Source organism: Streptomyces sp. A18 (genome assembly GCF_059026065.1).
In genome coordinates this window covers 1-54,515 of the sequence record NZ_JBWLKL010000016.1, presented here as the reverse complement: position 1 = coordinate 54,515, position 54,515 = coordinate 1, and the positions used below count along the sequence as shown (strand labels likewise).

Here is a 54,515-nt window from a genome sequence, read left to right as displayed (position 1 = left end):
AGCCGGTCAGGCCGGCGGATTCAAGGAGGTTCGCTCCGTTCACCGCAAGCAGGGTGCCGACGTTGGACCAGTCGAAGACTCCGATGACCTGCGAGATCACCAGGATCAGCACGATGTATCCGGACATCCCGGTGATCGAATCGGCCATCATGCGAGGAGTGTCGTCGGCGCGCTTGATCGTGCCGACGGTGCGGCCGTAGACGACGCCCGCGAGGACGAACGCGACGAACAGGAGCGGCACGATGCCGTTCAGGACCGGCGAGGGGACCAGCGCACCGCCCTCGCCCCGCAGCGGGGAGCCCGGCAGCAGCCAGCAGGTGACCACGACGGCCGCGTAGAGCAGGACGGCCAGGCCCGAGCGCAGCAGGCCCGTGCGCTGCCTGGCGGTGACCGTGACCGTGACGGAGGGGTCCGCCTCAGCCTCGGTGTCGGCCTCCGTCTCGACTTCGTCGGCCCGCGGGTCCGGCTGGGGAAGCCGGGGTTCGAGGACGCGGGAGATCAGGAAGCCGCCGATCAGGGCGAGGACGCAGCTGGCCGCGGACGTGAAGAAGTAGTTGATGAGGATGTGCGTGGGGGCGTCCTCGCCGCCCGGCACGACCGCGGCGGCCTGGTGCGTGATGCCGGTGTAGAGCGCGTCGAGGGCGCCGATCGAGAAGCCCGCCGCGTAGCCCGCGCAGACGCAGGCGAAACCGCCGATGAGGCCCGCGATCGGGTTGCGGCCCGCGTTCTTGAAGGCGAGTGCGGCCAGCGGCGGGATCACCAGGATCGCCACGTCGCTCATCAGGTGCGCCTGACAGGACACGAAGGCGACCAGGTAGGGCAGCAGCCGCCTGGGGGCCCGCGCGATGGAGGCGCGTACGGCCGTCTCGAGCAGGCCCGTCTTCTCGGCCACGCCGACCGCGGCCATCATCAGCAGGACGGTGCCCAGCGAGGGGAAGCCGGTGAAGTTCGGTATGAAGTTCTCGAGCAGCCAGCGCACGCCCTCGCCGCTGAACAGGCCCTTGACCGCGAGTGTCTCGTCCTCGCCGGGGACCGTGACGGTGGTGCCGGTGGCGGCGAGGACCGTCGAGACCGTGCCGATGATCACGAAGAGGCCGAGGAACAGCAGCACCGGGTGCGGCAGTTTGTTGCCCGCGCGCTCGATGCCGTTCATGACCTTGTCGAGCAGGGACCGCTTCGGCGGTCCGCCTGTGGGCGTCTTCGCGGAGGTGACCGAGGTGCTCATCCGGCGGCTCCTTCGGATGGCGCGCCGCTCGCCGCGGGGGCGGACTGTGCCAGGGCGAGCGTGTCCTTGCGTACGGCGCCACGCTGGGCGACGAGCACGATGCGCGCCGGGTCGGACAAGACGGAGATGTCCGCGAGCGGATCGCCGTCGCACATCACCAGGTCGCCGTGCTTGCCCGCCTCCAGGGTGCCGATCTCCGCGGAGAGGCCCAGGAGTTCGGCGGCGCTGCGGGTGCCCGCCTCGATGGCCCGCTCCGGAGTCATGCCGAGGGACACGAGGTGCGAGAGCTCGCGCAGGTTGCGGCCGTGCGGCACCATCGCCGCGTCGGTGCCCATCGCGATGCGTACGCCGTCGGAGATGGCCGCGGCGATGTTCTCCCGGGTGATGCCGGACCAGCGGACCTTCTTCTCGTAGTGGAAGGGCTGCATGGTCGAGCGGTCGATGCCGTCGAACACCGTCGACAGGGTCGGCACCACGAACGTGCCCTGCTCGCCCGCCAGTTCGCGCGCCTGTGCGGTGAGGCCGTAGCCGTGCTCGACGCTGCTCACGCCGCCGCGGATCGCGTTGATGATGCCCGCGGTGCCCTGTGCGTGGGCCGCCACGGGGCGGCCGCCGTGCCGGGCCACCTCGTCGACGACCGTACGGATCTCCTCGACGGTCAGGCCCTCGTCGTCGGGCTGGTCGTAGGGGCTGCTCATCCCGCCGGTCGCACAGACCTTGATCACGTCGGCGCCGGAGCGGAGCAGGCGGCGCACCGCGACGCGTACCTCGTCCGGGGTGTCGGCGATCTCGCCCACTCCGGCGCTGGGATCGAAGCCGCACTCCGAGCGGAAGTCGGCGTGGCCGCCGGTGTGACTGAGGATGCGGACCGCCGTGTGCAGCCGGGGTCCCGTGGTGAGGCCCGCGGCCACCGCGTCCCGGTAGCCGGCCGGCAGGCCGCCCAGGTCACGGGCGGTGGTGATGCCCGCCTCAAGGGTGATGCGCAGGCGCTCGGCGGTGCGGAACGTCTCCAGGGTCTGATCGCTCTCGTGGCGGCGGACCATCTGCCGGGGCGATTCGATCGCGAGGTGGACATGGGTGTCGATGAAGCCCGGCAGGACCGTGCGTCCTGCCGCGTCCACGGTCCGGGCCCGTGCGGGCGCCTCGGGCGCTGTGGCGGCCGGTCCCGCGTGGACGATCGTGCCGTCCTCGTCGATGTCGATGACGGCGTCCGTCACGGGGGCCGCGCCGGTGCCGTCGACGAGGCGGGCTCGGATGATGCGCAGGGAGGAGAACTGTGCGTGGCTCATGGCCGACGATCATCGGTATCAGGGATCACGACTGTGTAAAATCGCCGGAATCCTTCACCAGACCGACTTCGACGCAGGATTCAGCAACCCTCATGGATACGCAGCGAGCGCACAACCTGGACGAGCTGGACCTGGCCATCGTGCACGCCCTCCAGATCCAGCCCCGGGTGTCCTGGGTGCGGATGGGCGAGGTCCTGGAGGTCGACGCGGTGACGGTCGCCCGCCGCTGGGAGCGCATGGCCCGCGCGGGGGTGGCCTGGGTCGACGGCTATCTGTCGCCCGGCCACGACGAGGGTGTCTACGCACAGGTCGAGATCGACATGGGCGGGCGGCTCAGCGAGGACACCATCGGTCAACTCGCGCGTGATCCGCACGTGTTGAGCCTCAAGCAGACCTCGGGCGGGCGTGATCTGCTCGCGATCGCCGCGGCCACCGACCTCGACGGCCTGGCCCGGCTCTCCGGCGACCGGGTGTCGCAGCTGCCCGGGGTGCGCGCCGTACGGAGCCATGTCATCACCGCGGCGCCTTTCGAGGGGGCCTCGTGGCGGCTGCGCAGCCTCACCCGGCAACAGCGCGGGGCGCTCACCGTGGAACGGCCCGCGCTGCCCGACGAACCGCTGCGGCCCCTCGACCGCCGGATCGCCCTCGCGCTCGGCGCCGACGGCAGGATGCCCCTGACCGAGCTTGCCGACACCGTCGGCGCCTCCGCCGCGACCGTCCGGCGCAGGCTGCGCGTCCTGACCGGCACCGGACGGCTCTCGCTGCGCTGCGCGCTGGCCCGGCCGCTGACCGGCTTCCCGGTCTCCGTCGTGTACTTCGGCTCGGTGCCCGCCCAGCATCTCGACGAGACGGTGAGCGCGCTGCGTACGCTGCCGGGCCTGCGGATGTGCAGCATCACGGCGGGTGCGCACAATCTGGTGCTCGACATCTGGCTGCCGACCCTGTCCGAGGTCCACACCACCGAGGCGCTGCTCAACAGCCGCCTCGCACACCTCGATCTGCGCATCACGGAGCGCGCCGTGGTGCTGCGCACGGTCAAGCACGTGGGACGGGTGCTCGACCGCAGAGGCCACAGCCTGGGGTCGGCGCCGCTCAACTACTGGGACGTGTAAAGGCGTTCATCCCTCCCCTGCCCCAGACCGAATCACGCCGCCCGTCTCCGTCGCCGATCGCAGGGCGAACAGCCGGGTGAGCGGGTGGAAGCGGTAGCGGCCCGGAGCCGGTGGCTCCAGGAACTGCACGTCGACCAGTTGCTCCAGGATCGCCTCGGTCGCCGAGGATCACAGCCGCCGGTCAGGGGGAGTGGAAGGCGACCTCCGGATTGTCCTTCGATGGGCCGTCCAGGACCGCTCGGTGCCGGGCTCGGAGCTGCTGGTCGAAGAAGGCGGTGACGTACCCGTTGGTGATCTGGCCCGAGCGCTTCCCAGACAGCGGGGCCTGGGGGTCGGTCATCCCGGCCTGTCCGCCGAGGACGGGCATGTCGGTGAAGGACAGGTGCCCGGAGTCGGCGACCGTGAGCCAGCGCTTCCAGCCGTGCAGGCGTCGCCACTCGCGCGACCAGGAGGCGTCGTCGGCGCGGGGGGTGTGACCGTTCCGGGTGCCGAGCATGAGAAGAGGGCGTCCGGTGCCGGCACCGGGGACCGGGGCGAAGAAGGTGCCGTCCAGGTTGGCCGCGGCGCGGATCCGGTGGTCGGTGCCCACGGCCACCGCCGCCGCGTTCCCGCCCAGGGAATGTCCGGCGGCACCGATCCGCCGGGTGTCGATCAGGGCGGGGTAGTCGGGGTGTCGCCCGCCGTCGATGCGGGAGCGTCCCGTCAACGCGTCGATGGCGAAGGAGATGTCCGCCGCCCGGTTCCGGGCGGCCTCGGCCAGCAGCTTGCTCTCTCCCGAGTTGCCGCGTGGCGCCTTCTCGACCTTCTCGCAGGCGACGCAGTCACGCATGCGCGAGGACTCCCCCTTGCCCGGGAACTGTGTTCCGAAGGACTCGTACGCGTGGTCGACGAGAGCCACGACGTAGCCCTGCGAGGCCAGCTTCTCCGCCAGGCCGGTCAGGGTGGCCCGGTGCAGGGTGAAGCCCGGGGAGAGGACCACGAGCGGATGCCTGCCCTTGACCGGCCTTGCGCCGGCCCTGGCGTTCGTCCGGACGGAGGCGACCTGATCGGCCTCTATCCGCTGGTCCAACTTCTGCCCCTCCAACAGAAGTCCGGCTTCCTTGACCGCCATGTACGGCGCAAGGGCGCCGCCACTGCTGCGCACGGCCGGATAGAAGACGGACACCATCAGCTCCCGGTCCCCGGCCGAGGGCACCCAGAGGTCGCGGCGGCTCTCGTCCACGAGGTGGAGGGTGTCCCGTCCGATGAGGTGGGGTCCGGACGGGCGCGGGAGGGAGAGTCCGGCCTCCCGTACCGGTGCGGAAGCAGGTCCACTCGACGACGAGCCGTCGCCGCAGGCCGTGACGGTCAGAGCGAGAGAGGCGAGGGCCGCCAGGACTGCTGCGGCCCTGCCCCGGATGCGGTTTCTGATCATGCCTGCGAGCGTAGGAATCCGGTGAGGCGCCCGGCACCGGCGAAAGTACGGAGCGCCCCTTGACTTTCGTCAATGGCCCCGCACTTCGCCCGCCGCACCGAGCCCGCGCGCCGACCTTCAGGCCGAGGTCCCAGCCGACACCTGTGGCGCCGGGGCCGCAGGTCTCCCAGAACGTCGGGTCGACGATGGCCACATGCTCCAGTTCGAAGCGGGTGCGCTCCTCGCCGTCGGGCGCCAGGCGCGCACCTCGACCTCGCTGAGTTCGCCCTCCTGGGTTCTCCCATCGTCCAGCTGACCCGCGGCAGCCGGGGCGGCTCGCAGCGGAGCACCTCGCCACCGGCGTTGGCCTCGAGCTGGTAGTGACCGCCGAGCTTCAACTCGCCCGTGACAACACGCCGGCGAGCCGCGCTGGTCCGCGACGCCGACACGGCGGCCGCAGTACTGGCCCAGCACCTCACTCGGACCGCGGCCGGACTGAACGCCGGCGCATGGCGTCGCTGCCGCGGGCCATCAGTTGCCGGTCAGACCACGCCTGCTTGCGTTGACCCCGGCCTGGAACCGTGAATCGGCTTCCAGCGCGGTCATCAACTCGGCGACCCGCCTGCGGTAGGTCCGCACGGACATGCCGACGCGGCGCGCGCCCACGGCGTCGGTGACTCCGGCCGCGAGGGCTCGCAGCACGGCGAGCGAATCCGCGTCCAGGTCCTCGGTCTCGCGCCGCAGGTAGTCCGCGACAGGGGTGCCGGCGTCCCACGTGGCGCACATCAGGGCGTGGACTCCGCCGACCAGAGCCGGTGCGGTCGTGATCGTGAACTCGCGCCCGCGGGCGCCATTGCGGCCGGCCAGGATCATCACCCGGCGGTCGACGATGATCGTCTCGTGCGGCAGGGTCGCGGCACGGACACGCACCTGCCCACCGGCGGCCGCGATGTCGAACAGGTGCAACCGCTGTTCCTCGTCCGCCAGCACGGCGGGTGTGTAGAGCTTGCGTACGACCATGCCCTCCGCGGTCCGAGGGCGCAGGCGGCCCACCATCGCCTCTCGTGCCTCGGGCCGCAACCAGGTGTGCAGGTCGTTGGCCGCGCAGAAGAACTCACGCGTCGTCTCGCCGAACAGCATGGCGGTCCGCGCGGCCAGTTCCCTCTCGCCGTGGATCGTCAGCGTGGTGTGGTCGGTCACTCCCCCAGTCTCGCTCACGCGCGTGGCAACAGGTTGCCATCCGGCCTCCGAGAGGCCGTCGAGAGGTGAGGCTGGGGACATGACCACACAGACCACGGCCGCAGCGAGCGGCCAGTTCATGCTCGGCGGCGACCGCCGCGTCAACCGTCTCGGCTTCGGCGCGATGCGCCTGGCCGCAGGCACGTTCACCGGTCCGGCACGCGACCCGCAGACCGGCGTCGCGGTGCTGCGGCAGGCGGTCGACGCGGGCGTCGACCACATCGACACGGCCGGTTTCTACGCTCGGGGCGAGGTGCATGCCAACGAACTGATCCACAGGGCTCTCGCGCCCTACCCGGCCGAGCTGTTGATCGCCACCAAGGTCGGCCCGCTGCGCGGAGCCGACGGCGTGCCCACCGGCCAGGCCGGGCCCCAGGATCTGCGCGGTCTGGTGACCGACGATCTGCGCGCCCTCGGTCTCGACCGGCTGGACCTCGTCTACCTGCGGGTCGGCGGAATGAGCGAGCCGGGCAGCGAGAGCGTGGCCGACCGGTTCGCGGCCCTGGCCGAACTGCGCGAAGAGGGTCTGATCCGCCACCTTGGAGTCAGCAACGTCGACCTGGCACAGCTCGACGAGGCGCGGGCCATCGCGCCGGTCGTCGCGGTGCAGAACCAGTACCACGTGCATCGTCCCGACGACGTCGCCGTCCTTGCCCGGTGCGCGGAACACGACATCGCGTACGTGCCGTTCTTTCCGCTCGGTGGCGGCTTCGACCCGATCGAGCACGACCGCCTCGCACAGGTCGCCGAGCGGCACGACGCGACGACCGCCCAGGTCGCCCTGGCCTGGCTGCTCGCGAGCTCACCGAACATGCTGGCCATCCCCGGAACCGGCTCCCCCACGCACCTGGCCGAGAACCTCGCCGCGGCCGGACTGCGCCTCGACGCCACCGACCTCGCCGAACTTACGGCCTGAGGGCCTGAGGGCATAACGGTCTGGCGAAGTCCACTGCGGCGATCGGTAGGGTCGCCCACATGCACGGTGCGCGAGTGGTGTTGATCGGGGGAACCTCGCATGCGGGGAAGTCGACCGTCGCTCAAGTGGTGGCGGACCGAGCCGGGTTCGAGTACCTGTCGACCGACCACCTGGCGTGGCACCCGGGACGGCCCTGGCGGACGCCGCAGTGGGAAGTGCCCGCACACGTCGCCGAGCACTACCGATCTCTCACGGTGGACGAGCTGATCTCGTCCGTTCTGGATCACTACGAACGGCTGTGGCCCCGGATCCAGGAAACAGGCTGGGCCTGGATCACATCGATACGGGCGCCGGCCGTTCTCCCGAGGACGTGGCCGGTGCGGTCCTCAGGACGGTCACCACCCGATAGGGACGAGAGGAAGAATCAGCCCGGGACGGGAGGACGATCAGCCCGTAGCTCGTCGCACGTCCCACGTCGGCGTCTATCGCTTTCGCAGTGCCTCGGCCAAAGCCTTACGGATCGGGGCGGGCAACGGCTCTCCCTCCGTGGTGGCGATCAGCTCTTCCGCCACCGCCCGCAGTTTGGTGTTGGAGTGCTGCGACACCTCGACCAGGATCTGCCACGCCTCATCCGCCGAGCAGGGCCCCAGCGTCATCAGCATGCCCCGCGCCTGGTCTATGGAGGGATGGGATTCCATGGCGCGATGCAGGTCGTTGACCTCGGTCCGCAGCGCCTTGATCTCGGCGACCTCGTCCGCACATTCGGTGTCGGGAGCCTGCTCCTCCAGGGCATGACAGGGGCTCAGTGCCGGTGTGTTCAGAGAGTCCGACGAGGAAGCCACCCGCTCACCTGCTCCGCCTCTCGACTGCTCACGCCGCCTCCCCGGTCGGGCAGGACCGCTTCTGAGGCGAGCATCGCAGATCCCACACATGCATGGCCAGAGTTCGCTGATCCCCAGCATGCGGCAGCGCCGGTGGCTGTCTGTCCCAACCGACCGGCGCCTACGTCGCACAGCGCTGTGCCTTCGCGGTGATCGGGTAGCCGGCTCAGTTGATCTGAAACAGGTCCAGGGGCCCACTGACCGCGCGCGGGTCCAGACAGGCGCGCGCTCGCGGCGCTCACCCTGATTTCGGGGGTATCCCGCCTCAACAACGCCCCTCCGGGCACGGGCGCACGCTAGCGTCGCGGCACGCACTGTTTGGTGGGAGGGGCAGAGATGCGGCGCTCGGCTGGGCATTACGCGCTGCTGCAACGCGTGGCTGACGTGCAGCGCACAACCGATGGGTGGGCCATGGCAGGGCCCGGACTTGATGAACGCTCCACGAGCCCCCTGGTGAAACTCGGTCTTGCCCGAGTGGCGCCCCACGAGGAACAGGCTGAGCTCTCGGTGAAGGCGGGCCATCCCGTCCCGTGGGCGGTACAGCTGACCCACGACGGGTGGGACGCGCTGCTCTACGCACAGGTGCGGGCCGCTCCCCCGACCGTCGAGCCTCCCGTGCCGGGTCTCCAACAGGTGGGTCTGCGCCGCTCGGAGCTCGATACCGTCAGGCGGTTCCTCGCATTGGGCGGACGACTGCTGCGGGAGCCTGCTTCGGGTCTGGAGTCGGCGGTGGACGCAGCGCGCTTCAATGCCGCGTCCAACAGGTGGGTCGTATACGTGAGCGGTGAACAGATGAAGTCGATGGCGCGCGCGTTCTTTCTGGAGCGGCTCGGTGGGTCGGCGGCCGCGGCCAACCGGTTCGCCCGGGTGTACGGGGTGAGCTACACGCCGCCGCCGCTTTCACCGGTGAAGGATCTAAAGGATCCATAGGGGCGTGGTGGCCGGGAGCCCTCAGCCGCGCGGGGCGCGACGGAGCGCGGTGATCCAGGTCGGCCTGGGCTCCCGGCTTCGTCAGGTGCCCGCGGACACCGGCGAGTCGGACTGGTCGCCGACCGAGTCCTGCGTCGCGGACTTCGGGATGGGCCGGTCTTGGCGCAGGGCGCTCCACACCTTGTGCGAGGCCTTGTCCAGCGGCAGGACCCGTCCCGCGTCCCGGGAGTCGTAGGTGACCGGCATCGTGACCATGTTGGTGCGGTCGGGGCTGATGCCCTTCAGCTCGTTGGCCAGGCCGAGGAGCTTGTCCGCGGAGGCCAGGTCCGAGTCCGCGCTGATCGTCTTGGTCGCGGTGTCCGCCAGGTCGTAGGACTTGGCGGGGCTGCCCAGCGGATCGACGGTGTCGGCGCGGTGGATCAGCGCCTTGATGAAGGCCTGCTGGAGCTGGATGCGGCCCAGGTCACTGCCGTCGCCGACGCCGTGCCGCGTCCGGACGAGCTCCAGCGCCTGCTTGCCCTTGAGCGTGTGCTTGCCCGCGTTCAGGGAGAGACCGCTGTTGGTGTCGTGGATCGCCTTGTGGGTGGTGATGTCCACGCCGCCGAGCTCATCGATGAGCTTCTGGAATCCCTTGAAGTCGACTTCGAGATAGTGGTCCATGCGGACGTCCGACATCTTCTCGACCGTCTTCACGGTGCACGCCGGTCCGCCCACTTGGTAGGACGAGTTGAACATCGCCTGCCGCGCGCCGGCCGCCTTGCCACCGTGCGGCTTGGCGCACTGGGGCCGCTCGACCATCGTGTCGCGCGGGATGCTGACGACCGAAGCCTTCTTGTGGGTCTTGTCGACGTGCAGGACCATCGCCGTGTCGGCGCGGGCGCCGCTGACGCCCTTGCCGTACTTGCCGTGGGTTCCCGCCCGGGAGTCGGACCCGAGCAGGAGGATGTTCATCGAGCCGTCTTTTTGCTCGCTCGGCCGGTCGTGCCCGAGAGCGGCGTTCATGTCCGTGCCCTGGATGTTGCCGTTGAGGTGCTGCCAGGCATAGGCGGCACCTCCGCCGCCGATCAGGACGGCTCCCAGGACGCCCCACGCGGTGTACCGCAGGGTCTTCTTCTTCGGCTTGCGCCGGGAGCGCCGTACCCGCGGGGGCCCGTAGTCGGGCACTGCGGGGCCGTCGGCCATGTGCGCCTGCTGCTCGTTCCTGCTCTCGTGCGGCATGCGCTGCCCCTTGTTTCGTCGACCGGTGTCTCAGTGGGTTCGTGGACCCGTGGCTCAGTACGCGGAGTCGACGTTGTCGATCGAGCCGTACTTGTCGGCGGCGTAGTTGGCGGCCGCGGTGATGTTGGCGACCGGGTCGGTCAGGTTATTGGGGGTGCCCGCGACGTGGTAGGCGTCAAAGGTCGGCTGGATGACCTGCAGCAGGCCCTTGGACGGGGTGCCGTTCTGCGCGTTCACGTCCCAGCCGTTCTGGGCGTTCGGGTCACCGGCGGACTCACGCATGATGTTGCGGTGCAGGCCCTCGTACGTACCGGGGATGCCCTTGGACTTCATGATGGCCAGGGATTCCTTGATCCAGCCGTCCAGGTTGTTGGCGTGGGGCTTGGCGGCGGCGGCCTGCGTGGTCTTGGCGCTCGCCGCGGTCGGCTCGGCGGCCTGGGCGGGCGAGGGGACCAGCGTGAGGGCCGCTGCGGCGGCACCGGCGGTGGCGATGCCCGCGACGGAGATCTTGCGCAGGCGGGTCGAGCGGGTGGAGCGGGCGGTGGTGGTCTGCGTGGTGATGGCCATGCGGGGGTGACTCTCCAATGCGAAGGGTGTGGGGGGGCTCGGTCGAAGCGAGCGGATTCGCCCGGTTTCGATCCCGGGCTCCCCCGGAACTTCAGCAAGGGTTAGCGGTGGCCGGAGCGGGACGCAATGATGTGACGTACTACCCCGGTACGCAGGACGGCCCTGGTCAGAGCCCCCACAACAGACGCATGGCCCTCCGCGGAGGCCTCGATGCGTCTACTACCGTCGTTAGCATGTGACGTGGCTCCTATGGGTGGGCTCACAGCCACAGACGTTTTCGGCGGGTCCACGGGGCTTGGAAATGGCGTCCGAGGGAAGACGACGGGGTTCAGGCCCACTGGATAGACCTTCTGCCTACGAACGTGCAGGTCAGGGCGGTGTAGACGCTCTTACTCCCCGGCCTGCGGGCCGATGCCGCCCCGGCGGCTCGCGGTGCAGCGGGACGGGGGCACGCCGAAGGCGCGGGTGAAGGCGGCGGTGAACGCCGCGGGAGAGGCGTAGCCGGTGCGGGCTCCGACTTCGCTGACCGACGCTGTGCGCAGCAGCGGGACGGACGGCCGCGAGCAGGCGGGCGCGGCCCCGCCAGACGGCGGGGCCGTCACCGGTCTCGGTGCGGAACCGCCGAGTGAAGGCCCGCTCGCTCATGGCCGTCAGGTCGCGGGCCACCAGGGACGGCGTCCGGCCATGCCTGGGCCTACGTCGGGCTGCTAGGCATGGTGGTGGTCGCGATGCTGCTCTTGGCCTGAGCCGGGGCGAGGGCCACAGCGGTGGGCCCGCGGCAAGGCCAGGTCGGCGACGCCGGCTCGGCGACGTCAGGTCTGAGCGCGAGTGGGACGGCTGACGAGGCGCCCGCCGCAGTTGGGGCAGACATCCTGCATGGCTTCGGCGCACGGTTCGCAGAACGTGCACTCGTAGGAGCAGATCTTGGCCGACGCGTCCCACGGCAGCGCCGCGCTCTCGCATCGCTCGCAACGAACACGCATTTCCAACGCCATGACGCCCTCCGCGCTTGACCGACCTGACTGACCCGACTGACCTGACCGACCTGCCGAACCGGCTGACCGGTGTCTGTGCCGTCATGATCTCGGGCAAGCGCACCAGGTGCGACCCGCGCGGGGGCCATGAATCGACATGATCGGGCCAAGGGGGCAGGCAGCGCCCCGGTGATCCACCCGACCGATCCGCCCGACGCTAGCGCGAGCCGCCGAGCCAGTCCTCGTAGTGGGTAGGGGCCACACGCGCGTCGGGTCCTGCGACCAGGACGTCGGCGTCGATCGCGGCGAACATGCCCGCCTCGTCGTCGGTGACGACGGTGCGGCGGTCCTCGCGGGCCGACAGCGTCAAGCGGCCGAGCTCGTCGAGCCGGTAGATGTCGGGCCCTGCGACGTCGAGCGTGCCGTTGAGCGGCTCGGCGGTGGCCACGTCGGCGAGGGCCTGGACCACCTCGGCCGTCGCGATGGGCTGGACGCGCGTGGCGGGCAGCCGGACGGTCTCGTCGTCGGAGGTCCAGGACATGACCGCGTCCATGAACTCGAAGAACTGAGTGGCACGCACGATCGAGTACGGCGTCGGCCCCTGCCGCAGCAGGTCCTCCTGGAGCGCCTTCGCGCGGTAGTAGTCCAGCTGCGGCACCTGGTCGACGCCGACGATGGAGAGGATGACCTGGTGGCGGACGCCTGCCCACGGGTGGATACGTTCTGACCCGGGCAGCCGCCGACATCACGGTCCTGGACGTGGTGGAGGCCGTCGACGGGGCGAGCCCCGCGTTCACGTGCACGGAGATCCGCCAGCGCGGCCCCTTCGGAACGCCACCCCAGGACTGCACCAAGCCGTGCCCCATCGCCCGCGCGATGTCTGCGGCCGACGCCGCCTGGCGTGCGTCGCTCCAGGCCGTCTCCATCGCCGACCTAGTCGGCTCGGTGGAGCACGACAGTGGACTCCAGGCCCTGCCAGCCATCGGCACGTGGCTCAACGCGGGGAGCGACTCCGGCAGTTGAGGCCAGTCATCGGCGCCTGAAGGCTGTGCACGCCACCGACCCGCAGATTGTCCGGCGGGCCGTACTCGCCATAGGTGCCGATGATGATGACGGAGACGGCCACACGCGAATCGGGCTGCAGGAACGTCGAAAGTACGGGCTGAAGTACGGGGCATTCACCGGGAGTTCGAGAAACTCCAGCAGGCGAAGCCTGGTCCCAGAACGCCGCTGACGCGGTCAGGAGAGGACCTCCACGTAGAACGCCAGGGAGCGCGGGGTCACAGCGCGGGGTCACAGCGCGGGGTCACAGCGCGGGGTCACAGACAGATACTCGATGGCGTGTGGGCCGGCACGGCGTCAGCCGTGGCCACCGGCCCGGCGCAGTGCTCGCGCTGGTGGACGATGTCAGTGATGTCATCGACCAGCGCGAGCATTTTGGTGACTCAGCCTAACTACGCTCGGCGGGCTCCCGGTTGGCCGCCGCCCTGAGGCCGGCGATCGTGAGCGCCACGACCAGCAGTGAGGCCAGCGTCGCGACCACCGCCGACAGGGCCGGGAGCGGGGCCGTCACCCCGTCCGGCCGCAACACATAGGCGAGCGTACGGGAGTTGACCCGGTCGTCCACGAGGTGAGCGACCGTCATCGCACCGGCCACCAAGGTGCTCGCCACGGCCACGATCGGCGACCCGCTCAGGCACAGTGCCGCACCCGCGGCGGCGCAGACTACCGAGACGCCGAGCGCGACGGGCAGACCGAAGGTGGGCGCATCCGACCAGTTGACCGGGAAATGGGCTGCCGCACAGAGCAGCAGCAGTACGCCTGCCGCGCGGCGCAACCACACCAGAGGCGTCTTGCCCTGCGCGTGCGTGGCCTCGTCGGACGGGGCGGGTGAGGGGTGGCGCACGGCCTCGGCGGGCGTCGTGACCGACGCGGCAGGGTGCTTGGCCTCGGAGCCGGCCTCAACGTTGGCTTCGGTGTCAACGTCGGGTGCGGTGTCAGTGTCGCGTTCGGTGTCGGTGTTGTCGGCGTCCTTCTGTTCCTTCAGGCTGCCGATCAGCTGCATCAGATCCTCGACGGACCTGGTCGTACCGGCGGCGTGCACCGCCTCGGCACCGCTGTGCGGGTCGTGCGGCGGGCGCGACAGGAGGTGGACGAGTCGGCTCACCTCGGGGACGGGGCGTTCCTCGGCGGCGTGCCGAATCGCCTCGTCCATGTGCTCGGTGGGGCGCGCCGGCGGGCCCAGCAGTTCCACCAGCCGGGTGACGTCGTCGACGGAGCGGGCCACGGCTGCCAGCCGGAGCACCGAGGCCGCGGTCGGGACGCCGTCAGGTGACTGCTCCAGGAGGGTGACGAGGTCGACGACGTCGTCCAGGGGCCTGGACACCACGGCGACGCGTATGAGCTCTTCCACTGCGTCGTCGTCGGGGCCGGGCACTCTCTGTACCGAGGATCCTTCGTCGGGGTCGGGCGCCGGCTTCTGCGAGGTCCCGTCGTCGACGCCGGACACGGTCCGTTCCGGAGGAACGTCGTCGGTGGCGTGGTCGACTGCCTGCGGGGACGGGCCGGCTTGTTCGCGGCCTGGGGCGCCGAGCTGCGCAGTGCCCCAGTGAACCGACGTCGAAACCAGAGGTTCGCCGGTCCCGGAAGTCTCCCCCGCGGCAGAGAATGACTCAGCGGCCATTTTCACTTCTCCATTTCAGCGGGACGGCATCGTCCCGCACGTGTACTTGTCTCCCGTTGTATGCACGCTTCCTTCGCCCCGCCACTGGAGAAACAATCCGGCTCCACGCACTCGATAGCGCCTGTCTCACCGCGGGTACGGAACCTTCCGCGGGCCCAGGGTCTCTGCAAAGGGTGGGAACCCACGCGTCGTACGACGAGCAGCGAAGGGGCGAGGATGCACTCCGGCAGGGGCGGCAGGACAGGCAGGGACGCGGCGTTCAGCGCCTTCATGGCCGCCAGGTACAACTCGCTCGTCCGCACCGCACGCCTGCTGACCGGCTCCACTCCCCGCGCGGAGGACCTCACCCAGGAGGCGCTGCTGCGCACCTACCGGGCCTGGCACCGCATCGGCAGGGAGGAGGCGGCGGAGGCATACACCCGCACGACCATGGTGCGGCTGCTGATCAAGGACAGGCGGCGGCGCTGGACCGGGGAGATCCCGGCGCCCTGGATCCCGGACGTGCCCGAACCCGGCCATGAGGAGCAGGTCGCCACCCGTGTCGCCGTACGCGAGGTGCTGTGGACACTGCCGCCGGCGCAGCGTGCCGTGCTTGTCCTGCGCTACTACCACCAGCTGTCCGAGCGGGAGACCGCCGAGGTGCTCGGCTGCTCGCCGGGCACCGTGAAGAGCCGGGCGGCGCGTGCTCTGGCCGCACTGCGCACCCAGGGGTTTCTTGTCACCGTGTCCGAGGAGAGGGGCCGTAGCGATGACTGAGGACGAACAGGTTCGGCAGTTGCTCATCGCGGTCGCCGAGCCGGACGGACCGCCACCCGCCGCCCCTGGCGCCGAGTTCACGCAACGGGCCAGGCGCAGTCTGACCCGGCGCCGTACGGCCTTCGTCGCCGCTGCCGCCGCCGTGATCACCTCTGTGGCCGTGGCCGTGCCCGTGGCCCTCGACGGGTTCCGCGACGAGGGGACGTCACCGGCGGCATCCGCCGACTGCGTGCGCGAAACGGGGCAGGACATCCGCACCCTGCGGACAGAGGGGTATCTCCCGCTGCGGGTCAGTGTGCAGAGCGACAGGCGGGTCCCGGTGGACGACGGAGTGACCCAGGGCTACGGCTTCCGGGTCAGCGCCCGGGAGAGCCTGTCGGGGAACCCGCCTCCCTCCGGCACGCTCACCGTCTCCAACCCGCTGCATCCCGAGGTGATCCCCGACGCCAAGGACCTCGTCCTGATGCTGCGCCCCGCTGAGCGCCGCGGCACCGAAGGAGAGCGGATCTTCGATGTGGCGTCGCAGAACGCCTACGCGGTCACCGGCGACGGCCGGGTGGATCTGGAGTGCGGAGGCAGCGCGACGGTGAACCAACTGCGTGCCGCGGTGACCGCCGCCTACGAATAGCGGCGGTCACCGCGGCACGGTCAGACATCCGTCACGCGCCGGTCAGGTCCCGTGGACCAGGTTCCGTAGATCAGGTTCCGTAGATCAGGTTCCGTAGGCCCAGAAGGCCTGCCCCTGCGCCGAGTCGGAGTTGAGGATGTCGATCAACGGCTTGTTCTTCTGCTCACCGCCGGGCGAACTGTGGTAGCTCAGCAGCGGCATGCCGTCGGCGTTCCAGTCGAAGGCGGTCACCATCATGGTGTGGTCGGGTACGCCCACTCCCCCGTAATTCTTGACGTCGTACTGCATCACGTCCGCGATCCGCACGTCCCAGACGTTCTTCAGGAGGTCCACGCGCTTGGACTCATTGACCGCGTAGCGCTGGAAGTTGGCCGCTCCTCCCCAGGTGTAGCTGTGCTGCGGGCGGCAGTACCACTCGCCGTCACACCAGTCCTTCCACCACCAGACGTCGTCGTTCTGGTAGAAGCCTGACTGCTCGCCCCAACCGCCGGTACGCAGCGCCCAGGAGACGAAGGTGGTGCAGTCGTCATCGTCGGGGGTGTACGGCAGCTTGTCGCGGTCCTCGAGGGCATAGCGCAGCGCCCAGTCGACCATCTTCTGGTAGTTGAGCCCGTCGGGGATCTCCTTGGTTCCGTTCCCCGCGCTCGCCTCGTCCCCCTTCGAACCGCTCTCCCTCTTGGCGTTGGCCGCCTTCCGTTGCTCCGTCGTCTTGCGCAGCCCCGTCTTGAGGACCTCCGTGGTCTTCACCGCGGTGCGCATCTGCTCGTCCGACAGCTTCTTGGGCGTGTTCATCCCGGTCGGGTCCTTGGTGACCAGAGCGGACAGCCGCCATGCGCCGTCGACGTTCGTGAAGCTCAGCTCGTGGCGTGCGCGGTAGCTGTACGGCTCCACGTCGGCCTGGGCGTAGGTGTATTCGGTCCGCTCCTCGACGCCCAGCCGTGCGGTGTCGGCGCCCTTCGCGCCCGTACGCACCTTCCCGAGCGGCACGACCTGCGTCGAAACGGCCGAGAAGCGCACACCGGTCCGTTCCGCGAGCTGCTTCTGCTGCTCGCGCGCGGTCATCCGGTCGTCACGCTCCTTGGCGAACGCGCCGGTCACATCGAGGTCGCCCGCCTTCTCCGCGGCCTTGGCCGCATCGGGCGCGGAGCCCTCCACGCGGAGCGAGTTCTCCCCCGTGAGATAGGTCTGTGCCGTCTCGACGAGCCCGTCTCGGGCTCTGTCCCCGTCGGACGGAGCGGCCCCCGCCGGCGCGGTGGCAAGAACGCCTCCCGCGAGGCCGGTGATTGCGGCGACGGTCAAGACCCGTCGCCATGCTGTGGCTTGTGTTGCCATCAGTTCCCCCTGTGGCATGGCCCCCCTGAGCGCACAACTCGCACCCAAGGGGAGCGAAACAACTGGCGTTGTGCAATGCGGCACGAACGTAGCAAGGGACAGCCACACCTTGACATGCACACCGCCAAACAGGGCTGAAATTCATCGCCCACGGCTCGATGGGCACGAGGGGGGTGTACGCACCAACAGGCCTCCGTGCACCGGATATTGATGACCCATCACGTTTGATGCCCCCGTTCCAGGCATTCGCCGACCGCGCCACGGTGGGCCGGCGGCTGGACGGACAGGTCACCCAACTGAGCCCGTTCGGCGCCTTCGTACGGATCGCCGACGGGATCGAAGGTCTGGTCCACCCGCGGGACTCGCGTGGACGCCCGTGGAGAGCCCGGAGGAGGTCGTCGCGGTGGGCGATGAGATCTTTGTGGTCGCCACCGAGATCGGCCGGGTGCGACGCAGGGTGGCCCTGACCCGACGACAGGCGTCCCCGCCCGGGTGCCCCGGGGCCACCTCAGCCGAGCATCTCAACTCATTGCCACGGCACGCCCCTCAGCGTCACGACGCCGAGTAGTGAGAGTTCTCGACGGTGTCGGCGAGCCGGGCGAGCATGCTGCGGTGGCGTAGTTGGAGGAGCGCGTCGAGTGCGGCGTTGTGCAGGGCACCACCCGGTCCGCACAGAGGGTGCTCGTCGACGATGACCAGGGTGTGCCGGCCCCAGGGCCGTACCTCGATGGCGATACGGGCGGTGCCGAGTCTGCCGCTTTCCGCCTCCAGCTCGATGCGACGGGGCGGATCGACGTCGCGCACGGTCGTCTTGCCGGTCCCGGTCCAGGGGCCCAGGCGCACAGCGTACTCGAGGGTGGAGCCCAGCTCCGGCCAGTCGCTCCCGGCCTCCCGGGACGAGTCAGGGCCGACCACCCAGTCGCCGTACCGGGAGCCGTCGGCCAGCACGGCCCATACCGCTGCGGGTGGCCTTCTGATCAGCCGGTGACGCACTGCCATGACGGCTCCTTGCCTGCATCAATACGGTCGCGAACCGGGGTGTCCAGCGTAGGACGGTCCACGTTCCGCCGCCTTCTCGCCGCGGGCGACAGCGAAACCAGTCGAACAGCGAAACCGGTCGAACGCAGGATCGCGGACCTGCGAGAGTGTCCGCCATGGATTCCGCGCCGGGTACCGAGCCTGTACGCCACCACGACACCGGGGCTTGGCTGGCGCGGTTCGCCGACCGGATATCGGTGGTCTGCCCGACATGCGGTGGCCGCGCGGTCGTGGTGCCCCGGCCCGGGCTGCCCGCGCCCCGCTACTTCAGCGAGCTCCTGTTCCAGCCGCGGCCTCTTGCGTGCGGTGCCTGCGGGGCCGTCGCCGACTGGGAACCCGAGGTGCGAGGGGCCGGCCTTGTCGGTGCCGTACTGGGCGGTAGCGAGGATCCGTTCTTCCGGCGGCCCCTGTGGCTGCAGGCCCGCTGTGCCGGCCACATCCTGTGGGCCTACAACGTGCGGCACGTCAGCGAACTGTCCGCCTACGTCGGTGCCCAGCTGCGCGAGCGCACCGGGGCGCAGCCGACGATGTCCATGGTCGCGCGGCTGCCCTCATGGATGAAGAGATCGGACAACCGCTCCGATGTCCTGGCCGGTCTGGAGAGGCTGCGGGAGCTGGCCGATCTGTCGGCACCCTCCGACCGGTCCGACGCCGCGCATGAACGCGGCGACCGTTCCCGAGCGCGCGGCAGCATGTACTTCCGGGGCGGTCCGTACTGAGTCCGGTCTACCGGGTGGAACGGCGCCGGCGATGTCCGCGCGGAGCACGCCGCCGACATCGCGACTCTCACGGCACTGGCGCATGCGCAGCTTCGGATCACGACGGACCGCGCGGAGTACGCCTACCTGCTGGAGGCCGTGCTGGCCTTCGAGGGCGTGGCAGGCTGGAGCGAGACCCTGGCCGGGGGGCTCACGAACGAGGACAACGAGGTCGCCTGCCCGCAATGCGCGTCGGACCTGTTCATCGTCCTGGGAGAACGCGGCTTCTTCTCGTGCACTCTCCTAGGCCTTCGCTCAGGCCTCCACGCCGCCGCCGAATCCGATCTCGTTGCCGTCCGGGTCGCGGAAGGTGGCCTTGCGGACGCCGTTCGAGTACGTCTCGCGCGCGGACGGTGTCAGGCCCCGCTCGGCGATCTGGGCGATGCGGGCGTCGAAGTCCGAGAGGAAGACGGTGTGCAGGGCGTGCCCGGCATGCTCGGGCCGCACCTCGATGAATACGTACCGGTGCTCGGCGAGTTCCCACACCGCCTCGGTGTCGTTGGGCAGGAACGCCGGTGGGGAGCCGAGGAGTCGCTCGTACCAGGCCACGGCCGCGGTGTAGTCGCTGACAGGGATTCCCGCGAACAGATCTACGGTCATACGGCCATGCTAAGCACGCCCGTCGCCTGTTCGCGGTTCCCATGCGTCGATGCCGGGCCCGCCCCGCCTCACGTCATCCGTGCCGGGTGAAGATCTCCCGGACGGTGGCCAGTGCTTCGTCCTTCTCCACGGCACTGTCGTACCAGTCGTCGGCATCCCGATACGCGATGAACGCCTCGGCGGTGAACTCCTGGCCGAGCAAGTAGTCGTCCAGGCAGTACTCGAACCCGGACTCGGTCATGAGGTCCACACCCTCCTGGTCGCAATGGTCCAGGAATCCTTCGGCCATCCGCCACTGCTTGCCGTCGAACCAGAACACGCCGCCCGCGTAGTGGATCGTCTCGCCGGTCCCCGGATCCGTGAGGTTCAAGGACTCGTAGTTCTCGGGACGGTTGCGCACCAGCCGGACGAGGTCCGCCGGGACCCCGCGATAGAGCGACTCCTGCGCGGCGTAGGTACCTTCGGCGTAGAGGTTCAGCTCCGACTCGTGATCGAAGGTCAGCAACAGCGCCCGACCGTCCGGCGTGAAGTACCACACGGCGGACTGCCCGCCGCTGTCGTTCCAGGCGAACCGCTCCGCGCCCTCCACCGTCACCGGCGAGACTTCGACAATGGTGTCGATGATCGCGGCGCGTCGCCGTATCTCCGCGATCGGGGTCCCCTTCAGGGCGTCCCAGGTGTTGTCGTTCATGGCCACAGATTAATGACCGTCACCCGCCCCTCCACACGGCAGGGCCACATCGGGGACCGGACGTCGGCACTCACCGCTCCTTTCCCCATCCAGTCTTGTTCCGAATTCAGTCTTGTTCCGAAGATCGTTTCGTTGGAGGCTACGGGGATGCCGAATCAGCCGACATTCGTACTCATTCATGGCGCCTTCGCGAACTCGTTCACGTTCGCACCGCTGCAGGCCGAACTCGCCTTGCTCGGGCACCGCTCGGTCGCGGTCGACCTTCCGGGGCACGGGTTCGAGGCGACCTACGCCGCGGCCTACCAGGCACCGCAGGATCTCGAAGCGCTCGCCGGGGAACCGGGCAGGATCAAGGGCGTCACCCTCGCCGACAATGCCGCCCGCGTGATCGAGGTCCTGGAGCGAGCGAAGCGGAACGGCCCGACCATCCTCGTCGGTCACAGCAGGGGCGGCGCCACGATCACCGCGGTCGGCAATGCCCGGCCCGATCTGATCGACCGCATCGCCTACGTCGCCGCCTGGTGCCCGGTCGATCTGGATGTCAACGACTACTACGCCGAACCGGAGATGGCGTCCGTGGACCCGGGCGCCTTCGCTCCGGCGCTGGTCGGGAACCCGGCGGAGCTCGGTCTGCTCCGGGTCAACTTCCGGACCGCCGCGCCAAAGACGCTCGCCGCGATGAAGCAGGCCTTCGCCGCCGACCTCACCGATGATGAGTTCCGCACGTTCCTCAACACCTTTCAGCCCGACGAGAACCTCGATCTCGGCACGTCCGCCGACCGTACACAGGCCGCGTCTTGGGGCCGCATCCCCAAGACGTACGTACGCCTGACCGACGATGCCAGCATCACGCTCGCCACGCAGGACCGCATGATCCGCGAGGCCAACGCGCTCACGCCCGACAACCCCTTCGATGTCGCGACCCTCGAAGGCAGCCACCTGCGCTGGCTCGTGCACCCGAAGCCCGCCGCCCAGTTGCTCGCGAACCTCGCGAGCCCCGCGGCGAACTGACCGACAGTCCGCGACGCGTCATCTACTTGTCTTCCCGGCCGGAACGGCGGCCGGGAAGACAGTGACGGCCCGTCGGGTGTGAAGTGAACGCGTGGACCATCTCGAAGGCACGACGAGAACAGCGATCATCGCCGCCGGTGAACCTGAGGAACCGAACTCCACAGTTCGCGCAAGGCAGCGTTGACACTGGCGGGTCGCTGGGTGTGCGGGTAGTAGCCGGGGACGCGCAGCAGGCGGGCGTCGAGGGTGTCGGCCACGGATTCGGCGCAGGCGATCAGCGGCTCTCCCGCGTACCTGCGGTACGTCTCCGGCGCGTCCTGCCAGGTCCCGCAGATCACGAGCGTCGGCCACGGCGCGGCCCGCAGCGGTTTCAGGGGCACCGTCGCCTCCCACACGGGACGTTCGCGCATCGACGTCGCCACGGCGCGCAGGCGCTGCGGGGTGGGGTCGGGCATCGCCATGCCGAGGCCCTCAGTGGAGGCACGCAGATACTGTTCCGGCGTCACCGAATCCGGCACGCCCTCGCTGTCTCGCACCCGCTCCAGCATGGCCTCGACCACCGGGTGACCGGTGGCCGCGGAAAAGGCGGAGGGCTGAATCAGCGTCAGGGATCGTACGAGGTCGGGTCGGCGACCGGCTGCGAGCATGGCCGCCAGTCCTCCGTTGCCGTGGCCGACCAAGTGTGCCCCTGTGTCCTGCCGCGCCAGCAGTTCCACCAGGTCGTCTGCGTCGGTGTCGAAGTCGCTGCGGTCGGTGTCGGGGCTGCCGCCATAGCCGCGGCGGTCCGCCAGCAGCAGGCGGTAGCGGTCGGCGAGCGGCCGCTGGCCGGCGAACCCGTACGCCTCGTCGTTGCCCCACGTGAAAATGTTGTGGTAGAAGACCGCGGGGGTGCCCTCGCCACCGGTCTCGTCCCACACCGTCACGTGCATCGCGGTCATCGGCGAACTCCCTCTCTCGTAACGGCTTCCCTCGAGCGCAACCTACCCGGCCAATCAACTGTGCCGATTTCTCAGTGCGCTCAGGGCAGCAGCTCCGTGCAGGCCGCCGCGGTGGAGACGGGGTCGTGGCGCATGTACCACTCGGTGGAGAGAAACCGCTCCCGGTCGGCAGCGGGGAGGCCGGCGATCAGCCCTGGGGCGGCTCCCCGCTCCACCTCGGTGCGGTGAGCCAGCACCGCGGCGACCTTCCGCTCCAGCCAGGGCCCGACATCGACGGTCGCGGTGACCCACTCGTCCGGAACGCTGTGCAGCGCCTTGCCCGTTGCGGCCAGAAATCCACCGCTCGCCCGCACGGCCGAGTGCGGGTGCGTGGCCGAGTACAGCGCGCTCGGCTGCCAGGGCGCGCCCGCGTCCGGGTAGAGCCGCTCAAGTCCGGCCGCCTGGAGGGCGAGCATGGTCACCCGGTGCGTGTGCACGTGGTCCGGGTGGCCGGTGAGCCCGCCGTATGCGTCATGCGTGACCACGACCTCCGGCTTGAACTCCCTTAGGTGCGCGACCAGTTCGCGGGCCGTGTCGTCGATATGCGCATCACAGAACCGCACCTTGCCCGGCGCCGACTCCGGTACGCGCGCGTCCGCGTAGCCGAGCATGCGAGGTGGCCCGGCACCGAGGATCTGCAGCGCCTGGGCCAGTTCAGCGGCGCGTGTCGTGGCCGTGGCCCACGTCGTGGTGACAACCGCCGTGCGGGCTCCGGCAGTTGCGTGGCGGGCGAGCACTCCGCCCGCCCACAGGGACTCGTCGTCCGGATGGGCGAAGACGGCGAGCAGACTCGGGGCGGGCACGGGCTTCGCCTTCCGGTGGGGGGTGGGCCGGACAGCAGCGGTCAGTCGCCGAAGTAGGCCTTGGCGACGGCGTAGCTGTCCTCGTAGAGGTGGTAGCGGGTGATCCGCCCGTTCCGGACCCGGTCAGGACCACGTCGTCGCCCTCGGCGATGACCTGGCGGAGGTCGAACTCCTTGGCCTGCACGTGGGTCCGCAGCAGGTCGAAGAAGCTTCGCGTGCCCTCCGCCGAGTCGTCCGCGCCGGTGACTCCGCTGTCTTGGCGGTCGACTTTACAGGCCGCCTGACGGCGGGGGTCGCCGCCAAACAGCTCAGCGCGTCCGCGATGCGCCTGTACGGCTCAACGGGCCCCGCGGTCAACGGCCTTCACGGGTGCTGACCAGGACCTCGTTCATTCTCGGCGAGCCTGCTGGGTGACAGGTCCGTCGGGTCCTCGTCCGCTTCAAGGAGTGTGTCGGCCGGGCCGATGATGAGCGGATCCGCCTCGCCCACCGCGTCTTTGTCCATGGCCGCATAGTCGACACGCAGCAGCAGGTGCCGGATGGCCTCGAGGCGCCCGCGGCGCTTGTCGTTGAACTTGATCACCGACCACGGTGCGTGGACGGTGTCCGTGGTACGGAACATCTCCACCTTGGCGTGCGTGTAGGCGTCCCACAGGTCGAGCGAGGCCAGGTCCGTGGGCGAGAGCTTCCACTGGCGTACGGGATCGACCTGACGGATCGCGAAACGTGTGCGCTGCTCCGCCCTGGAGACGGAGAACCAGAACTTCACCAGCACGATGCCGTCATCGGTGATCATCTTCTCGAACAGCGGGGCCTGCTCGAGGAATTCCTGGTGCTGTCGCGGGGTGCAGAAGCCCATGACGGGCTCGACGCCGGCACGGTTGTACCAGGAGCGGTCGAAGAAGACGATCTCTCCCGCGGCAGGGAGTTGTGCGACGTAGCGCTGGAAGTACCACTCGCCCGCCTCCCGTTCGGTGGGCTTGTCCAGCGCCACGATGCGGGCTCCGCGGGGGTTGAGGCGCTCGGTGAAGCGTTTGATCGTGCCGCCCTTGCCCGCGGCGTCCCGTCCCTCGCAGACGACCACGATGCGTTGGCCCTGCTCTCGTACCGATCTCTGCAGCTTCAGGAGCTCGATCTGCAGGATCCGCTTCCTGCGCTCGTACTCCTTGCGCCTCAGCTTCTCGGGGTAGGGATAGTTCTCCCGCCAGGTCTGCAGCGGCTCCCCCTGCCCGTCGAGCAGCACCGGACGTTCCGGTCGGGCTTCGTCCACCGACAACCCGTCCAGCAAGCGGTCCCCGTCCTCGCCGTCCGACGCCACGCTGTCTCCTCTCCTGGACACGTGCCATCTTTCTATCCTGATCGAGCGCTACCACGCAGAAATGACGCAGCCCCCTGTTCTGTTTCCCTTTGAGGTCGCGCACGTCATCCGCACGGCTCGCCTCAGCGGCTGGGCGCCCCCCGTCTCCCGGCTCTCCCTTCCACGCGGACCAGCCAGAGGGCTTCGTATTACCCGGGGAGTACGGCAGCAGACATCAGCCGTAGGACGCGTGGTGATGACGGCGCGGGCGAGAGTGGAGAACGCCAAGCGGTTCTCTCGCGCCTTCATCCAAGGACGAGTTGCTCATGGGAGCCGTAGGTCATCGCCAGACAGCCGGCTTCGGAGCGGCGGTGCCTTGGTTAACCTGCACTCGTGACCACCGATCTGACCCTGCTGCCGCGTGTCGCCTGTCGTGGTCAGGAGGTCACCGCGCCCCGGCTCCGCGGGCTGCTCGCGTTGCTGGCGGGGGACGTGCGTGCAGGCTGCAGCAGCGAGCGGCTTGTGGCGGGGCTGTGGCCCGACGCCTTGCCGGAGCGGCCGGGGAAAGCGCTGCAGGTTCTCGTGTCACGGGCGCGGGCGCGGCTGGGCGCCGATGTCATCGTGAGCACTCCGACCGGATACCGGCTCGCCTTCACCGAGGATCAGGTCGACAGCTCGGCCCTCCTGCTGCACGCCGCCGCGAGCGCGGAGCGGGCCAGGGCCGGGGATCACGCCGGAGCGTTGACCGCTGCCCAGGCCGGGCTCGGATTGTGGGAGGGCACTCAGGGCGGGGACGGTGACAGCTACGACCCCGTGGCCCTGCTGCGTGCCGAACGTGCCCCCGTCCGCGGTGCGCTCGTACGCGCACAGGCGCTCGCGCTCGCCCGGCTCGGACGGCATGCGGAGGCGGCCGGCCCGCTGGCCGTGGCCGCCGCTGAGCATCGGCGCGACGAGGAAGTCCTCGCGGAACTGCTGCGCGGCGAGGCGGCGACCGCGGGGCCTGCTGCCGCACTCACCCGCTACGAGGCCTACCGCCGCGAGCTGCGCGAGGCGCTCGGCACGGACCCGGGCGCCGGGCTCAAGGCCGTGCAGCAGGAGTTGTTGCGGGGCGAGGCACCCGCGGCACGGCACGGTGTGCCGCATGAGCCGAACCCGCTCCTCGGCCGGGACGAGGACATCGCCGCGGTGGCGGGGCTGTTGCGCGCCTCGCGCGCCGTCACCGTCATCGGACCCGGTGGCCTCGGCAAGACCCGGCTCGCGCACGCCGTCAGCCGCCGGGCCGCGCAGCGCGTGGTGCGTTTCGTGCCGCTCGCCGCCGTCACCGCCGACGAGGACGTGGCCACGGAAGTGGCCGCTGCACTCGGCGCGGGCGAGGGGCGGCACGGCGTCGTGAGCGGTCACGCCGCCGCCGACCCGGTGTCCGGCATCCTCGATGCTCTCGGGTCCGGGCCCGCTCTCCTGGTGCTCGACAACTGCGAGCAGGTCATTCGCGGCGCCGCCGACCTCGTACAGGCGCTGGTCTCCTCATCGCGGGAGCTGCGCGTGCTCGCCACCAGCCGGGCGCCGCTCGACCTCACGTCGGAGGCGGTGTACGCGCTGCCGGAGCTCGGTCTCGACACCTCGGTCGAGCTGTTCACGCAGCGGGCGCGGGCCGCCCGGTCCGGCGTGGAGCTGCCGCCGGACGCGGTGGCCGAGCTGTGCCGCCACCTCGACGGGCTTCCGCTGGCCGTGGAGTTGGCCGCGGCGCGGGTGCGGGTCCTATCGGTACCGGAGATCGCCCGCCGCCTCGGCGACCGGTTCGCGCTCCTGCGCGGCGGGGCACGGGACGTGCCGGAGCGTCACCGCACGCTACACGCGGTCGTGGAGTGGAGCTGGAACCTGCTGGCGCCGGAGGCAAGGGCGGCCCTGCGCACGCTGTCCGTCTTCCCCGGCGGCTTCTCGGGCGACGCGGCCGAGCGGGCGCTCGGCGAGGACACGAAGACGGATGCCGCTACCGACGCCCTGTCCCTGCTCGAGCAATTGGTCGGTCAGTCGCTGCTCACCGTTGCCGACACCCCGGTCGGCGTGCGGTTTCGGATGCTGGAGACCGTACGGGAGTTCAGTGCGGCCCGCCGCTCGGAGGCCGGTGAAGACGACGAGGCCATCGGCCGGTTCCTGGCCTGGGCACGGGAGTTCGGGGTCGCGTATCACGACGTGCTCTTCGGGGCGACGACCTCCCCTGGTTCGCGGCTTCGCGCCGGAGCAGGAGACGCCATCGCCGCCCGGGAGCGGATCAGAGCCGAGCAGGACAACCTCGTGCCGGCCCTGCGGTACGCCTTGGCCCGAACCGACGGCCCCACGATCGCCTCCCTGACCTCGGTCCTCGCCGCTCTGTGGTCCACCGACTCCAACTACCCCCGCCTCGCCGCCCTCGCCGCGGACACCGGCCCCCCGCTGTCGCACTACTACCCGGCTCCCGAGTACATCGAAGTCGCCCGCGCCGCAGCAGTGTTGTGCGCGGCGGGCCTGTTCATGAACCACGGCTCGCATGGCGAACGCCACCTCATCACCCTGCGGCGGCTGCCCCCGGCCCCGCCCGACACATTGCCGAGCGCCGCCGCCGTCGTACTCAGCGCGGTCCCCGAGATGCGGCCTCCCCACTACGACGTACTGCGCCGCCTCTGCGACAGCAGGAGTCCGCTGGTCGCCGGCATCGCCGAGTGCGTCGCCACCTACGTATGGGAGTACGAGCACGACATCGACGGCGCACTGGCCTCGGCCCGCCGGATGATCGCCGCGCTTACGCCGGTCGACAACCCGTTCCTGCAGCTCATGGGCCACTCCCGGCTGAGCGAGCTGAGCCTGCGGACGGGGCAGGGCGATACCGCGTACGGACACCTCAGGACGGCCCTGAAGACGCTGCCGCTGCTCGGCGACGAGCACGACTACATCGGCATCCGCTCGGGTCTCGTCCTCGCCTGCCTGCAGCGCGGCGACCCCGACGAGGCCGAGTACTGGCTGCGGCAGACGGAGGGCGGCCACACCGCGCAGGAGGACACCTTCTACAGCCCCGACCTCGGCAGCCGCGCCGAGATCGCGCTCACCCGGGGGCTGACGGAGGTCGGCCTCGGCCTGTGGCGCGACGCCATGGAGCGGATGCCCGAGGCCGGATCACAGCACAGCGGCGACCCCTGGCTCGATCCGTGGTCGCTTCAGATCCAGTCGGCGGCGGTGACGGCGCACGCGCACGCGGGCCGTCTCGGGTTCGTCGCCGAGCCGGTGGAACGGCTCCGACAGCTCCTGGGGACTCTGCTGGACGGCCCGCCCCGCTCGCCCATGGAGCTCCCCGTGTTCGGGGCGGTGCTGCACGCTCTCGGCATGGCCGGTCTCGCGTCCGCGGACGCATCCGCCGTACGGATGATCGCGCTGGCCGAACGGCTGGGCGTACCAAGGGAGTTCCAGCCGACGATGTCCGAGGGACGCGCGCGGCGGGCGGCCGAGGACGCCGACGGGGCGGCGTACGCCGACGCGGTGTCGAAGTACGCCGCCCTGAAGCGGGACGAGCTGTGGGAGGCGGCCCAGGCGCTTACTTCGGGTCGCGGTTGAACAACGACGTCGACCAGCGGTAGCCGAGCGCGGTCAGACCCAGGCACCAACCGACCGTGATCCACCCGCTGTTGCCGATCCCGCTGCCCAACAGCAGACCGCGCAGCGTCTCGATGGCCGGAGTGAACGGCTGGTACTCGGCGATCGGCCGGAACCAGCCCGGCATCGAGTCGACAGGGATGAAGGCGCTGGAGATGAGCGGGAGGATCATCAGCGGCAGCGCGTTGTTGCTGGCGGCCTCCGGGTTAGGGCTGGCCATGCCCATCCCGACCGCGATCCAGGTGAACGCCGTCGCGACAAGGACGAGCAGCCCGAAGGCGGCCAGCCACTCCAGGGGCGTGGCATCCGTGGACCGGAAGCCGATGGCCACGGCGACGGCGCCGACCAGGACGACGCTGAGGATCGCCTGCAGCACGCTGCCGACGACGTGCCCGATGAGCACCGAGCCGCGGTGGATGGCCATCGTGCGGAAGCGGGCGATGATGCCCTCGGTCATGTCCATGGAGACGGACACCGCGGTCCCGGCCGGGGTGGCCCCGAGGGTCATCAACAGGATGCCCGGGACGAGATAGGCGATGTAGTCGGAGCGGTCGGCGCTGCCGCCACCGATGCCCGCGCTCATCACGTCGCCGAAGACATGGACGAAGAGCAGCAACAGGACGATCGGCGTCAGGAGGATGTTCAGGGTGAGGGACGGGTAGCGGCGCGCGTGCAGGAGGTTGCGGCGCAGCATCGTGGACGAGTCGCGTGCGGCCAGGGAGAGCGAGCTCATCGGACGGCCTCCTTGGACGGGGTGGGGACGGCGGTGCCGCCGGTCAGGGCGAAGAAGACGTCGTCGAGGTCGGGGGTGTGCACGGTGAGTGCGTCCGCCTCGATGCCGGCGGAGTCCAGCCAGTCGAGGATGGAGCGCAGTTCGCGCTGACTGCCGTCGCTGGGGATCTGCAGGGTCAGGGACTCGTCGTTGCCGGTGACGTCGCGCAGTGCCAGGGCAGCGCTCTGATAGGCGGCCGGGGCGGTGAAGCGGAGGCGGACATGCCCGCCGGGGATGAGCCGCTTCAACTCGTCGGCGCTCCCCTCGGCGGCGATCTTTCCGTCGCTCAGGACCGCGATGCGGTCGGCGAGCTCGTCTGCCTCCTCCAGGTACTGGGTGGTGAGGAAGACGGTCACACCGCCGGAGACCAGCTCACGGATGATGCCCCACATGTTGTGGCGGCTGCGTGGGTCGAGTCCGGTGGTCGGCTCGTCGAGGAAGATGATCCGCGGGTCGCCGACCAGCGTCATGGCGAGGTCGAGGCGGCGCCTCATGCCGCCCGAGTAGCTCTGGGCGGGCTTCTTCGCTGCGTCGGCCAGATCGAAGCGCTCCAGCAACTCCGCTGCCACCCGGCGGCCTTCACGGCGGGAGATGTGGTGCAGGTCCGCCATGAGGAGCATGTTCTCCTCTCCGGTGATCAGGCCGTCGACCGCGGAGAACTGCCCGGTGACACCGATCGCGGCACGCACCGCCTGCGGGTCGGCGGCCAGATCGTGGCCGCCGACGCGCAGCTCCCCCGCGTCGGCGGAGATGAGGGTCGAGAGGATCTTGACGGCGGTGGTCTTGCCCGCGCCGTTCGGACCAAGAAGGGAGAAGACGGTACCGGCCTGCGCCGCCAGGTCGATGCCGTCGAGGACCGTCTTGTCCCCGTAGGCCTTGCGCAGCCCCGTGGCCGCGATGGCCAGGGCGGGCGATGTCGTTGTCGTCATGCCGCAGAGGGTGCGGCAGGGCGCATTCAGCGTGGTTTCACAACGGTTTCAGTGCCCCGGAACCGGAGCCTGCCCGGGTCCGCCGGAGCGCGACGCCATCACCGGGGGCTCAGCCCGGTAGCTCCTCGATGCGCTGCCGGTTGAGCAGATACGTGGGCAGGTCCGGCTGCGGCAGCGCGACGGGGAACACGTGGTGGTCGTACGCCAGACTCGCCATCGCCATCAGTCCCAGCGCAACCTGGGCGCGCGGCGCCGCCGATCCGCCCCAAAAGGGCGACCCCGTCCGGGAGCGACTCGCCGGTGACCGTCCGGACCACCTCGGACGGGAACAGCGCCTTGTTCGCGACGAACGGGGAGTCGCCGTACAAGGAGTGCGGCAACGCCCGTCCCCCGATGGACATGCACACCACGAAGGAGGCTCGCCATCACGGCCTGTCCCCGGACCAGTCCCAGCGGCGTCGGCCGCCGGGGCGCGGGTCGCCGGGGCGCGGGTCGTACATCGCCCGCCCGCCGGCGCCGAAGTGTCCCAGCTCCGTGGGCAGGGCGACGCCCGTGTCCATCTCGCCCTTCGTCCAGCCGGTGATGTCGAGCAACAGGCCGTCCAGCGGGCCGCCGACCAGCTCGGCGTAGTCCCGCCCCGGCTGCGGGCCCTGCCGGGGGTCGTCGTGGTCCTGGCCGTAGACCCGGCCGCGCAGCAACTCCTCATCCCTGTCCATACCTCCCACACTCCCAGCCACCACTGACAATCCGGGGTCTGCGCGGGCTCGCGTGCAGCAGGCGAGCGGAACGGCAGGCGGGCGGTTGGGACGCCCGCGCCGCAGGTCCGGGGCACGCCCGTACCCTGAGGGTGCTTGTCGCCGCGCCACACTCCAGGAGACCACTTTGCTGACCACACCACTCTCGTCGCTCCTGGAGGAGTACCCGGTCGTCGCCAGCGTCAAGGACGAGGACGATCTCGACGCGGTGCTGCGCTCCGACTGCCGCATCGTCTTCCTGCTCTACGGCACCGTCCTGGATCTGCCGTCGATCGTGCGGCGGCTCAAGGACGACGGCCGGGTCGTGCTCGTCAACGTGGACCTGCTCGAAGGCTTCGCCGCCAAGGAGATCGTCGTGCGCTACGTCAAGGAGCAGACGGCCGCCGACGGGATCCTCAGCTCCAAGGCGTTCATGCTGCGGGCGGCCCGTGAGCTCGGGCTCCACACGGTGCACCGCTTCTTCCTCATCGACTCGATGTCGTACCGCAACCTCGCCCCGCAGGTGCGCATGTCGAAGGCCGACTGCGTGGAGATCCTGCCGGGCTGCATGCCGCGGGTCATCTCCTGGGTCGTCGCGGACATCGACGTGCCCCTCATCGCGGGTGGCCTGGTCTGCGACCGGGACGACGTGTTCGCCGCGCTGAAGGCGGGAGCGAGCGCGATCGCCTCGTCGAACCATGAGGTCTGGGCGATGTGAAATCGGGGGTTGACACTGCCGACACCCTCGATTTACTTTTGCGGAGCGGTCCGCGGAAGGGCCGCCACAGACTGCACCACAATCGCATATCGGCTTCCGGAGCAAGGGTTCAACGAACCTCTGTTCCGGGGCAGTTACTAGAGACCAGAGAACAGTAACTCCACCCGACACCGGGAGAGTTGCTGTTCTTTTTTTGTGCCCTTTTGCGGGCACACCCGCCCGTTCCTTCCTGCCCTGCATTTCCACAAAGAGGTGGTGAGCGCCGTGACCAAGTCCCAGAGATGGGTCAGCTTTCTGATCCTGTCGATGACCTGCGGAATCATCTATCAGGTCGCGTACATACGGTTTGTGTTCCTGGGACCCACGGCACGGGCCCTCGATCTCTCGGCACAGGACTACGCCAACATCATCTCCATCTTCGGCGTCGTCGCCATGGTGATGTACTTCTTCGGCGGATGGTTCGCCGACAAGTTCCGGCCCAAGTCCCTCGTCGTGACCGCGCTCATCGGCACCGGTGTGGCCGACCTGTACCTCGGGACCGTCCCGGGATACTGGGGAATTCTCGCCGCGCACGTCCTCATGGCCGTCATGGGAATGGGCCTCTACTGGGCCGCTCTGGTGAAAGCCATCGGAATGCTGGGCGATTCCTCCGAGCAGGGCCGCCTGTTCGGTTTCCTGGAGGGTGTGCGGGGTGTCACGTCGACGATCGTCGGCTTCGTGGGGACGGCCGTCGTCGCGGCGAGCGTCGCCGAGGCGGCGGGCGTGCTGTGGCTGATCCGCATCTATGGCGTCCTGTGCTTCGTCTACGCCGTACTCGTGTGGCTGTTCGTCAAGGGCGACGAGCGGCGCCTCGCCGACCTCGGTTCGAGCACCATCACCCTGCACCAGCTGTGGCGCGCCGCGCGCAACAAGTACACGTGGCTGATCGGCGGCACGGTCATGCTGATGTACTGCTTCTACACCACGCTCGGCTACTTCTCGCCGCTCCTGGAGCACCAGTACGGGATGGCCGCCGCGCTCATCGGCGTCATCGGCGTCGTCCGCACCTACGTCTTCCAGTTCGTCGCCGGTCCCGCCGGTGGAGTCGTCGTGGACAAGGTCACCCGGTCCACGCCCCGCTTTCTGCGCTGGATGTTCGCGGGGTGCGCCGCGATCGCCCTGATCTTCCTCGTCCTGCCGCGCGACGGCACCTTCAAGTGGGTGGCGCTTGCCCTGATGTTCGCGCTGTGCCTGGCCGTGTTCGCCAGCCGAGGCGTCTACTGGGCGCAGGTCGGCGAGGTCGAGATCCCGGAGAACGAGCGCGGCGGCGTCATCGGCCTCGCCTCGGGGCTCGCCTATCTGCCCGACGCCTTCCTGCCCACCGTGTGCGCCTGGTGGATCGGCGACCCGGCCGCCACGCCCGCCGTGCCCGAGCACGGCGGCGGATACACCACCCTCTTCGTGTTCCTCCTGGCCATGGCGCTGCTCGGCCTGGGGCTCACCACCCTCACCACCCGCGTCCGGGGCCGCGACCTGTCCGCGCGCACCGCGCCGAGCGCTCCGGAGGCGGTGTCCGTGACCGCCTGAACCGCCGACCTGGACCCCTTGCCCGCAGCGCACCACGAAAGAGCGAACTCCCATGGACATCACCGAGTTTGACCGCGACTTCTTCTCCCTCGACGGCAAGAACGCCATCGTCACCGGCGGCAACACAGGCCTCGGTCAGGCCTTTTCGCTGGCCCTGGCCAAAGCGGGGGCGAATGTGTTCGTGCCGTCCGTCGCCGACGACGACGGCACGACGCGCAAGGTCATCGAGGCCGAGGGACGCCGCATGGAGTTCCTCGAGGCCGACCTGACCGAGCCCGGTGTGCCGCGGCAGATCGTCGAGGGGTGCGCGGACGCCTTCGGGTCGGTCGACATCGTGGTGAACTCGGCGGGCATCTGCAATCTGGCCGAGGTGGAGAAGTTCGGGCGGGCCGAGTGGGACCCGATGATCAGCGTGAACCTGACGGCGCCGTTCGAGCTGAGTCACGAGGCGATCCGGTTCATGATCCCGCAGCGCTCCGGCAAGATCATCAACATCGCGTCGATGTTCTCGTTCCTCGGCGGCCAGTTCTCCCCGGCCTACGCCGCCACCAAGCACGGCATCGCCGGCTTCACCAAGGCCTACTGCGACGAGGTCGCCCAGTACAACATCCAGGTCAACGCGATCGCGCCCGGCTACTTCGCCACGAAGATCACCGAGGCGACGCGTGCGGACCCCGAGACCAACCAGCGCGTCCTGGACCACATCCCGGCCGGCCGCTGGGGCGACGTCGCCGACCTGATGGGGACCACGGTCTTCCTGGCCTCCCGCGCGTCGAACTACGTCAACGGCCACGTACTCCCCGTCGACGGGGGCTACTTGGTCCGCTGAGCCCCACGACTCCGCCCGCCCCTCCCCCAGACACCTGCAGCACACCCCTCACACCGCACCGAACGAGGTAGATCACCATGGCCCAGTCGCTCTCCAAGCTCACCCGTGAGGACATCGTCGCCCGCCTCACCGATCTGCTCGCCGCCGAGCAGATCGTCACGGACGAGGAGCAGCTCAAGCTCGCGAGCGTCGACCGGTTCAAGAAGTACCAGTCCGTGCACGGCATCTTCGACGGCCCGATCCCGGCGGCCATCGTCAACGCACGCTCCACGGAGGACATCGCCAAGGTCCTCGCCTTCGCCAACGACAACAGGATCAACGTCGTCGCCCGCACCGGCCGCACCGGCACCGAGGGCGGCCTGGAGACCGCGGTCGAGGACACCCTCGTGCTCGACGGCTCGGGCCTCGCCGAGATCATCAAGATCGACCCCGAGAACATGCAGGTCACCGTCCAGTGCGGCGTCCCGCTGCAGCTCCTTGAGGACACGCTGCGCGAGCAGGGCCTGACCACCGGCCACTCCCCGCAGTCCAAGCCCCTGGCCCAGTACGGCGGTCTGGTCTCCACCCGCTCCATCGGCCAGTTCTCCACCCTGTACGGGGCGATCGAAGACATGGTCGTCGGCCTGGAGGCGGTCTTCCCCGACGGCACCGTCACCCGCATCAAGAACGTGCCGCGCCGCTCGGCCGGCCCGGACATCCGGCACATCGTCATCGGCAACGAGGGCGCGCTGTGTTACATCACCGAGGTCACCGTCAAGATCTTCAAGTACCAGCCGGAGAACAACGAGTTCCACGGCTTCCTCGTCGACGACATCGCGACCGGCGTCAAGGTCATCCGCGAGGTCGTGACGAACGGGTTCAAGCCGTCGGTCGTACGGGTGTACTCGCCGGAGGACGCACGCCAGCACTTCTCGCACTTCTACGACGGCAAGGTCGTCGTCGTCTTCGTCGCCGAAGGCCCCAAGGGCATCGTGCGCGCCACGAGCGAGGAGATCGAGCGCGTCATCGGCCAGTACGCGCACGAGAAGGTCGACCCGTCCCTCATCGAGGCCTGGTTCGACAACCTCAACTGGGGCGTCGACAAGATCGAGGCCGAGCAGCGGGTCATGCTCGAGCAGGCCGAACTCGGTTACACCACCGAGGTGTCGGTCGACTGGTCGCGCACCGTCGAGCTGTACGACAACGTCATGCACCGCATCCGCACGGAGTTCCCGGCGGCCGACGACCTGGTGATGCTGGGCGCCCACTCCTCGCACAGCTACCAGACGGGCACGAACCTCTACTTCGTCTACGACTACAAGATCAACTGCGAGCCGCGCGAAGAGATCGGCAAGTACCACATCCCGCTCAACGCGATCATCGTCGAGGAGGCCCTCAAGGTCGGCGGCTCGATCGTCCACCACCATGGCATCGGCAAGTACCGCGCGCCGTGGACCACGCAGGAGCACGGCAGCGCGTACGCGATCCTCGCCAAGCTCAAGGAGACCTTCGACCCGAACGGGATCATGAACAAGGGCACCATCTTCCCGATGGACGCCTGAAGTCCCTTGTCCGCGGCCCCGGTCGGCCCTCTCCCGGCGACCGGGCCGCGCCCCTTCTCCTCCTCGCTCTCCTTTTCCGCGTACGACCTGACCGGAGTGGGCATGACCAGCACCCGTCCCCGCTACTTCATCGGCATCGACAACGGCTCCCAGTCGTCCAAGGTGACCGTCTTCGACGCCCACGGCCGTGCCGTCAGCGAGGGCCGTGCCGCCCTGCGCCCCTACGACACCCCCCGGCCCGGCGTCGTGGAGCACCCGGACGACGACCTGTGGACGTCGATCGGCGAAGCGAGCCGCGCGGCCATGGCGGCCTTCGGCGGGGACGTGGCGGACATCGCGGGCGTGGGCCTGTGCACGATCCGGTTCTGCCGCGCGATCCTCAAGCGGGACGGCACCCTCGCCCAGCCGGTCATGAGCTGGATGGACGAGCGGGTCTCGATGCCCTACACGCGGACGAACCCCGAGGCTGCCTACGTCACCACCTCCTCCGGCTACATCAGCCACCGCATGACCGGCGCCTTCCGTGACACGGCGGCCAACTACGCAGGCATGTGGCCCCTGGACTCCGACACCTGGCAGTGGACGGACGACGACGCGGAGCTCGCCAAGTACGGCATCCCCCGCGACATGCTCGTCGAGCTGGTGCGGCCCGGCGACACGCTCGGCACGGTCACCGATGCCGCCGCGGCCCACACCGGCATCCCGGCCGGCATCCCCGTCGTCGCCACCGCCAACGACAAGGCGGTCGAGGCCCTGGGCTGCGGCCTGCGCACCCCGGACATACTCCTCGTCTCCCTGGGCACGTACGTCGCGGGCATGACGACAGGACCGCGCAATGTCCGGAACGCGAGCGACTTCTGGACGAACTACGCCTCCGAACCGCACTCCTACCTCTATGAATCGCACGGCGTACGGCGCGGCATGTGGACGGTCAGCTGGTACCGCGATCTGCTCGGTGAGGAAGCCGCCGCGCACGCGCGTACGGCGGGGCTCTCCGTCGAGGAGTACCTCAACTCCGAGGCGGCGAAGGTCCCTCCGGGCTCCGACGGCCTGATGACGGTCCTGGACTGGCTCGCCCCCGGCGATGCCCCCTTCCGCAAAGGCTCCATCCTCGGCTTCGACGGCCGCCAGGGCCGCTTCCACATCTACCGCTCGATCCTCGAGGCCCTGGCCATGACCATGACCATCCATGACACCGGCGCCCGGATGGCCGGTGAACTCGGCACCGAGTACCGCGAGGTCATCGTCTCCGGCGGCGGCGCACGCTCCGACCTGATGATGCAGATCCACGCCGACGTCCACGGCATCCCCGCCCGCCGCGCCGAGGCGTCGAGCACGGCCGGGCTCGGCTCCGCGATCTGCGCGGCAGTGGGTCTTGGCGCGTACGCGGACTTCGACGAAGCGGTGGCCGCCATGGTCCGCCCCGGCGAGATCTTCCTGCCGAGCCAGGCCCACCACCAGCTCTACCGGCGGCTGGAGAACGTCTACCGGGACGTACGAGGCCACACCGACGCGATCTACCGGCGGAGCTCCGACATCTTCGGGTAGTCACTCCCCGCCCGGCAGCGGCAGTTCCGGATGGTGGCGCAGGGCCTCCAGAACGGCGCGGACCGCAGCGCGCGGCGGTGAGCCGCGGCGGATCGCCGCCGTGATCGTGCGGGTCACCGGAGTGGCGAGTTCCCTGGTGGCCACGCGATAGCGGCCGTCGACCGCCAGGCCGGGCAGCAGCGCGATCGAAAGGCCGGCCTCGACGTGCTGCAAGGTCATCATGTAGTTGCTGAAGCGGCAGACCACCCGCGGCTCGAAACCCGATTGCCGGCACAGACGCAGCGCGAGGTTGGCCATGTAGGACTGCGGGATGTCGAAGGCCCACGGCTCGTCCGCGTAGGCGGCGAGGTCCAGGGCGCCTCGCCCGGCCGCGGGGTGCCCCGGCGGGACCACCAGCAGGACCGGGTCCGTGGCCAGCCGCACGATGTCGATGTCCGGGCCAAGCGGCAACTCGTCGAAGTCCGTGGTCGTGATGATGATGTCCGCGTCGCCGCCCTGCAGTGCCGGCATGCTCGCGTGCGGCTCCAGCTCGAGGAGCTCCACGTCGAGGTGCGGATGCTCGCGCGCGAGGCGGCTCACCGCCGGCACGGCCATGGTGTGGATCGCACTCTGGAACGCCCCCAGGCGCACAAGACCGGCCGGTTCCTCGCCGAACCCGCGCAGCTCCGCCTCCACGCTGTTCATGTGGTCGAGGATCGCCCGCGCCCGGCGCGCGAGGATCAGTCCGGCCGGGGTCAGCCGCACCCGCCGTCCCGTGCGCTCCAAGAGCTGCGTACGCGTCTCGGTCTCGAGCACGGCGAGCTGCTGGGACACGCTCGACGGGCTCAGGTTGGCGGCCTGGGCGACCGCACGGACGGTGCCCAGCGTGTCGAGCTGGCTCAGGAGCCGCAGCCTCCAGGGGTTCATCACGCCCCCATTCTTGTGCGGTTTTCCCGAACAGGAAAGCCGGAATCGTGAGATGGACGTGTCGCTCGACCGCCGCCTACCGTCGGCTGCATGACCGCTTCGACGACCGCTCCCGCGTCCACCGACACCTTCTGGGCCGATGCCGACCGTCATCTCGTGCGCTACGGCGGCGAGTTCACCCACGAGATCATCGAACGTGCCGCCGGAAGCTTCGTGTTCACCGCGGACGGCCGGAAGATCCTCGACTTCACCTCCGGCCAGATGAGCGCGATCCTGGGCCACTCGCACCCGGAGATCGTCGCGACCGTCCAGCGGCAGGTCGCGTCCCTCGACCACCTCTTCAGCGGCATGCTCAGCCGCCCCGTGGTCGACCTGGCCCGGCGCCTCGCCGACACGCTGCCCGCGCCGCTGGAGAAGGCGCTGCTCCTGACGACCGGCGCCGAGTCCAACGAGGCCGCCATCCGGATGGCCAAGCTCGTCACCGGCAAGCACGAGATCGTCTCCTTCGCGCGCTCCTGGCACGGCATGACGCAGGCCGCCGCGTCCGCCACCTACAGCGCGGGGCGCAAGGGGTACGGGCCGGGCGCACCCGGCAACTTCGCCATCCCCGTGCCCAATGCGTACCGGCCGGACTTCACCACGGCCGACGGCTCGCTCGACTGGCGCCGTCAGCTGGACTTCGCCTTCGACCTGATCGACGCCCAGTCGACCGGCAGCCTGGCCGCATGCCTCGTCGAACCGATCCTCAGCTCCGGCGGGATCATCGAGCCGCCGGCCGGATACTTCGCCGCTCTGCAGGCCAAGTGCCGTGAGCGGGGCATGCTGTTGATCCTCGACGAGGCGCAGACCGGCCTGTGCCGCACCGGGACCTGGTACGCGTTCGAGCGCGACGGCATCGTGCCCGACATCCTCACGCTCTCCAAGACCCTGGGCGCGGGACTGCCCCTGGCGGCCGTGGTCACCAGCGCCGAGATCGAGCAGGAGGCGTACGAGCGCGGGTTCCTGTTCTTCACCACGCACGTCGCCGACCCGCTGGTGGCCGCGGTCGGCAACACCGTCCTCGACGTCCTGATCGACGACAAGCTCGACGAGCGCGCGCGGTCGCTCGGCTCGTTCCTCCACCAGGGCCTGGCGGACATCGCCGAGCGGCACGCGGTCGTCGGGGACATCCGCGGCCGGGGTCTGCTCGCCGGTCTTGAACTCGTCGCCGACCGTGAGACGAAGCAGCACTCGAACGAGCTGGGGGCACAGGTCACCCGGCGCTGCCTCGAACTCGGGCTGCACATGAACATCGTCCAACTCGCAGGCATGGGCGGTGTGTTGCGCATGGCTCCGCCGCTGACGGCCACCGAGGACGAGCTGTCGATCGGCCTCACGATGCTGGACCAGGCGATCGGCGAGGCCTGCGCCGCGCTCTGAGGCCCGGCTGACCGCAGCGGCCCGTACAGCCGCCGCACTATGGTTGGCCGACCATGCCTGATCTCCTCGGAATCAACCATCTGACCCTGTCCACGACCGATCTCGACCGCCTCGTGGCGTACTACACGGAGCTGCTCGGAGCGACGGTCGCCTTCGAGCGCGCCGCATCCCCTTCCGACCCTCGGATCGCAGTCATCGACGTCGGCGGCGACGACCACCTGATGGTCGTCGAAACCACTGCCGCCCCCGCCACCGACCTCGACCCACTGGGCAACGCGGGCTGGGGACTGCGCGTGGGGACCCACGAGCAACTGTGTGCGGTGCGCGAGCGGATTCTGGCCGCCGGCCGGCCGGTCGGACAGATCGAGACGCTACCCACGCAGTGGACGATGACAGCGCGTGATCCCGACGGCCGCCCCGTGGACGTCCGGGCCCATCGCCCCCGCCCGGAGGGAAGCACTCCCCCTGTAGGTACCTAGTTGGCACCGTGGGTGCATGCCGTCTCTGAACGTGACCTTCACCGATGAGGAGCTCAAGGGTGTCCGCGCGGCCGAGGGCAAGAGCCTCAAGCAGTACCTGCACGATCTCGGAGTCCGTGAAATGGAGCGCCAGAAGTTGGACCAGTCCGGCGAGGGCATCGATCCGCCCTACGGCGCGCTGTCCGATCTCGTCCGAAAGATCCGCGAGAGCCGTCTCAGCGTCTACGTGGTGGCCGACCAGATCAGGTCCTGGAAGGTCTGATCAGACGGACCGGCCGTGATCCGTGTCAATTGCTGTCAATTGCCCCCTGCCGCGGCCGTCCCGGAGACAGCGAACACACTGCTCCCCAGCGACGACAGCAGGTGGGCGGTGTCGTCGTACACCTCCGCCGCTCCTGCCCGGGAGAGGTCCTCGCGGGGGATACCACCGCTGAGCACGGCCAGGGGTGTGACCCCCGCGCGTCGTGCGGACTGCATGTCCCAGACCGAGTCGCCGACGAGCACGCTGTCCCGCGCGTTCGCGCCGACCAGTTCGAGCGCGTGAGCGACGGGCTCCGCAGCGGGTTTCCCCTCGTCCACGTCGTCCGCGCTGGCCGTCGCGGCGATCGCGTCGTCCGCGTCGACGGCGGCGCGCAGCGCGTCGAGTTCGGCGCCGCCCGCGGAGGTGACGAGGACAATGGTCCACCCCTCCCCCGCGAGGGAACGCAGCAGCTCGCCCGCGTTCTCGAAGGCTTCGAGCCGGTCGAAGTGGGTGCCGTAGAGCGTCTTGTGCGAGTCGCTGATGGATTGGTCTTGGTCCCGATCGCGGGTCTCGCCCAGGAGACGCGCGATCAGGTCGGTGCCGCCCAGGCCGATCGCGTGGTGCACGGCGCGCATCGGCACCCGGTGACCGGCCTGCCGGAAGGCCTCCCACCAGGCCGTGACATGCAGGTAGTTGGTGTCGACGAGCGTTCCGTCGACGTCGAACAAGGCGGCACGTGCCACGGGAGGGCTCCATTCACGGGGTTCATGGGCGTTCACTGGAGTTCACGGGGGTTCACGGGGGGGCACGGAGGTTCACGGGGGTTCACGGCGATTCGTGTGCTTTCACCGTAATGAACACGCGTGCAGATGTCCGCGCGAACCCTCAGCCACTCCGGCGGGCATTGAGCCTGGCGGCCTGGCGCGTCAGGTGGTCACGCTCGGCGAGGTTGGGGGCCTCCTTGGCCGCCTCGGCGTACAGCCGTGCCGCCGTCGTCAACTCGCCGTTCCGCTCGTGGAGGTACGCCGCCACCGCGCGGTGGCGGGGCAGTGAGTCGTCCAGCTCCGCAAGCGCCGTCAGGCCCGCCCGCGGCCCGTCGGCCTCGCCGACGGCCACCGCGCGGTTGAGCCGGACGACCGGGCTTTCGATCAGGCGCACGAGCTCGTCGTACCACTCGACGATCTGCACCCAGTCGGTCTCCTCCGCGGTGGGAGCGTCGGCGTGGAGCGCCGCGATGGCGGCCTGCGCCTGGAACTGGGCGAGGCGGTCGCGGGCGAGGGCCGCCTGCAGGATCCGGATGCCCTCGGCGATCAAGGCCGTGTCCCACCGGCTCCTGTCCTGCTCGGCAAGCGGAACCAGGCTGCCGTCCGGCGCGGTCCTGGCCGCACGCCGGGCGTGGTGGAGCAGCATGAGGGCGAGCAGCCCCGCCACCTCTGGGTGGTCGATCGCCGCCGCGAGCTGCCGGGTGAGCCGGATGGCCTCGGCGGAGAGGTCGACGTCGCCGGAGTAGCCCTCGTTGAAGACCAAGTAGAGGACGCGCAGCACGGTGGCGACGTCTCCGGCCTTGTCGAACCGCACGGTGGAGACCGTGCGCTTGGCCCGGCTGATGCGCTGCGCCATGGTCGCCTCGGGCACCAGGTAGGCCTGGGCGATCTGCCGGGTGGTGAGACCGCCGACCGCTCGCAGCGTGAGCGCGACCGCGGAAGACGGCGTCAAGGAGGGGTGGGCGCACAGGAAGTACAGCTGGAGCGTGTCGTCGACGGCGGGAGCAGGACCGGGGGCCGGCTCCTCGTCGACCCGGTCCTCGCGCCTGCGGCGGGCGGTGTCCGCCCGCGTCGCGTCGATGAAGCGGCGCCAGGCCACGGTGACCAGCCAGCCCTTCGGGTCCCGGGGCTGCTCGTCCGGCCAGACGCGCACGGCCTCGACCAGCGCGTCCTGGACGGCGTCCTCGGCCGCCGCGAAGTCGGCTCCGCGGCGGACGAGGGTCCCGAGCACGCTCGGTGTGAGGCTCCTGACCAAGGCCTCGTTCATCCGCGAGGTCACTCCGTGATGCAGGGCGAGGCAGCCAGGAACGGGCGCAGCTCCAGCCACTCGTGGATCGGCTTCCCGCCCGCCCCGGGGGCGGCCGACAGCTCCCCGGCCAGCTCGACGGCGCGCTCGTAGCTGTCGACGTCGATGACCATCCAGCCGGCGATGAGGTCCTTGGTCTCGGCGAAGGGTCCGTCGGTGACCGGCGGGCTGCCTTCGCCGTCGTACCGGACGAACGTCCCCTCGGGGGCGAGCGCCTGGCTGTCGACGAACTCGCCGGTCTCCACGAGGCGGTCAGCGAAGTCACTCATGTACTTCATGTGCGCCGAGATCTCCTCCGGCGTCCACTGGTCCATGGGGGCGTCGTTCACCGATGCCGGGGCGCCGCGGTAGTGCTTCAGGAGCAGGTACTTGGCCATCGTGTTCTCCTCGGTACTGGTGCGACCCATTGTGGTCGCGTTCACTACGGGGACGGAGCCGGTCACCGGTTCTCGACATCGCCGTCGACATTCTTTTTGAGATCTCGCGCAGGGATCATTCTTTGTGAGATCTGGCCGTGCTGCCCGGGCACCAGCGGTACGTGGCCGGAGGCCGGGCCTCGTCCGGGACGGCGCATGGCGCGGGGCGCGCCCCGTTGACCAGAACCAGGCCGGAGCCGCGTAGTGAAGACCACCCGGGGTACCCGGACGTTCACTCTGCCACCGGAATCCGGAGGTCCCATGCTGTCCCGAACGGTCACCGTGCCCAACGGCGAGGGGGCACTCATCGGTGAACTGACCTTGCCGGAAACAGTGTTCGGCGTCGCCATCCTCGCCCACGGCCGCGACAGCTCGCGGCGCAGCCCCCGCAGCCGGGCCGTCGCCGGCACCCTGCACGGCACCGCACTCGGGACGCTTCTCATCGACCTGGTCACCGCCGACGAAACGGCGGACGAAACGCCCGCCGACGGATCGACCGGCCGCTTAGCGGGCGGCGACATCGATCTGCTGACGCACCGGCTGATCACCTCCGTGGACTGGCTCGCGGCCCACCTCACCGATCTGCCGCTCGGACTCTTCGGCCCGAGCACGGGAGCTGCGGCCGCGCTCGGCGCCGCGGCCGCCAGGCCCGGCCTCGTGGACACGGTGGTCTGCCCCGGCGGACGCCCCGACCTGGCCGGAGACGAGGTGCTCGGCCATGTGCACGCGCCTGTCCTGCTGCTCGCGGGGGGACGCGACACCGAGGCCCTCCGACTCAACCGGGAAGCGGCCAACCGGCTACGCACCCTCAGCCGACTGCGCGTGATCCCCGATGCCACGCATCCCTTCGAGGAACCGCGAGCGCTGGACGAGGTCGCCGCCGTGTCGGCCAGGTGGTTCGTCGGCATGGGGCAGGTGCACTTCTGAGCGCCCCTGTCGGCGGCCCCATGGCCGGCCACGGGCTGACCGCACGGCTGCTCGGACCAGCATCGGCAACGATCAGACGATGCGTTCTTCGTGGTGCACGTGACCACCCGCCCAAGATCTTTCTCATTCGCGGCCGGGCCGAGCCGGATGTCGTCGACGGCATTTCGGAGGAGTACCTCGAGTCGAACGGAACCTACGAGATGACGCCCGAGCAGCGGGCCGCCTGGGAGGCGGAGGCGCGTTCGCCGCACGACGGCATGGTCCGGCTCGTCGTGACCCCGATGTGAGTGCCGAGCCCTCCCGCCTGACAAGACATCAAGTGGCGCCCGGAGAGCGGCACTTGTGCGCCCTCCGCCATGCACCCGATCAAGCTACCGGCACACGATCAGAATGTGACTGGCATCACAGTGCGCCATCCCACATCCTCAGGTCATCATATGACCCGATCGCCGCACGGATTCAGAGCCGGGCCGCGCCCCGGACGGCACAGCACAGCGAGACGAGGATGGGCATGAACGACCAGGACAGGCCGGCACGGCCGCGCGTAGGCGTGGTGGGGCTCGGAGCCATGGGGCTCGGCATGGCCCGCAGCCTGCGTAACGCGGGCTTCGACGTGGGCGTCCACGATCTGCGCCCCGAAGCCGCCTCGGCCTTCGCCGAGGACGGCGGCACGGCCTTCGCCTCCGCCGGTGAGCTGGCGTCCTCGGTCGACGTGCTGGTCGGCGTCGTGGTGAACGCGGCCCAGGTCGAGTCGGTCCTCTTCGGCCCCGACGGCGCCGCCGAGCGGCTGCACCCGGGCTCCGTCTACGTCATGTGCTCCACGGCCGACCCCGCCTGGTCCGCCGAACTCGAGCGGCGCCTGGCCGAGCGCGGTGTGCTCTATCTGGACGCTCCCATCTCCGGAGGCGCCGCACGGGCGGCCGTCGGCGAGCTCACCATGATGACCTCGGGCGCCCCCACCGCGTACGCGGTCGCCGACCCGGTGCTCGAAGCCATGAGCAGCACGGTCTACCGCCTGGGCGCCGAGGCCGGGATCGGCTCCAAGGTCAAGATCGTCAACCAGCTCCTCGCGGGCGTGCACATCGCCGCGGCGGCCGAGGCGATGGCGCTGGGCATCAAGGCGGGTGTGCCCGCCGACGCGCTCTACGAGGTCATTACCCACAGCGCGGGCAACTCGTGGATGTTCGAGAACCGCATGGCGCACGTGCTCGCCGGGGACTACACGCCGCTCTCCGCGGTCGACATCTTCGTCAAGGACCTCGGTCTCGTGCTCGACGCGGCCCGGCCGGAGAAGTTCCCCCTTCCCCTGGCGGCCACCGCCCATCAGATGTTCCTTCAGGCGTCCGCCTCCGGTCTCGGCGGCGAGGACGACAGCGCGGTGATCAAGATCTTCCCGGGGATCGAGCTGCCCGAGCAGGAAGAGGCCTGACCCATGGGAATCCGACTCGGTTGCATCGCCGACGACTTCACCGGCGCCACGGACCTGGCCAACAACCTGGTGCGCGCGGGCATGCGCGTGATCCAGCTGATCGACGTACCGGAGGCAGGTGCCGAGCAGCCGGTCGACGCGGATGCCGTCGTCATCGCGCTGAAGTCGCGGACCGTCCCGGCCCCCGATGCCGTTGAGGCCTCGCTGCGCGCGCTGGAGTGGCTGCGCTCAGCGGGCGCGGAACAGATCTACTTCAAGTACTGCTCGACCTTCGACTCGACGCGGGCCGGCAACATCGGCCCCGTCACCGAGGCCCTGATGGACGCCCTCGGCACTGATTTCACGGTCGCGACCCCGGCGTTCCCCGACAACGGGCGCACCGTCTTCAAGGGGCATCTCTTCGTCGGCGACGTACTGCTCGGCGAGAGCGGCATGCGCCATCACCCGCTGACGCCGATGACCGACTCCAACCTGGTGTCCGTGCTCGGCGCGCAGACCGCCCGCCCGGTCGGTCTCATCGACCACACCGTGGTCGCCGCCGGTGCCGGGGCCATCAAGGAGCGCGTCGACGCGCTGCGCAAGGACGGCGTCGGCGCCGCGATCGTGGACGCCGTCTCCAACGACGATCTCGTACGGCTCGGTGCGGCGGTCAAGGACCTGCCGCTGGTGACCGCCGGCTCCGGTCTGGCGATCGGCCTGCCCGCGAACTGGGGGTTCCGGCCGTCGCCTGCCGCCACCCGACTGCCCCCGTGCGGCGGCCGTCAGGCGGTCGTCTCCGGGTCGGTGTCCACGGCCACGAACGGGCAGGTCCAGGAGTTCCTGGGCGCCGGCCGGCCCGCGTTCAACGTGGACCCGCTGCGGATCGCGGCCGGCGAGGACGTGGCCGGACAGGCCTTGGCCTACGCCGCCGCGCATCTGGCCGAAGGACCGGTGCTCGTCTACTCCACCGAGGCACCCGACGCGGTCAAGAGCGTCCAGGGCCGCCTCGGTGTCGCCGAGGCCGGTGAGCTCGTCGAGCAGACCCTGGCCCGCGTCGCCCAGGGGCTCGTCGAGCTGGGTGTCCGGCAGCTCGTCGTGGCCGGCGGCGAGACCTCGGGCGCGGTCGTCCAGGCCCTTGGCCTTGCGGGCCTGCGCATCGGACCGCAGATCGACCCCGGTGTGCCGTGGTGCGCGGCGACCCTGCCCGGCGGGGACACCCTCCACATCACGCTGAAGTCCGGCAACTTCGGCAGCCCCGACTTCTTCACCACGGCCTTCGCCCACCTCGACGGGGAGAGCGCATGACCCAGATCCCCGCTCCTGCCATGGACGACGTGGACGCGGCGCGCGCCGAGATCGTCCGGGTGGGCACCAGCCTGTTCGCCCGCGGCTACGTCCACGCCAGTGCCGGCAACATCAGCGCGCGCGTCGGCGCGTCCCACCTGATCACGCCCACCGATGCCGCGCTCGGCTTCCTGGACGCCGACCGCTTGGCCCTGGTCGACGCCGGGGGCGAGCAGATCGCGGGCGACCGCGCCAGCAAGACCCTCACCCTGCACCGGCGTATCTGTGCCGCCGACCCCACGGCACGGTTCGTCATCCACACCCACTCCACGCATCTCGTCGCGCTCACCCTGGCCGGCGTGTGGAGTCAGGACGACGTGCTCCCACCCCTCACGCCGTACTACGTCATGAAGGTCGGGCACGTCCCGCTCATCCCCTATCACCGGCCGGGCGATCCCCGCGTGGCCGACCTGGTGACCGGCCATATCGCTGATCGTGCCGCGGGACGCACGCCGATCAGGGCCGTACTGCTCGACCGTCTGGGCCCGGTGGTCTGGGGCCCGGACGCCGCATCCGCTCTCGCCGTCCTCGAAGAACTCGAGGAGACGGCGCGCCTCTGGCTCCTGACCGACCGTCGCCCCGAGCCGCTCCCGTCCCCCGCTCTCGACGAACTCAAGGCCGTGTTCGGCGCCTCTTGGTGATCGCGCACCGCCCGTCGGAGAATCCCCTGAGCCGCAGTAAGGATTCCGCATGTCCACGCCCACCACCACGGTCGAGACCCCCGACCTCGCCCGTGAGAACGCCGTGTTCCGCAAGGTCGTTCTGCGTATCGTCCCCTTCTTGATCCTCTGTTACGTCTTCTCCTACCTGGACCGCGTCAACGTCGGCTTCGCGAAGCTGCAGATGTCGGACGACCTGGGTCTGAGCGAGGCGGCGTACGGCCTCGGTGCCGGTCTGTTCTTCATCGGCTACTTCCTCTTCGAGGTCCCATCGAACCTGATGCTGCAGCGCATCGGAGCGCGCACCTGGATCGCCCGGATCATGATCACCTGGGGTCTGGTCTCGGCCGCGTTCGCGCTCGTCACGAACGAGACGATGTTCTACGTGCTCCGCTTCCTGCTCGGCGCCGCGGAGGCAGGCTTCTACCCGGGTGTGATCCTCTACTGCACCTACTGGTTCCCCTCCCACCGCAGGGCCCGCGTGATCGCGATGTTCATGTCGGCGATCCCCGTGGCCGGCATCTTCGGCAACCCGCTCTCCGGCTGGATCATGGACACGTTCGACGGAGTCAGCGGATGGCAGGGCTGGCAGTGGATGTTCCTGCTCGAGGCGATTCCGGCGCTCCTCATCGGTGTCGCGACGGTGTTCTACCTCGACAACAACGTGCGCAGCGCCAAGTGGCTCTCCGAGGAGGAGAAGGACGTCGTCGAGGCGGCGATCGCCAGGGACACCGCGCACCAGAAGCACGGCCGCGTGTGGGACGGCTTCCGCGACCCCAAGGTGTGGCTGATGTGCCTCATCTACTTCTGCTTCGTGATGGGCCAGTACGCCCTGACCTTCTGGATGCCCACCTTCGTCAAGTCGACCGGCATCGACGACACCCTCACCATCGGCGTGCTCAGCGCCATCCCGTTCGTGGCCGCACTGATCGCGATGAACCTGTTCGGACGCTCCGCCGACAAGCGCCGCGAGCGTCGCTGGCACCTGGTCGTCCCCAGCCTCATGGGCGCCGTCGGCTTCTCCATGGCCGCCGGCGTGAGCGGGTCCACCGTGCTTTCCCTGATCGCCCTGTCCTTCGCCGCGGCCGGCGTGCTCACCTGTGCCCCGCTGTTCTGGTCGCTGCCCACCGCGTTCCTCGGCGGCACCGCCGCGGCGGCGGGGCTCGCCCTGATCAACTCGGTGGGCAACCTGGCCGGCTTCGTCAGCCCGTACATGATCGGCGGGCTCAAGGACGCCACCGGCTCGACCTCCATACCGATGTACGTCCTGGCCTTCAGCCTCGTCATCGGCGCCGGAGCCGTACTCACCACCAAGAAGAACGTCGTCAACCGATGACCGGGACTGGACCTGGCCGCCCTGGCCCTGGCCCCACCACAGGAGCAAGCATGCCGAGGTTCGCCGCGAACCTGTCCATGATGTACACCGAGCACGACTTCCCCGACCGCTTCGCCGCGGCAGCGGCGGACGGCTTCGAAGCCGTCGAGTACCTCTTCCCCTACGCCTACGAAGCCGCCGAACTGTGCCGCCGGCTCGACGAACACGGCCTGCGCCAGGTGCTGTTCAACGCTCCTCCCGGCGCCTGGGAGTCCGGTGAGCGCGGCATCGCCTCGCTGCCCGGCCGCGAGGCCGAGGTCCGCGCCGGGATCGAGCAGGCGCTGGAGTACGCCGCGGCGCTCGGCTGCGGCCAGGTGCACGTGATGGCCGGTCTCCTGCCGCCGCAGGCGACGCCCACCCAGCAGGCCGCGCACCGCGCCACCTACCTGGCCAACCTGGCCTGGGCCGCCGGGCGGGCCGCCGCCGTGGACGTCGACATCCTGATCGAACCGATCAACGGCCGTGACATGCCGGGCTACTTCCTGCACCGGCAGGCCGAGGCCCACGCGATCGTAGGCGAGGTGGGCGCATCGAACCTGAAGGTGCAACTCGACCTGTACCACTGCCAGATCGTGGAGGGCGACCTCACCACGACCCTGCGACGCGACCTGCCCACCGGCCGCGTCGGCCATCTGCAGATCGCGGGCGTGCCCGACCGCCACGAGCCCGACCGGGGCGAACTCGACGTACGCCACCTGTTCGACGTCATCGACGAGCTGGGCTTCGACGGGTGGATCGGCTGCGAGTACAACCCACGGGCCGGTACGAGCGAGGGACTCGGCTGGCTCAAGAACTACCGAGGAGAACGCGCATGAGGATCGTCATCACCGGTGGCTTCGGCTTCCTGGGACGGCAGGTCGCCGACGCCCTGCTGCGGCGGCGGACCCTGTGCGGTGCACCCATCGACCGTCTTGTGCTCGCCGACCGGTTCGTGCCGGCCGGGGCGCCGCTGACGGCCGACCCGCTGGTGGACGTCGTCCAGGGCGACCTCAGCGAGCACCTCGACGAGATCTTCGCGCAGCCGGTGGATGTCCTGATCCACCTGGCGTCGGCGGTCTCCTCCGAGTGCGAGGCCGACTTCGACCTCGGCATGAGCGCCAACCTGGACACCACCCGCGCACTGCTCGACGCCGCCCGCGCGCAGACGGCCGCCGGCGGCCCCCTGCCCCGTGTGGTGTTCTCCAGCAGCGTCGCGGTCTACGGCTCCGACGCCGCGCTGCCACTGCCCGAGGTCGTCAGCGAGTCGACGGTGCCCACGCCGCAGTCCAGCTACGGGACGCAGAAGCGCATCTGCGAGCAACTGGTCGCCGAGTACACCCGCCGCGGCTTCGTCGACGGACGCGTGGCGCGCCTGATGACCGTGTCGGTGCGGCCGGGCAAGCCCAACGCGGCGGCCTCCAGCTTCCTGTCCGGCATCATCCGCGAGCCCCTCGCGGGACTGCCGGCCACCTGCCCGGTCAGCCCCGACCTGCGGGTCGCCCTGGCCTCGCCGCGGCGCACGGTCGAGGGGATCCTGCGCATCACCGAGGCCGAACGCGGCAGCGGCCCCGGCAGTCTCGTGGGCGGGATTCCGGTCAACCTGCCCGCGCTGACGGTCACGGTCGCGGAGATGCTCGACACGCTGCGCCGGGTGGCCACAGACGCCGTGGCCGACCTCGTGACCCTCGCGCCCGACCCCGCCGTCGAGGCCATCGTCGGTTCGTGGCCGGCTGTCTTCGACAACGCGCGCGCCACGGCGCTGGGCCTGCGGCCGGACGAGAGCTTCGAGTCGGTCGTCCGCGCGTACGTCGAGGACCATCCCGAGGCCGTCGCGGGCGGTGCGCTGCCCGCGGCCGGGTCGGTCAGGCCCTGACGGATAGACTGACGAGCATGTTCTCCAAGGTGAGTGGCCCCATACGGCTCGCGGACCGGGTCGCCGCGATCCTCTCGGAGGAGATCGAGTCCGGACGTCTCGCGGAGGGCGACAAGCTGCCGACCGAGGTCGAGTTGGTCAAGCAACTGGGCGTCAGCCGCACCGTCATCCGCGAGGCCGTCTCCCGGCTGCGCAACGCGGGCCTGGTCGAACCGCGCCAGGGCCGGGGCGTGTTCGTCATGCCCCGGCGCACCCGGCCGCTCGACCTGGAGGCCGAGGCCTCCGGCACCAAGTCCAAGGTCATGCAGATCGTCGAGGTCCGCCGCGCCATGGAGGGCGAGGCGGCCTCGCTGGCGGCCACCCGGGCCACGCCGGACGACGTCACCCGGATGCGCCAGTCGCTGGCCGCGATCGACGAGGCGGTCGCGGGCGGCGGTGACGGCGTGGACGAGGACCTGGCGTTCCATCAGTCGATCGCCGAGTCGACCGGGAACCCAGTGATGGTCTCGACCGTGCGGTATCTGGGTGAGGTCATGCGCGGCGGCATCCGCGTCACGCGGGCCAACGAGGCGCGCCGCGACGACTTCATCGAGGCGGTCCGGGTGGAGCATCACGCGATCCTGGCGGCCATCGAGTCCGGCGACGCGGGCGCGGCCCGCAGCGCCGTACGCCGTCACATGAAGCACGCCGCGTCCCGACTGCAGGACGCGGACGAGGGCTTCTGGACGCAGACGGACGACCTCGAAGTGGACTTGGACCACCGGTGACCCGCCCCCGTCACCTGCCCGGGGGACGGGAGAGAATCACCAGGGACCGCGGGCCCACACTCAGGGTCGTCTCGGCCTTGTGCTCCGTCTCGTCCGGCAGGCCGCTGGACTCGGTCGTGTCGAGCAGCGTCGTCCAGGACGATCCGTACGCGGCGTCGGGAAGCCGGAACTCCATCGGCTCCCAGTAGCAGTTGAACAGGACGAGAAATGAGTCGTCCACGACGGGCTTGCCGACGCGGTCCGGTTCCGCGATGGCATCGCCGTTGAGGAAGACGGCGACCGCGTGCGCGTCGGGCCGTCCCCAGTCCGCCGTCGTCATCTCCGCGGCGTCCGGACGCAGCCAGACCAGGTCCGGCAGCGGCTCGCCCCGGCGCGTGACGGTGTCGCCACGGAAGAAGCGGCGGCGGCGCAGGATCGGATGTGCGGTGCGCAGCGCCACCACACGGCGGGTGAAGTCCAGCAGTTCCGCGCGTTCCTCGTCGAGGTCCCAGTCGATCCACGCCGTCTCGTTGTCCTGGCAGTACGCGTTGTTGTTGCCGAGCTGGGTGCGGCCCAGTTCGTCGCCGTGACCGAGCATCGGAATGCCCTGGGACAGCATCAGCGTCGCGAGGAAGTTGCGCTGCTGCCGGGCGCGCAGGGCGCGGACCTCCGGATGGCGCGTGGGGCCTTCGGCCCCGCAGTTCCAGGACCGGTTGCTGCTCTCACCGTCCCGGTTCCCCTCGCCGTTGGCCTCGTTGTGCTTGGTGTCGTACGAGACCAGGTCGCGCAGCGTGAAACCGTCGTGGGCGGTGATGAAGTTGACGCTGGCGCGCGGACGGCGCCGGTCGCGCTGGTAGAGATCGGCGGAGCCCGTGAGCCGTGAGGCGAACTCCGCGAGGGTTTGGTCGCGCCCGCGCCAGAAGTCCCTGACGCAGTCTCGGTACTTCCCGTTCCACTCGGACCACAGGGGTGGGAAGTTGCCCACCTGGTAGCCGCCGTCGCCGAGGTCCCACGGCTCGGCGATCAGTTTGACGCGGCTGATCACGGGATCCTGCTGGATGAGGTCGAAGAAGGCCGAGAGCCGGTCCACCTCGTGGAACTGCCGGGCGAGGGTGGCGGCCAGGTCGAAGCGGAATCCGTCGACGTGACATTCGGTGACCCAGTAACGCAGTGAATCCATCAGCAGCTGAAGGACGTTGGGGTGACGCATCAGCAGGCTGTTGCCCGTCCCCGTGGTGTCGTAGTAGCGGCTGAAGTCGTCGTCGGACAGCCGGTAGTACGACGCGTTGTCGATGCCGCGGAAGGAGAGGGTGGGGCCGTTCTCGTTGCCCTCCGCCGTGTGGTTGTAGACCACGTCGAGGATCACCTCGAGGCCCGCCGCGTGCAGGGCCTTCACCATGGACTTGAACTCGGTGACCTGCTGCCCCAGCGTTCCATGGGCCGCGTAGGTGTGATGCGGCGCGAAGAATCCGATCGTGTTGTAGCCCCAGTAATTGGACAGGCCCTTGTCGAGCAGGAACCCGTCCTGCACGTACTGGTGCACCGGCATCAGCTCGACCGCGGTGACCCCCAGGGAGGTCAGGTGATCGAGGACGGCCGGTGTGGCCAGGCCCGCGTAGGTGCCGCGGAGCTCTTCGGGCACGTCTGGGTGCGTGCGGCTCAGTCCGCGTACGTGCGTCTCGTAGATGACCGAGTCGGCGTAGGCGTGCGAGGGCGGTCTGTCTCCGGTCCAGTCGAACGCCGGATCGACGACGACACCGCACAGCGCGGCTTGCCCGACGCCGTCGCGGGACGTCGCCCCGTGGGCGGGCGCGTCCTTCGGCGGCCGGTCGTCGCAGAGGTCGTCGCGGAGGTCGTGCACCGCTCTGGCGTAAGGGTCGAGGAGGAACTTCTCCGGGTCGCAGCGATGGCCGGCGGCGGGCATCCACGGGCCGTGCACGCGGTATCCGTAGCGTTGCCCGGGGCCGACGTCCGGCAGATACGCGTGCCAGACCGAGCCGTCGGCCTCGGTGAGCGTCACGGTCCGCTCGGCGCCGCCCTCGTCGAGGAGGATGAGGTCGACCTGTTCCGCCACCTCACTGAACAGGGCGAAGTTCGTCCCGTCACCCTCATAGGTGGCACCCAGCGGGAAAGGGCGGCCGGTCCACACGCGCACAAGGTCTCCCGTCGTCGTCCCCTGGTCGTCCCCTGGTCCGACCATCGGGCATGCGGCGGGTGCGCGCCCTTTCGGGAGCGCACCCGCCGCACATGACCCGGTCAGGCAGGTTCGGATTCGGCGACCTCGATGAGCTCGGTCCGCTCCGGCACGCCCACGCCGACGGGCTCCGGAAGGGCGCGGGGCAAGGGCCGCGCCTCGATCGTGATGGGCGCGGGGCCCTTGGGGACCAGGGGTTCGCGAAGCTCCGTACGGCTGCGCAGCGAGAACCACACGATGTGCTGATCCTCGGCGGTGCAGCTGCCCCACCCGTCGCTGAGCGCCGCGATCTGGCTCAGGTGGTGCGGGTCGACACGGTGTTCCCCCGCAGCGGCCGGATCGTCGTGTGAGACGGCGGTGATCAGGTGCTGGCCGGTCCACCATGTCTCGATCGCGGTCCGTACCGCTGAGGTGTTCCGTGCGGCCGGTTCCAGCAGGAGACCGAGCCCACGGGACACGTCGGGTACGAGCTGTTCCAGCCCCCAGTACCGCAGGTGGGCGGCCAGGATGCGCCGCACGTGAGCGACGCGCTCAGGCATCAGGTCCACGTCGATGTGGTAGTAGCGGGGCACTGCGTGGTGGTTCATCGTTCTTGCTCCTCACCGCGGAGCTCGCGCTCCGTCGCTTCGGACGAGCCATGCGCACGGAACGTGAGCGGAGATCGCTTGAGAGTCAGCAACCAGCCTCACCCCTCTACTCCATTCGTGCAACACGAGAGTGATCGGTCGGTCACTACGCGCTCAACAGGACGGGACCCGCTTCACCTCGCACCATGAGTGAGGGAGAGAACCTGCTGTGACGGATCACTCCCCCTCCGTGACCGGCCCCCCGAGCCCACCCGGTCTCACCGCCACGGAGCCCAGGAGGCGATGGTGCGATGCGACCGGAGCGCGCCACAGAAGACGTGGATCGGCAACTGGTGAGGTACCGCGCCTGGCAGCGCCGTTTCCTCGCCTCCCCCGACGATCCGGCGGTCCGGGCCCGTTTCGAGGACGCCGTGGCCGCGCTCTGCGCCGCGACGAGCGCGCGCTGCGGACGGGAGGCGGCCGAGGCCGCGGAACACCCGCCGCGCCCCGCCCGGGGACGACTGACGCGATGAACGAAGCCGCAAGGAACGAGAACGCACGGAACGAAGCCGCGAGGCCCAACGCGCACCGGACGACCCCGGAGGTGGACAGCATGTCGGTGGACCCCAGTCATGTCCGCATCCCCATCGAGGATGTACGGCCCTGCGTCCACCGGGGCGAACGCCCCGCGAAGGCGGTCGTGGGCGAACCCGTCCAGGTCACTGCCCTCGTGTTCGTCGAGGGCTCCGGCGTGGTCGGCGCCGATGCGGTCCTGCGCGCACCCGACGGCCACACCACGCGGCGCCGGGCCATGCGGGAGCCGACGCCGGGCACGGACCGCTGGGCCGCCGAGGTCACGCCTGACTCGATCGGCCGCTGGACGTTCACCGTCGAGGCATGGACCGACCCCATGGCCGCCTGGCAGCGTGACGCGGTGATCAAGGTGCATGCCGACGTGGACACAGGCGTCACCCTCGAAGAGGGGATCCGGCTCTTCGACCGTGCCGTCACCCAAGCGCCCGACGACGCGGCGCGCTCCACCCTGCGCGCGGCGCTCGGCTTGCTGTGCGACGACGCCCGCACCCCGCTGGACCGTCTGGCGGCGGCCACGGCGCCGGAGGTGCGCGCGCTCCTGTCGGCCCACCCGCTGCGCGAACGCCTCACGGAGAGCGCTTCGTTGCCGCTGCTGGTGGAGCGGGAGCGGGCGCTGTTCGGGGCCTGGTACGAGTTCTTCCCGCGCTCGGAGGGTGCGATCGTCCGCGAGGGCGCGCCGCCCAAGTCAGGCACCTTGCGCACCGCCGCCGAGCGGCTGCCCGCCATCGCGGCGATGGGGTT

53 protein-coding genes and 4 pseudogenes (1 of these 57 running past the window's edge) are annotated in these 54,515 nt (G+C 69.9%); 30 read left to right on the top strand and 27 right to left on the bottom strand.

Going from position 1 to position 54,515, the window contains the following annotated elements:
* Positions 1–1,225: the 5' portion of an AbgT family transporter gene (locus tag AC5P1C_RS24215; protein WP_493868015.1), read on the bottom strand. The gene continues 374 nt to the left of window position 1, outside the view; the window shows 1,225 of its 1,599 coding nt (coding positions 1–1,225); the start codon lies at positions 1,223–1,225; the stop codon falls past the left edge of the window.
* Positions 1,222–2,514: a metal-dependent hydrolase family protein gene (locus tag AC5P1C_RS24210; RefSeq protein ID WP_493868014.1), complete on the bottom strand. Its 1,293-nt coding sequence runs from the start codon at positions 2,512–2,514 to the stop codon at positions 1,222–1,224. The genes AC5P1C_RS24215 and AC5P1C_RS24210 overlap by 4 nt, the downstream gene beginning before the upstream one ends.
* 92 nt (positions 2,515–2,606) lie before the next feature.
* Here AC5P1C_RS24210 and AC5P1C_RS24205 point away from each other — a divergent pair, with 92 nt between their 5' ends.
* Positions 2,607–3,626 (top strand): Lrp/AsnC family transcriptional regulator, encoded by a 1,020-nt coding sequence (locus AC5P1C_RS24205; protein WP_493868013.1) that lies wholly within the window; start codon positions 2,607–2,609, stop codon positions 3,624–3,626.
* A 181-nt stretch (positions 3,627–3,807) separates the two neighbouring features.
* Here the strand turns inward: AC5P1C_RS24205 and AC5P1C_RS24200 are convergent, their stop codons facing one another.
* Positions 3,808–5,040 carry an alpha/beta hydrolase family protein gene (locus AC5P1C_RS24200; RefSeq protein WP_493868012.1) on the bottom strand — a complete coding sequence of 411 codons (1,233 nt, stop codon included), beginning with the start codon at positions 5,038–5,040 and terminating at the stop codon, positions 3,808–3,810.
* 510 nt (positions 5,041–5,550) lie between these two features.
* Positions 5,551–6,219, bottom strand: coding sequence for a DNA-binding response regulator (locus AC5P1C_RS24195; protein WP_493868011.1), 669 nt, complete (start codon positions 6,217–6,219; stop codon positions 5,551–5,553).
* A 79-nt stretch (positions 6,220–6,298) separates the two neighbouring features.
* Here AC5P1C_RS24195 and AC5P1C_RS24190 point away from each other — a divergent pair, with 79 nt between their 5' ends.
* Both AC5P1C_RS24190 and AC5P1C_RS24185 read left to right on the top strand, forming a co-directional pair.
* Positions 6,299–7,174: an oxidoreductase gene (locus AC5P1C_RS24190; RefSeq protein ID WP_493868010.1), complete on the top strand. Its 876-nt coding sequence runs from the start codon at positions 6,299–6,301 to the stop codon at positions 7,172–7,174.
* Positions 7,175–7,233: 59 nt separating this feature from the next.
* Positions 7,234–7,491 (top strand): annotated as a pseudogene (locus AC5P1C_RS24185) (hypothetical protein); the annotation flags it as partial.
* Between the two features lie 165 nt (positions 7,492–7,656).
* On the opposite strand, the gene AC5P1C_RS24180 reads toward AC5P1C_RS24185, so the two are convergent.
* Positions 7,657–8,016: an ANTAR domain-containing protein gene (locus AC5P1C_RS24180; protein ID WP_493868009.1), complete on the bottom strand. Its 360-nt coding sequence runs from the start codon at positions 8,014–8,016 to the stop codon at positions 7,657–7,659.
* A 450-nt stretch (positions 8,017–8,466) separates the two neighbouring features.
* Here AC5P1C_RS24180 and AC5P1C_RS24175 point away from each other — a divergent pair, with 450 nt between their 5' ends.
* Positions 8,467–8,985: a DUF6417 family protein gene (locus tag AC5P1C_RS24175; RefSeq protein WP_493868008.1), complete on the top strand. Its 519-nt coding sequence runs from the start codon at positions 8,467–8,469 to the stop codon at positions 8,983–8,985.
* 81 nt (positions 8,986–9,066) lie between these two features.
* Here AC5P1C_RS24175 and AC5P1C_RS24170 read toward each other — a convergent pair whose 3' ends face one another.
* The 5 genes and pseudogenes from AC5P1C_RS24170 to AC5P1C_RS24150 all read right to left on the bottom strand — a co-directional run.
* Positions 9,067–10,203, bottom strand: coding sequence for an LCP family protein (locus tag AC5P1C_RS24170; RefSeq protein ID WP_493868007.1), 1,137 nt, complete (start codon positions 10,201–10,203; stop codon positions 9,067–9,069).
* 54 nt (positions 10,204–10,257) lie between these two features.
* Positions 10,258–10,770, bottom strand: a complete 513-nt coding sequence (locus tag AC5P1C_RS24165) for a transglycosylase SLT domain-containing protein (protein ID WP_493868006.1) — start codon at positions 10,768–10,770, stop codon at positions 10,258–10,260.
* A gap of 389 nt (positions 10,771–11,159) precedes the next feature.
* A pseudogene (locus AC5P1C_RS24160) lies at positions 11,160–11,418 on the bottom strand (helix-turn-helix domain-containing protein); the annotation flags it as partial.
* A 164-nt stretch (positions 11,419–11,582) separates the two neighbouring features.
* The gene (locus tag AC5P1C_RS24155) at positions 11,583–11,765 is read right to left on the bottom strand and encodes a DUF1272 domain-containing protein (protein WP_493868005.1); all 183 of its coding nucleotides are present in this window, start codon (positions 11,763–11,765) and stop codon (positions 11,583–11,585) included.
* Between the two features lie 196 nt (positions 11,766–11,961).
* Positions 11,962–12,450, bottom strand: a pseudogene (locus tag AC5P1C_RS24150) (SDR family oxidoreductase); the annotation flags it as partial.
* Between the two features lie 2 nt (positions 12,451–12,452).
* Between AC5P1C_RS24150 and AC5P1C_RS24145 the strand changes: the two are divergent.
* Positions 12,453–12,767: pseudogene (locus AC5P1C_RS24145) on the top strand (Rrf2 family transcriptional regulator); the annotation flags it as partial.
* Positions 12,768–13,194: 427 nt separating this feature from the next.
* Here AC5P1C_RS24145 and AC5P1C_RS24140 read toward each other — a convergent pair.
* The gene (locus tag AC5P1C_RS24140; protein WP_493868004.1) at positions 13,195–14,253 is read right to left on the bottom strand and encodes a hypothetical protein; all 1,059 of its coding nucleotides are present in this window, start codon (positions 14,251–14,253) and stop codon (positions 13,195–13,197) included.
* Positions 14,254–14,643: 390 nt separating this feature from the next.
* Here AC5P1C_RS24140 and AC5P1C_RS24135 point away from each other — a divergent pair, with 390 nt between their 5' ends.
* Entirely contained in the window at positions 14,644–15,183 is a 540-nt protein-coding gene (locus tag AC5P1C_RS24135) for a SigE family RNA polymerase sigma factor (RefSeq protein ID WP_493868003.1), read from the top strand.
* On the top strand, positions 15,176–15,811 hold the full coding sequence (locus AC5P1C_RS24130) for a hypothetical protein (RefSeq protein ID WP_493868002.1): 636 nt from the start codon (positions 15,176–15,178) through the stop codon (positions 15,809–15,811). The genes AC5P1C_RS24135 and AC5P1C_RS24130 overlap by 8 nt, the downstream gene beginning before the upstream one ends.
* Positions 15,812–15,895: 84 nt before the next feature.
* Here AC5P1C_RS24130 and AC5P1C_RS24125 read toward each other — a convergent pair whose 3' ends face one another.
* A complete protein-coding gene (locus tag AC5P1C_RS24125) occupies positions 15,896–17,110 on the bottom strand; it encodes an amidase domain-containing protein (RefSeq protein ID WP_493868001.1) in 1,215 nt (404 codons plus the stop codon).
* A gap of 191 nt (positions 17,111–17,301) precedes the next feature.
* Between AC5P1C_RS24125 and AC5P1C_RS24120 the strand changes: the two genes are divergently transcribed.
* A complete protein-coding gene (locus AC5P1C_RS24120; RefSeq protein WP_493868000.1) occupies positions 17,302–17,610 on the top strand; it encodes a S1 RNA-binding domain-containing protein in 309 nt (102 codons plus the stop codon).
* 85 nt (positions 17,611–17,695) lie between these two features.
* Here the strand turns inward: AC5P1C_RS24120 and AC5P1C_RS24115 are convergent, their stop codons facing one another.
* On the bottom strand, positions 17,696–18,142 hold the full coding sequence (locus AC5P1C_RS24115) for an SRPBCC family protein (RefSeq protein ID WP_493867999.1): 447 nt from the start codon (positions 18,140–18,142) through the stop codon (positions 17,696–17,698).
* A gap of 155 nt (positions 18,143–18,297) precedes the next feature.
* Between AC5P1C_RS24115 and AC5P1C_RS24110 the strand changes: the two genes are divergently transcribed.
* Entirely contained in the window at positions 18,298–18,900 is a 603-nt protein-coding gene (locus tag AC5P1C_RS24110; protein ID WP_493867998.1) for a hypothetical protein, read from the top strand.
* Between the two features lie 294 nt (positions 18,901–19,194).
* On the opposite strand, the gene AC5P1C_RS24105 is transcribed toward AC5P1C_RS24110, so the two are convergent.
* Positions 19,195–19,539 carry a VOC family protein gene (locus AC5P1C_RS24105; protein ID WP_493867997.1) on the bottom strand — a complete coding sequence of 115 codons (345 nt, stop codon included), beginning with the start codon at positions 19,537–19,539 and terminating at the stop codon, positions 19,195–19,197.
* A 73-nt stretch (positions 19,540–19,612) separates the two neighbouring features.
* The gene (locus AC5P1C_RS24100) at positions 19,613–20,230 is read right to left on the bottom strand and encodes a hypothetical protein (protein WP_493867996.1); all 618 of its coding nucleotides are present in this window, start codon (positions 20,228–20,230) and stop codon (positions 19,613–19,615) included.
* Between the two features lie 147 nt (positions 20,231–20,377).
* Between AC5P1C_RS24100 and AC5P1C_RS24095 the strand changes: the two genes are divergently transcribed.
* Positions 20,378–21,241, top strand: a complete 864-nt coding sequence (locus AC5P1C_RS24095; protein WP_493867995.1) for an alpha/beta fold hydrolase — start codon at positions 20,378–20,380, stop codon at positions 21,239–21,241.
* A gap of 125 nt (positions 21,242–21,366) precedes the next feature.
* On the opposite strand, the gene AC5P1C_RS24090 is transcribed toward AC5P1C_RS24095, so the two are convergent.
* From AC5P1C_RS24090 to ppk2, 3 genes are all read right to left on the bottom strand, one after another.
* Positions 21,367–22,179 (bottom strand): alpha/beta fold hydrolase, encoded by an 813-nt coding sequence (locus AC5P1C_RS24090; RefSeq protein WP_493867994.1) that lies wholly within the window; start codon positions 22,177–22,179, stop codon positions 21,367–21,369.
* Positions 22,180–22,259: 80 nt separating this feature from the next.
* Positions 22,260–23,021, bottom strand: a complete 762-nt coding sequence (locus tag AC5P1C_RS24085) for a PIG-L family deacetylase (RefSeq protein ID WP_493867993.1) — start codon at positions 23,019–23,021, stop codon at positions 22,260–22,262.
* A 363-nt stretch (positions 23,022–23,384) separates the two neighbouring features.
* Positions 23,385–24,338, bottom strand: coding sequence for a polyphosphate kinase 2 (gene ppk2 / locus AC5P1C_RS24080; RefSeq protein ID WP_493867992.1), 954 nt, complete (start codon positions 24,336–24,338; stop codon positions 23,385–23,387).
* A 372-nt stretch (positions 24,339–24,710) separates the two neighbouring features.
* On the opposite strand from ppk2, the gene AC5P1C_RS24075 reads away from it, so the two are divergent.
* On the top strand, positions 24,711–27,902 hold the full coding sequence (locus AC5P1C_RS24075) for an ATP-binding protein (protein ID WP_493867991.1): 3,192 nt from the start codon (positions 24,711–24,713) through the stop codon (positions 27,900–27,902).
* On the opposite strand, the gene AC5P1C_RS24070 is transcribed toward AC5P1C_RS24075, so the two are convergent.
* The 3 genes from AC5P1C_RS24070 to AC5P1C_RS24060 form a co-directional block, all read right to left on the bottom strand.
* Positions 27,883–28,674, bottom strand: coding sequence for an ABC transporter permease (locus tag AC5P1C_RS24070; protein WP_493867990.1), 792 nt, complete (start codon positions 28,672–28,674; stop codon positions 27,883–27,885). The genes AC5P1C_RS24075 and AC5P1C_RS24070 overlap by 20 nt on opposite strands.
* Positions 28,671–29,642 (bottom strand): ATP-binding cassette domain-containing protein, encoded by a 972-nt coding sequence (locus AC5P1C_RS24065; RefSeq protein ID WP_493867989.1) that lies wholly within the window; start codon positions 29,640–29,642, stop codon positions 28,671–28,673. The genes AC5P1C_RS24070 and AC5P1C_RS24065 overlap by 4 nt, the downstream gene beginning before the upstream one ends.
* 425 nt (positions 29,643–30,067) lie before the next feature.
* Positions 30,068–30,358, bottom strand: a complete 291-nt coding sequence (locus AC5P1C_RS24060) for a hypothetical protein (RefSeq protein WP_493867988.1) — start codon at positions 30,356–30,358, stop codon at positions 30,068–30,070.
* 166 nt (positions 30,359–30,524) lie between these two features.
* Between AC5P1C_RS24060 and AC5P1C_RS24055 the strand changes: the two genes are divergently transcribed.
* The 5 genes from AC5P1C_RS24055 to AC5P1C_RS24035 all read left to right on the top strand — a co-directional run bounded on the left by AC5P1C_RS24055 (position 30,525) and on the right by AC5P1C_RS24035 (position 36,578).
* Positions 30,525–31,094, top strand: coding sequence for a glycerol-3-phosphate responsive antiterminator (locus tag AC5P1C_RS24055; RefSeq protein ID WP_493867987.1), 570 nt, complete (start codon positions 30,525–30,527; stop codon positions 31,092–31,094).
* 264 nt (positions 31,095–31,358) lie between these two features.
* The gene (locus AC5P1C_RS24050; protein WP_493867986.1) at positions 31,359–32,660 is read left to right on the top strand and encodes an MFS transporter; all 1,302 of its coding nucleotides are present in this window, start codon (positions 31,359–31,361) and stop codon (positions 32,658–32,660) included.
* A 52-nt stretch (positions 32,661–32,712) separates the two neighbouring features.
* On the top strand, positions 32,713–33,489 hold the full coding sequence (locus AC5P1C_RS24045; protein ID WP_493867985.1) for an SDR family NAD(P)-dependent oxidoreductase: 777 nt from the start codon (positions 32,713–32,715) through the stop codon (positions 33,487–33,489).
* A 77-nt stretch (positions 33,490–33,566) separates the two neighbouring features.
* Complete coding sequence (locus AC5P1C_RS24040) at positions 33,567–35,030, top strand: FAD-binding oxidoreductase (RefSeq protein WP_493867984.1); 1,464 nt, start codon at positions 33,567–33,569, stop codon at positions 35,028–35,030.
* Between the two features lie 102 nt (positions 35,031–35,132).
* Positions 35,133–36,578: an FGGY-family carbohydrate kinase gene (locus AC5P1C_RS24035; RefSeq protein WP_493867983.1), complete on the top strand. Its 1,446-nt coding sequence runs from the start codon at positions 35,133–35,135 to the stop codon at positions 36,576–36,578.
* Here AC5P1C_RS24035 and AC5P1C_RS24030 read toward each other — a convergent pair whose 3' ends face one another.
* On the bottom strand, positions 36,579–37,484 hold the full coding sequence (locus tag AC5P1C_RS24030; RefSeq protein ID WP_493867982.1) for a LysR family transcriptional regulator: 906 nt from the start codon (positions 37,482–37,484) through the stop codon (positions 36,579–36,581).
* Between the two features lie 90 nt (positions 37,485–37,574).
* On the opposite strand from AC5P1C_RS24030, the gene AC5P1C_RS24025 reads away from it, so the two are divergent.
* Genes AC5P1C_RS24025 through AC5P1C_RS24015 form a run of 3 tightly spaced genes read left to right on the top strand, consistent with a single transcriptional unit; the run spans position 37,575 to position 39,644 of the window.
* The gene (locus AC5P1C_RS24025) at positions 37,575–38,903 is read left to right on the top strand and encodes an aspartate aminotransferase family protein (protein ID WP_493867981.1); all 1,329 of its coding nucleotides are present in this window, start codon (positions 37,575–37,577) and stop codon (positions 38,901–38,903) included.
* 53 nt (positions 38,904–38,956) lie between these two features.
* Positions 38,957–39,382 carry a VOC family protein gene (locus tag AC5P1C_RS24020; RefSeq protein ID WP_493867980.1) on the top strand — a complete coding sequence of 142 codons (426 nt, stop codon included), beginning with the start codon at positions 38,957–38,959 and terminating at the stop codon, positions 39,380–39,382.
* Positions 39,383–39,398: 16 nt separating this feature from the next.
* A complete protein-coding gene (locus AC5P1C_RS24015) occupies positions 39,399–39,644 on the top strand; it encodes a hypothetical protein (protein ID WP_493867979.1) in 246 nt (81 codons plus the stop codon).
* Positions 39,645–39,679: 35 nt separating this feature from the next.
* Here the strand turns inward: AC5P1C_RS24015 and AC5P1C_RS24010 are convergent, their stop codons facing one another.
* The 3 genes from AC5P1C_RS24010 to AC5P1C_RS24000 form a co-directional block, all read right to left on the bottom strand.
* Positions 39,680–40,366, bottom strand: coding sequence for an HAD family hydrolase (locus tag AC5P1C_RS24010; RefSeq protein ID WP_493867978.1), 687 nt, complete (start codon positions 40,364–40,366; stop codon positions 39,680–39,682).
* A gap of 142 nt (positions 40,367–40,508) precedes the next feature.
* The gene (locus tag AC5P1C_RS24005) at positions 40,509–41,654 is read right to left on the bottom strand and encodes an RNA polymerase sigma factor (RefSeq protein ID WP_493867977.1); all 1,146 of its coding nucleotides are present in this window, start codon (positions 41,652–41,654) and stop codon (positions 40,509–40,511) included.
* 8 nt (positions 41,655–41,662) lie between these two features.
* Entirely contained in the window at positions 41,663–42,070 is a 408-nt protein-coding gene (locus AC5P1C_RS24000; RefSeq protein ID WP_493867976.1) for a YciI family protein, read from the bottom strand.
* 300 nt (positions 42,071–42,370) lie between these two features.
* Between AC5P1C_RS24000 and AC5P1C_RS23995 the strand changes: the two genes are divergently transcribed.
* The 9 genes from AC5P1C_RS23995 to AC5P1C_RS23955 all read left to right on the top strand — a co-directional run bounded on the left by AC5P1C_RS23995 (position 42,371) and on the right by AC5P1C_RS23955 (position 50,441).
* Entirely contained in the window at positions 42,371–43,036 is a 666-nt protein-coding gene (locus tag AC5P1C_RS23995; RefSeq protein WP_493867975.1) for a dienelactone hydrolase family protein, read from the top strand.
* Positions 43,037–43,056: 20 nt separating this feature from the next.
* Positions 43,057–43,323 (top strand): hypothetical protein, encoded by a 267-nt coding sequence (locus AC5P1C_RS23990; RefSeq protein ID WP_493867974.1) that lies wholly within the window; start codon positions 43,057–43,059, stop codon positions 43,321–43,323.
* 224 nt (positions 43,324–43,547) lie between these two features.
* A complete protein-coding gene (ltnD, locus tag AC5P1C_RS23985; protein WP_493867973.1) occupies positions 43,548–44,465 on the top strand; it encodes an L-threonate dehydrogenase in 918 nt (305 codons plus the stop codon).
* Between the two features lie 3 nt (positions 44,466–44,468).
* A complete protein-coding gene (otnK, locus tag AC5P1C_RS23980) occupies positions 44,469–45,749 on the top strand; it encodes a 3-oxo-tetronate kinase (protein ID WP_493867972.1) in 1,281 nt (426 codons plus the stop codon).
* Positions 45,746–46,429, top strand: a complete 684-nt coding sequence (locus AC5P1C_RS23975; RefSeq protein ID WP_493867971.1) for a class II aldolase/adducin family protein — start codon at positions 45,746–45,748, stop codon at positions 46,427–46,429. The genes otnK and AC5P1C_RS23975 overlap by 4 nt, the downstream gene beginning before the upstream one ends.
* Before the next feature lie 49 nt (positions 46,430–46,478).
* Positions 46,479–47,783 (top strand): MFS transporter, encoded by a 1,305-nt coding sequence (locus AC5P1C_RS23970; RefSeq protein WP_493867970.1) that lies wholly within the window; start codon positions 46,479–46,481, stop codon positions 47,781–47,783.
* Positions 47,784–47,833: 50 nt separating this feature from the next.
* Positions 47,834–48,637 (top strand): 2-oxo-tetronate isomerase, encoded by an 804-nt coding sequence (otnI, locus tag AC5P1C_RS23965; protein ID WP_493867969.1) that lies wholly within the window; start codon positions 47,834–47,836, stop codon positions 48,635–48,637.
* The gene (denD, locus tag AC5P1C_RS23960) at positions 48,634–49,674 is read left to right on the top strand and encodes a D-erythronate dehydrogenase (RefSeq protein ID WP_493867968.1); all 1,041 of its coding nucleotides are present in this window, start codon (positions 48,634–48,636) and stop codon (positions 49,672–49,674) included. Before otnI ends, denD begins: the two co-directional genes overlap by 4 nt.
* Before the next feature lie 17 nt (positions 49,675–49,691).
* Positions 49,692–50,441, top strand: coding sequence for a FadR/GntR family transcriptional regulator (locus AC5P1C_RS23955; protein WP_493867967.1), 750 nt, complete (start codon positions 49,692–49,694; stop codon positions 50,439–50,441).
* A 10-nt stretch (positions 50,442–50,451) separates the two neighbouring features.
* Here AC5P1C_RS23955 and glgX read toward each other — a convergent pair whose 3' ends face one another.
* Together glgX and AC5P1C_RS23945 are read right to left on the bottom strand one after the other, a co-directional pair.
* Entirely contained in the window at positions 50,452–52,620 is a 2,169-nt protein-coding gene (gene glgX, locus AC5P1C_RS23950; RefSeq protein WP_493867966.1) for a glycogen debranching protein GlgX, read from the bottom strand.
* A 56-nt stretch (positions 52,621–52,676) separates the two neighbouring features.
* Positions 52,677–53,201, bottom strand: a complete 525-nt coding sequence (locus tag AC5P1C_RS23945) for a pep a2 (RefSeq protein WP_493867965.1) — start codon at positions 53,199–53,201, stop codon at positions 52,677–52,679.
* A gap of 290 nt (positions 53,202–53,491) precedes the next feature.
* Here AC5P1C_RS23945 and AC5P1C_RS23940 point away from each other — a divergent pair, with 290 nt between their 5' ends.
* The gene (locus AC5P1C_RS23940; protein ID WP_493867964.1) at positions 53,492–53,713 is read left to right on the top strand and encodes a DUF5133 domain-containing protein; all 222 of its coding nucleotides are present in this window, start codon (positions 53,492–53,494) and stop codon (positions 53,711–53,713) included.
* Positions 53,710–54,515: maltotransferase domain-containing protein (locus AC5P1C_RS23935; RefSeq protein ID WP_493867963.1), on the top strand; the 806-nt coding region annotated here is incomplete at its 3' end. The genes AC5P1C_RS23940 and AC5P1C_RS23935, both read left to right, overlap by 4 nt.

What these genes read in the sequence shown, in the direction of transcription:
- AC5P1C_RS24210 (WP_493868014.1), bottom strand. Translation starts at nt 2,514, where the DNA reads ATGAGCCACGCACAGTTCTCCTCCCTGCGCATCATCCGAGCCCGCCTC.
- AC5P1C_RS24205 (WP_493868013.1), top strand. Translation starts at nt 2,607, where the DNA reads ATGGATACGCAGCGAGCGCACAACCTGGACGAGCTGGACCTGGCCATC.
- AC5P1C_RS24200 (WP_493868012.1), bottom strand. Translation starts at nt 5,040, where the DNA reads ATGATCAGAAACCGCATCCGGGGCAGGGCCGCAGCAGTCCTGGCGGCC.
- AC5P1C_RS24190 (WP_493868010.1), top strand. Translation starts at nt 6,299, where the DNA reads ATGACCACACAGACCACGGCCGCAGCGAGCGGCCAGTTCATGCTCGGC.
- AC5P1C_RS24175 (WP_493868008.1), top strand. Translation starts at nt 8,467, where the DNA reads ATGGCAGGGCCCGGACTTGATGAACGCTCCACGAGCCCCCTGGTGAAA.
- AC5P1C_RS24170 (WP_493868007.1), bottom strand. Translation starts at nt 10,203, where the DNA reads ATGCCGCACGAGAGCAGGAACGAGCAGCAGGCGCACATGGCCGACGGC.
- AC5P1C_RS24165 (WP_493868006.1), bottom strand. Translation starts at nt 10,770, where the DNA reads ATGGCCATCACCACGCAGACCACCACCGCCCGCTCCACCCGCTCGACC.
- AC5P1C_RS24155 (WP_493868005.1), bottom strand. Translation starts at nt 11,765, where the DNA reads ATGGCGTTGGAAATGCGTGTTCGTTGCGAGCGATGCGAGAGCGCGGCG.
- AC5P1C_RS24135 (WP_493868003.1), top strand. Translation starts at nt 14,644, where the DNA reads ATGCACTCCGGCAGGGGCGGCAGGACAGGCAGGGACGCGGCGTTCAGC.
- AC5P1C_RS24130 (WP_493868002.1), top strand. Translation starts at nt 15,176, where the DNA reads ATGACTGAGGACGAACAGGTTCGGCAGTTGCTCATCGCGGTCGCCGAG.
- AC5P1C_RS24120 (WP_493868000.1), top strand. Translation starts at nt 17,302, where the DNA reads ATGGGCACGAGGGGGGTGTACGCACCAACAGGCCTCCGTGCACCGGAT.
- AC5P1C_RS24115 (WP_493867999.1), bottom strand. Translation starts at nt 18,142, where the DNA reads ATGGCAGTGCGTCACCGGCTGATCAGAAGGCCACCCGCAGCGGTATGG.
- AC5P1C_RS24110 (WP_493867998.1), top strand. Translation starts at nt 18,298, where the DNA reads ATGGATTCCGCGCCGGGTACCGAGCCTGTACGCCACCACGACACCGGG.
- AC5P1C_RS24105 (WP_493867997.1), bottom strand. Translation starts at nt 19,539, where the DNA reads ATGACCGTAGATCTGTTCGCGGGAATCCCTGTCAGCGACTACACCGCG.
- AC5P1C_RS24100 (WP_493867996.1), bottom strand. Translation starts at nt 20,230, where the DNA reads ATGAACGACAACACCTGGGACGCCCTGAAGGGGACCCCGATCGCGGAG.
- AC5P1C_RS24095 (WP_493867995.1), top strand. Translation starts at nt 20,378, where the DNA reads ATGCCGAATCAGCCGACATTCGTACTCATTCATGGCGCCTTCGCGAAC.
- AC5P1C_RS24090 (WP_493867994.1), bottom strand. Translation starts at nt 22,179, where the DNA reads ATGACCGCGATGCACGTGACGGTGTGGGACGAGACCGGTGGCGAGGGC.
- AC5P1C_RS24070 (WP_493867990.1), bottom strand. Translation starts at nt 28,674, where the DNA reads ATGAGCTCGCTCTCCCTGGCCGCACGCGACTCGTCCACGATGCTGCGC.
- AC5P1C_RS24065 (WP_493867989.1), bottom strand. Translation starts at nt 29,642, where the DNA reads ATGACGACAACGACATCGCCCGCCCTGGCCATCGCGGCCACGGGGCTG.
- AC5P1C_RS24060 (WP_493867988.1), bottom strand. Translation starts at nt 30,358, where the DNA reads ATGGACAGGGATGAGGAGTTGCTGCGCGGCCGGGTCTACGGCCAGGAC.
- AC5P1C_RS24045 (WP_493867985.1), top strand. Translation starts at nt 32,713, where the DNA reads ATGGACATCACCGAGTTTGACCGCGACTTCTTCTCCCTCGACGGCAAG.
- AC5P1C_RS24040 (WP_493867984.1), top strand. Translation starts at nt 33,567, where the DNA reads ATGGCCCAGTCGCTCTCCAAGCTCACCCGTGAGGACATCGTCGCCCGC.
- AC5P1C_RS24035 (WP_493867983.1), top strand. Translation starts at nt 35,133, where the DNA reads ATGACCAGCACCCGTCCCCGCTACTTCATCGGCATCGACAACGGCTCC.
- AC5P1C_RS24030 (WP_493867982.1), bottom strand. Translation starts at nt 37,484, where the DNA reads ATGAACCCCTGGAGGCTGCGGCTCCTGAGCCAGCTCGACACGCTGGGC.
- AC5P1C_RS24025 (WP_493867981.1), top strand. Translation starts at nt 37,575, where the DNA reads ATGACCGCTTCGACGACCGCTCCCGCGTCCACCGACACCTTCTGGGCC.
- AC5P1C_RS24020 (WP_493867980.1), top strand. Translation starts at nt 38,957, where the DNA reads ATGCCTGATCTCCTCGGAATCAACCATCTGACCCTGTCCACGACCGAT.
- AC5P1C_RS24015 (WP_493867979.1), top strand. Translation starts at nt 39,399, where the DNA reads ATGCCGTCTCTGAACGTGACCTTCACCGATGAGGAGCTCAAGGGTGTC.
- AC5P1C_RS24005 (WP_493867977.1), bottom strand. Translation starts at nt 41,654, where the DNA reads ATGAACGAGGCCTTGGTCAGGAGCCTCACACCGAGCGTGCTCGGGACC.
- AC5P1C_RS24000 (WP_493867976.1), bottom strand. Translation starts at nt 42,070, where the DNA reads ATGGCCAAGTACCTGCTCCTGAAGCACTACCGCGGCGCCCCGGCATCG.
- AC5P1C_RS23995 (WP_493867975.1), top strand. Translation starts at nt 42,371, where the DNA reads ATGCTGTCCCGAACGGTCACCGTGCCCAACGGCGAGGGGGCACTCATC.
- AC5P1C_RS23990 (WP_493867974.1), top strand. Translation starts at nt 43,057, where the DNA reads ATGGCCGGCCACGGGCTGACCGCACGGCTGCTCGGACCAGCATCGGCA.
- ltnD (WP_493867973.1), top strand. Translation starts at nt 43,548, where the DNA reads ATGAACGACCAGGACAGGCCGGCACGGCCGCGCGTAGGCGTGGTGGGG.
- otnK (WP_493867972.1), top strand. Translation starts at nt 44,469, where the DNA reads ATGGGAATCCGACTCGGTTGCATCGCCGACGACTTCACCGGCGCCACG.
- AC5P1C_RS23975 (WP_493867971.1), top strand. Translation starts at nt 45,746, where the DNA reads ATGACCCAGATCCCCGCTCCTGCCATGGACGACGTGGACGCGGCGCGC.
- AC5P1C_RS23970 (WP_493867970.1), top strand. Translation starts at nt 46,479, where the DNA reads ATGTCCACGCCCACCACCACGGTCGAGACCCCCGACCTCGCCCGTGAG.
- otnI (WP_493867969.1), top strand. Translation starts at nt 47,834, where the DNA reads ATGCCGAGGTTCGCCGCGAACCTGTCCATGATGTACACCGAGCACGAC.
- denD (WP_493867968.1), top strand. Translation starts at nt 48,634, where the DNA reads ATGAGGATCGTCATCACCGGTGGCTTCGGCTTCCTGGGACGGCAGGTC.
- AC5P1C_RS23955 (WP_493867967.1), top strand. Translation starts at nt 49,692, where the DNA reads ATGTTCTCCAAGGTGAGTGGCCCCATACGGCTCGCGGACCGGGTCGCC.
- glgX (WP_493867966.1), bottom strand. Translation starts at nt 52,620, where the DNA reads ATGGTCGGACCAGGGGACGACCAGGGGACGACGACGGGAGACCTTGTG.
- AC5P1C_RS23945 (WP_493867965.1), bottom strand. Translation starts at nt 53,201, where the DNA reads ATGAACCACCACGCAGTGCCCCGCTACTACCACATCGACGTGGACCTG.
- AC5P1C_RS23940 (WP_493867964.1), top strand. Translation starts at nt 53,492, where the DNA reads ATGCGACCGGAGCGCGCCACAGAAGACGTGGATCGGCAACTGGTGAGG.